This is a genomic window from Anaerostipes hominis (ex Lee et al. 2021) (genome assembly GCF_002270485.1).
GTDB lineage: Bacteria > Bacillota > Clostridia > Lachnospirales > Lachnospiraceae > Anaerostipes > Anaerostipes hominis.
Genome location: NZ_NQOG01000019.1, coordinates 1 through 56,673, shown reverse-complemented (window position 1 = coordinate 56,673; position 56,673 = coordinate 1). Strand labels below are relative to the sequence as shown.

Here is a 56,673-nt window from a genome sequence, read left to right as displayed (position 1 = left end):
CCAAGTCTGGAAGGGATAAACGCTGAAGGCATCTAAGCGTGAAGCCCCCCTAAAGATAAGATTTCCCATAGAGTAATCTAGTAAGACCCCTTGAAGACGACGAGGTAGATAGGGCAGAGGTGGAAGTGCGGCAACGTATGGAGCTGACTGTTACTAATCGGTCGAGGCTTTAACCAAAGAAGGTAAGGAAGATGTTTGATGAAAGGTTCTGTATGTAGTTTTGAAGGTACATAAAATGAAAAAGAGGGATAAAAAATAAAAGTATTTTTTATCTTTTTGCTGTATAGGGGCATAGTTCAGTTGGTAGAATAACGGTCTCCAAAACCGCAGGTCGAGGGTTCAAGTCCTTCTGCCCCTGTTAAAAAGTCTAGGAAAAGTTAATTTCCTAGACTTTTTCTTTTACTTATTATCACAGGCAGTTTTTTTATCTGTAGGATATCCATTTCCCTGTGCATCTGTTCCGGGATCACCTGATGCAATATCGTTGCTTTTTTTAAGTGCATGATTGGTGATCCCAGCCTCATAGGACCCTTTTGGAATTGTATTGATTTCTTCGTCGCCTCTTGCTTTTTTCATGTCGTCCTCCTTTTTCTGCATTTATATTATCCCCAAAATAGAATAAAAGATTAAAGATTTTTAAATTAACAGCAAGCCTCCAAAGAGGTAAAAAATTCGTGCTATTGACAAAAGGACAAAAAAGGCTGAATATAAGATTTAAAGATGAAAGAGTGTGCAGTAAATAGAAAATTGGAAAGGAAATAAAATATGAGAAGAAAAGATAGACAAATTACAGAATTTAACGAAATCATTGAGATCATTAAAAAGTGTGATGTTTGCAGAATTGCATTGAATGATAAAGATTTTCCCTATATTGTTCCCTTGAATTTTGGATTAGATATACAAGGAGATCAAGTTTTCCTGTATTTTCATGCTGCTATGAAAGGAAAAAAATTAGATTTAATAGCAAAAGATAATCGTGCAGCTTTTGAAATGGACTGTGACCACAATTTTATTCTTTATGAAGAGAGAATGAGCTGCACCATGGGGTATGCAAGTGTTACTGGACATGGGAATATAGAATTTGTACCGGATGAAAATAAATATGAGGCACTGAAAATCTTGATGAGACATTATCATGCGGAAGATTTTAAATTTAATATGGATATGATGAAAGTGACAACTGTTTTAAAAATGACAGTTACAGATATGATAGGGAAGCGAAGGAATAATATACATTAAATATTTTGTATATGATTTTCGTTGCAGAGCCGGGGATTAGCCCTCGGACTCTGCAACGATTTCCTCCAGAACACGGATGAGGTCGTGGATCGTATTTAACTCCACGTTGCGTTCCAGGATCATATCCTTTAATTCGATACTGAGCGTTTCAAATTTTGGACGAAGCTCAGGAGAAACATAAGACATCTTTATCACCTCATAGAATAGTATGGGCAAACTTCTGGATTCTCATTAAATAAATAACTCATAAATACCTAAAATTAAGATTAAAAGTCCGGAAATTAATACCGCATAGTTTCCGAAGATATCAGACAGAAATTTTTTTCCTGCAGCCATGCCTGTTGTGAGAAAGAATAAACTAAAGAAAAACGTAAAAGCAGAGGTAAGATATGGATTTAATCCGGTGATTCCTGCACCAAAACCGAGCCCCAGATTATTTAAAGTCAGCGCCAGGGAAAGAGCAACCAAAGATGCTATGGGCATAGAATGCCGTTTGGTACTGGTACAAGACAATGTTTTTTCTTCTTTCTGTGTCAGTTCGTCCGGTACATTTTTCTTAAAAAAGTAATCCATCATCATCCAGATGCCAAGAAAGATGATGATAAGGCATCCGAAGGTATTTGCTGTGGAGATCGGAAGAATACTCACAAGCCATTCACCGAGAAACATGGATAAGTAGGTGCCTATGGAAGTAAGAAAAGAAATTGTAATATTATCTACAATATGATATCGGTATCCTTTGGTGCCGTAAGCAGCGCCAAGAAAAAAAGCATCGATATTCGCTGAGATCGAAAATAAAATGACAGATATTAGATGCATATGAAATCCTTTTATTTTGTTGTTTTATATATACTATGGCAAAAGCAAAAATCAGTTCTAAATAAAAATATTATTACAACTGGTAATATATTAATATTACCAGTTGTAATATACAAAGGAGTATAGTATAATAGTAGTATCAAAAAAGTAAAATCAAGGAGGATAAAAATGGTCGGTATTTTAATTGCTACTCATGGAGGTTTTGCTGAGGGTCTGTTAAGCGCAGTTGAGCTGATTGCCGGAAAGCAGGAAAAAGTTGAGACTGTCGGCTTGTATCACGGAGACGGAGTCGATGAATTTGAAGGTAAGATCACAGCTGCAATGGACAAGCTGGATGACGGAGACGGTGTGCTGGTGTTCGTAGACATTCTGGGGGGAACACCTTCAAACACCGTTATGCGCTGCTTTTCAAAAAAAGACCATATCAAAGCGATTGCAGGAATGAATATGGCAATGGTTGTGCAGGCAGTCATGATGAGAGACGGAACAGATTTGGATTCACTATGTGCAGAATGTGTTGAAGTTGGAAACCAGCCGCCGATTCTACTGCATGACATGTATGCAGATATGGTAAAACAGCAGAGTGAAGATATAGAAGAAGACGAAATTTAAAAATATGTTTGAGGATGCAGCCGGGTTTCCCGGCTGTTTTTCATTTCATAGGAAAGTTCTACGACCTTCCCTATGAAATAAAAACGCTCCGCGGGTTGTGCACAGATGCGTAAGGAAATTATTTGCCTGCGGCAAATTGCATCTGGCACGCAAAGTTGTCAAGCCCCTCAAAGAGTGAGGGGTTGGGGCGTTGAAGTGGGCTTGCCCACTTTGTTCCCAAATTTTGATTATATAAAAAGGACACCCGCTAAAAAGCGGATGCCCAACCAACAAAAATGAGTTAGAGTTACCAAATTTAATCTAAGATACTGCTTGCAAAAACTTTCATAGCAGCTTTTACGTTTTCTTTCATGGCAGCTTTGCCGGCAGCAATGATATCATGGAAAAATACTTTTTCACCTCCGGCATCATTAATGAATTCACGGACTTTGTTTCCTCCGGCCATAGCACTGTATGTATAGTAGTTGATCTTAGTGATTCCATTTTGAATTGATGTCTTGAAGTCTTCATCAGAAACACCGGAACCGCCGTGCATTACAAATGGAATATCAATCTTATTTTTAATTTCTGTGATACGGTTCAAGTCAAGCTTTGGTTCGGTTAAGTAAACACCGTGAGTGGTACCGAAAGAAATAGCAAGTGCGTCAACACCGGTTCCTTCTACGAATGCTTTAGCTGTATCCGGATCTGTATAGCAGTCTTCCAAAGATTCAAAGTCTTCGGCTCCTACAGCTCCGCGTCCTTCTCCGCCGCCTACAGCAGAAGTGAAGATGTGGCCTAATTCAGCCTCGACAGAAACACCTGCAGCATGTGCGATTTTTACCATTTCTTTTGTTTCTTCAAAGTTTTCTTCATAACTTTTGGCAGAAGCATCATACATGACAGAAGTGAATCCTAAACGGATCGCCTGTACACATAAGTCAAAAGATGCGCCGTGGTCTAAGTGAACACAAACAGGAACAGAAGCACGTTTTGCGTAGTCCAGCATGATCGGCCCGATCTCCTGCATAGTGATTAAGTTCTCATGTACCTCTGCATGCTGGATGATGACAGGAACATTGAGTTCTTCAGCGGCAGAGATCACTGCCTGTATAGATTCCAGGTTAGGAACATTGAATGCGCCGACAGCATACTTTTTCTCTTTTGCATCTTCTAAAATTTTTTTCATTGTTACTAGCATATCTTATACCTCCGTGAATCATTAATTACTTGGCTATAAAAAATTATAACCGATGGTAATAATAAAGTCAAATATAAAATTACCAATGGTAATAAAATGAAATAATAAAAATGTAAAATTATTGTATAGAAAAATTAATGTAATTGTAATTGTAATATATTTCTATGTAAGTTATAATAAAAAAAGTATAAGTTAAACGATTAGCAATATAAGGAGGTATAGGTTATGAAGAAAAAAATTGTAGTAGCTTTATGTGTTTTAACATTAGTATTAGGTTGTAATATTTCAACTAGAGCGGCCGATTATATTGATGGCGTTAATGGATTCGGAGGGATGCTAAAAGCGAATGGAAAAACAAATTATGTTCCATGTTATCCTCAAAAGTTAGGGAATAAAAATGGAAAATGGAGTTTGAAAGTAGAAAAAGTTCCAGGGTGGGGATTACAATATGAAACAAAATTTTGGGTTTCTACAGTTAAAGTATCAAGTAAAGGAAATGTAACTGAAGTGAAAAGAATTTCAAAAATCCATACTATATCACCAAAGAACGCAGGAAAAACATATAACTATAGCGATGGTAGTGCTATGTATAACAATGGAAAAGGAAAAAAGGTTGCATTGTTTGCAAAAACAACTAAAAGTCATGGAAGTAATAAGTACTTGGTTTCTGGATATTGGACAAGATAAAAATATTTGAGATTTTAAAATAGTGGTTGTAGCATATTAGCTCAACCACTATTTTTTTTGAGAATAATAAAATTTTGTGTATAGATTTTAAAGGCATTGAGGTTGATTTTGATGAAGTATTTTAGATTATAGAATCTAGAAGTAAGTCTCTATTTTGTTTAATGGAATTATTGGAATTAAATAGACCAGAAGTTCCACCAGTAAAAATATCAGCACCAGATTGAGAAAGAAGTTTTATTGTTAATATATTTACATTTCCATCAGCTTGAATATGAGTAGGTAATCCGGCAGTTTGAAGTCTATTTCGTATTTCTTGTATATGTAGCAAACTCTCCTTCTTAAGTGTTTGACCTGAAAAACCCGGATTAACAGTGAGTTTTAAAATCCAGGGGACTTCTTTTGCTAGTGAGAGTAAATCGTCTGGTGGAGCAGTGCCACACTTAAATGCCAATACAGGTTCCGCTCCAAACTTTCTTATTAAATCAAAGGTTTTCAGTGGATGTTTCATGGCTTCGTAGTGCACCGCAATATAATCTGCCCCAAGTTTTGCATAACGTTCAATATAAGAGTCTGGATCATATGTTGCCAGGTGGACTTCTATAGGTAAGGTTACTTCAGAGCGCATCATTTCTAATAGTGTATCTCCCAGAATGAAGCAATGATTAAATTTACCGTCTACCATATCATAATGAAAAAAAGAGATACCGGACTGTTCTGTTTCCAGTATTTGTTCTTTTAGATGAAGCAAATCCATACAGGATACAGAGGCAGAAACACATGGGGGGTCGAATATAAGTTTTTTCATAGGCGGAGCCTTCCTTTCCTCTAAATGAACGAAACTAAGTTGTATCTTTTCGTTCAGTATAAGAAAAAAAATACAAAAATGCAACAAATATAACCGATGGTCATAAAATTTGTATAATGTTTATAATTTTTTTATAAATTTAAGTCACTTTTCACAAAAAGAATGAAATATTATAAAAAAAGTTGACATTTTAGTGAGTGGTGGTAATATAGAACATAACCAGTGGCTATATTGGAGGGTAGCCAGAAAATGAGTAAGAGTTCATATTTTTTTCTAACGAAGGGAGCAGGCATTATGAAAATCGAAGGTATCGTATTAGTGAGGATTGATGACAGACTGATTCATGGTCAGGTTATGACTTCCTGGTTAAATTACACCGGAGCAAACAAAATTATGATTATTGATGATGAAGTTGCAAATGATCCATTTATGAAGAGTGTATTAAAAACATGCGTACCGGCAAACGTGAAACTGGCGACATTTACAGTGGAAAAGGCAGCGGTAAGATTGAAAAAAGGTTTTGCAGGAGACAAATGTATTATTCTCGTCAAATATCCAAAAACTTTATATCGCCTGAAGAGTGAAGGAGTCGTTTTTGATCATGTCAACATCGGAGGAATGGGAGTTAGTGGAGATCGCAAGAAATTTTTCCGCAATATTTCTGCATCTGATGAGGAAAAGCAGATGTTAAAAGAACTAGTAGATGCAGGATCTAAAATTGGAGTCAGGATCATTGCAGAAGACAGCGAGACCGACATTTCAAAGATGCTTTGATAATGGCTAATAAGGGACTGATAATATGAACATAAAATATGAGAAACTATTAACAGAAAGCGGAGAATAAAGGAGGTAAAGTATGAAAATTACACTGATTCAAGCGCTTTTGATTGGTATCGTTTATTATTTGGGTAATATCGGTACACCATGGTTGTCACTGCTGGGAAGTATTTCTGTCGTTTACAAACCATTGGTAGCAGGAACTATAGTAGGTTTTATTTTAGGGGATCCGGTACAGGGCTGTATGATTGGTGCAGCGATTAACTTACCGTATGTAGCTTTTATTTCAGCAGGAGGAACTGCGCCGGCTGACCCGGGACTTGCAGGAACAGTCGGAACAGCCTGGGCAATGGCAGCAGGGGTAAGTCCTGCGGTAGCAGTGACTTTGGCAGTGCCCTTGGGGCTGCTCGGAACTATGATTTGGGTCGCACATATGACTTTGGATGTTACTTTTGTACATATGGCTGATAAAGCAGCAGAGGAAGGGAATATCGAAAAGATTTGTTTCTATCATGTTGTTCCACCCCAGATCTTGATGTTTTGTTTATGTGTAATTCCGGCAACGGCTGCCACATATCTGGGATCATCAGCAGTTAAAGGGTTAATTGCACAATTGACAGGTAAACCATTGGATGTATTAGCTGTAATTGGGGCATTGCTTCCGGCACTTGGAATTGCGATGAATCTTAGAGCAATTAGTAGGCCAGGTACTTTATTATTCTATATTGTAGGATTTATTCTTGTTGTATATCTTGGACTTCCGGTTATTGCTGTAGCTGTTTTAGCTGGTGTTATAGGATATTTCTATACAATGTTGAGTAACCAAACACCCCAGGTAGCAGCAGCTGATTCAGGGGCAGCAGCTTCAATAGATGATGACGATGAGGAGGATTTTTAATATGGCAGAAGAAAAAAAGAAACAACTAAGTAAAAAAGATGTCGTAAAAGCCTTCTGGAGATGGACCTTTTTCTCTCATGCAAACTATAATTATGAACGGTTAGAAGCTACAGGTCTTGTATTTTCTTTTAAACACGTAATTAAAAAGCTGTATGGAGATGATCCGGAAGCCTACAAAGCATGTATTCAAAGACATATGCAGTTTTTTAATACAGAACCGCATATAGGCGGTGTTATTCCGGGTATTGTTTTGGCTATGGAAGAAGAACGCGCTAATGGAGCACCGATTACTGATGAGGCAATTAATGGTGTGAAAACAGGTTTAATGGGTCCATTTGCGGGTATTGGTGATACCCTCTGGCAGGGGACATTAACACCGATATTACTGGCATTTGGTGTCAGCATTGGTTCTAAAGGAAATTTAATGGGGCCATTAGTTTATACATTATTAATGTTTGGAATTATGTTTCCAGTAGCATATATTTGTTGGATGAAAGGGTATAGTTTAGGTAAAGAAGGTATTGAAAAAATCCTTGGTGGAAACCAGTTACAAATGTTAATTACAGGTGCTTCTGCAATGGGAGCAATTGTTTTAGGAGCTTTGTCGGCTCAGTTTGTAACGGTGCAATGTTCAGCAATTATAAAACTTGGTGCTTTAAAGATGAATGTCCAGGAAACAGTTTTTGATGCGTTGTTCAAAGGAATTTTGCCTTTGGGATTTACGTTACTTACTTTATACTTATTAAAGAACAAAAAGATGAAAGCGACAACAGTTATGGCAATTCTCATTGTCATTGGACTAGTTGGAGGAGCTATAGGATTCCTTGGTGCAAAATAGAATAGCGTGGAGGGAAGAACAATGGGAGAAATGGCAAGAACCCTTGTGTTTACAGGGGAAAAGCAAATTGAGATACAGGAATATCCGATTCCTGAAGTCAGTGATGATATGGTTCTGGTAAAAACAGATGCGTGTGCGATCTGCACATGGGAGCAGAGGGTTTATACCGGAGTAAAAAAAGTAGATTTTCCGTTTATTGGCGGACATGAAATGGTCGGAAAAATTGTCAAGATGGGTAAAAATGTGGACCAGAGACAGTGGAGTGTCGGTGATTTTGTGGCAGTCGGGGTAACGCTGCCATGCAAAAACTGCTATCAGTGTAAGAGCGGAAATGAGCAGAACTGTGAACATTTTGATCACAGCAAACAATTAGAGGGACTTCCGGAGAAAGGTATGGGCGGATTGAGTTCCCATCTCTTAGTACATCCGTCAAACCTGTTTCACCTACATGATATAACACCGGAAGAAGCAACGATCACAGAACCATTATCCTGTGTGCTGCACAGTGTAGAAACTGCTGATATTGAATTTGGTGATACCGTTGTTGTGATCGGATGTGGAATCATGGGACTGCTGCACACGATCCTCGCAACAAAACGGGGAGCCTCTGTCATTGTCTCCGACACGAATGAAGAAAGAACAAAGCTGGGCTTAGAGCTGGGCGCAAATTATGCGGTAAATCCGGCGAAGGAAAACCTGGAAGAATTCGTGAAGGAAATCACAGGCGGAAACATGGCACAGGTTGTCTTTGATACGACACCGATCTCCAAAGTTGCCGAGGACGCAGTGAAGGCTGTCGCTAACAACGGACGTCTGGTACTTTACAGTTCATTCTATCCGGATACTCCGATCTCTATCAGTCCGGATTGGCTTCATAAGAGCGGTGCAAAGCTGATGGGTACAGCAAACTCCAACACCGTAGATTTTACAAAAGCGACGAGACTGCTCTCAGAGGGAGTTGTGGATGTAAAACCATTTGTCAGTGAAGTCTATGATTTGAGTGATTATCAGAAAGCATTTGAATCTGCCATTAAGGGCGATAAATTCAGAGTAGTATTAAAATTCTAAAGACGGGTGACCTTGTTGGTTGCCGCTGTCAGGATGCGGATAAAGCAGAGAGGGAGCCGGTTAAATAATGGCTTGCTCTCTGTTTTTCTGAACAAATGTATATTTAAAAAACCACTTTTATCCAACAGGATTTATGGTGTATACTATAGGTATCTGGGGTAATATTCGTCAAGAACTGAGGTCTCTTATACATACAAAGGAGGGCGTATGAGTGAAGTGAAAAAAAAGCAGCTGCTGTATATGCAGCTGAGAGATTCCATTTTGGCAGACTATAAGGACAAGCCATACTATTCTCCTTTGCCGGGGGAGCGCGAACTGTGCGATATTTATTCTGTCAGCCGGCCTACAGTCAGAAAGGCACTTGAAATCCTTGAGGATGAAGGATGTATCATAAGGCTGACGGGGAAAGGAGCGTTTTTTATCGGCAATAAGGAGTTTGTGGATGCGAATAATGATATGAGGTTCTCAGACATTGCTTTCTACAATCAGGTTAGTCTGAGGGGAGACTATACGAGCAGTAAGGTCCTGCTGCAGAAGATTGAGATTGCAGATAAAGAGGTTGCTGTGATGCTGAGACTTCCTAAAAATGCCAAGGTGTTTCATCTGGAGCGTCTGAGGTATATCAACGGCAAATTGTATTCTCTGGCCAATGCATATATTCCCTATGAGCTTTGTCCTGAGCTTACGGAATATGATTTTTCAGACCGTTCTCTGCACAACACACTTTGTCAGTACGGTCATGTGCCGTTTAAAGCGGACAAAACCATAGAAATTTCAAAAGCATCCGAGTATGATGCCATGCATTTAGATCTGAAACCCGGAGACCCGATTTCAATTTCTTCCACAGTGACGTACGATGAGCAGGGGAATATGCTGGAATATGCGGTAACGAGGGCCGATGCATATAAGACTCTGATACAGATGCAGGTGTATAACCAGGATCATGTTAAAGACAAGGTTATGAGAGAGAAGCGCCAGTAGTACGCCGGCGCTTTTCAATTCAGTTCCATAGATGAAGCCGGTAATGAAGTCATTTTGATGGGAACCGGACTGGGATTTAAGGGGAAAGAAGGAAAGCTGTATGTTTCAGCAATTTTCGACTGCTTTGATCTTGGCGTTCTTGGTCTTGCATTGGAAATGAACATGAAAGCGGATCTGTGTGTCCAAACCTTGGAGAACGCCTTAACTGCATATCCGTCTTTGGAAGGAGCCATTATACACAGCGACCGTGGAACGCAGTATATCAGTGAGGTCTACCGCCAGAATATTCGGAAACACGGTATCCATCAAAGTAAGAATAGTACCGGAGGACGATGTCATGATAATGCACGATGTGAGAGTATGTGGGTACGGTTGAAGACAGAACTCCCCTATGACCGTTACGATGCAAGAGAGATGACAGTAGAAGAATTAAAGGTACTCATCTGGAGATACCTTCTCAGCTACTGGAACAACCGAAGAATCTGCTCCGCCAATGGAGGCCTGTCTCCCATGTTAAAACGCAGACAATATTATGCGGCTTTGGGACGGGCAGCATAGTCAGTGATATCTTTGAGAAAAATGTGTCAACTAATATTGACAATATCAGACTAAGCCCATTCATTTTACTGTTGACTGGCTCAGCTGGTTTTGCCATTTTGCATAAAAATGAACGTGCAGGGACGTGCCACAACCTTGCTTTTGCGGAAGTGGTAAGCTACAATAAAGACAATATTGAACGTGTGGAGCAGAACGAAAGCCGACAGCATGACCGACAACAAAGCAGGACTAAGCAGAGGGAAGAAGAATTGTTGTGAAAATTAGAGGAAAATAACAGCATAATAAAACAGCTCCCTAATGCCAAAATCGAGGGCACTGAAAAATACAGGTCTTTCAAATTATAATTTTAAGGACATAAGAAATCCACTTGTCTCATGAACCGACCCCCAAAAGTTAGACCAAAAATCTAACGATTGGGAGGTCGGTTTTTAGATGGCAAAATATAGTTTCGAATTTAAGAAGAAAATAGTAAATGAACACTTAGAAGGAAAAGGAGGGTATAAAGAATTAGGTAGAAAATACTCTATTCCCTGGGAAAATGTTCGGAAGTGGATAAAAAATTACGATGCTAATGGCGATGAAGGACTTACACGCTTCAGAAAACAATCAACTTTTTCTTTCGAATATAAACTTCATATGGTAGAGTTATATTTATCAAGTGAGGTCTCATATCGGGAATTAGCTCTCTCTCAAGGTATAAACAATTCCTCCATGCTTACTAGATGGGTGAACAATTTCAGAATTGCCAGTCCTGATGCTCTGAGACCAAAGAAGAAAGGTCGGAAGAAGTCATTGAAAACAAAGCTACCGAAGGAAACTGCTGAGAAAAATAGCGAAGGAACGCCTGTAGATACCAGTGCAGAACATATAAAACAGCTTGAAGATGATCTTCTCAAGCTTAGAATCGAGAATGCCTATTTAAAAGAACCGAGGAGGCTGCGTTTAGAAGGGAAAGCTCCTCTGAAAAAACAGCGAGGCGGAATTGCATTTCGACCGTTATTCAGATAATATTTATCAAGAAGTTCATCGTAAATAAAGCTAAAATCAACATATATTTTCATGTATCGACTTAACACCAATCTCTGATGTTGTTCGATCATAAAAACACCGCCTATATTTGATATATACATTGTAGCAAACACAGGCGGTATTATCTACTTTTTCAGTGTCCTCCCAAAATCACAAAGGGGAGAAATGTTAGCTCATATTTACACGCTTTATGCTACTTCATAAAAACGAATGTCGGGTTCGCCTGCCCAAGTTGGCTTGAGTCCTTTAACGACATCATTGCTAAACATATCTGTTTCAAGATATGCCTTTGCGTGTTCCATGCTATCGAAACCATGAATGACCTGAACATCTTCGTTACGGATAAGGAGTTCTTTAGTTAATGCCCCCTCAATGGTATCAAGAAACGGTTGGCGGTAATCAGTGTATACCTTTGCAGCCGCAGCACGATTTTCGGGGTTGATTTTCATTGTGATTTCAAGATAAGCTTTTACATTCATTGTACATACCTCCGTATAATTTTGTGTTTACATTTTTGTAACGTATACGAATAATAGCACAGTGGCTAAAGCAATAGAAGATATAAAGAAATTTATTAGTTACTATTAAATTTATTAGTTACTAAACAATAAAAAGTAAGCGTGATATAATCAACTTATAAATTTTGGAATAAGGGGGTATGCAAAGTGTATCAGAAAAAAATGGATACGGATATAAGGTGTCCTTTAGAATACGGATTAGAAATATTTGGAGGTAAATGGAAATCTCGTGTGATATGTGTCCTAAATGAAAAAGGCGTTTTACGTTATAGCGGCATCCGAAAAGAAATGATGAATATTACAGATGCGGTTCTTGCATCTACATTAAAGGAGCTTATTAGTGATAATCTTGTGGAAAGAACACAGTATGATGAAATCCCGCCAAGAGTAGAATACTCTCTTACGGAAAAAGGAAAATCTGTTGTTCCAATTTTGCAGAGTATATGTAAATGGTCTGGAATATTTCATAAAGAGAATAGTGGAAATATTATGACACAATGTCAACAGTGTGATTATAATAATTAAACCAATAGATAGTGTCAAGTGATGTATGAAAAAGGTGAGCATAAAAAATAGGATTAGATGAACCTTGAAAACTGTAGATATTGATAACGTTAAGCTCTCCGAGGGCTTAGGGCAGCGCCCGAACCCATCCTCGCCGGAAGGCAGGAAAAGGGCGCAGTTGCTCCTTTTAGGCTGTGGTTCGGTTTTGAAGATTCAGGATCGTCTGTTGGCCAAGGAATATAAGAAGCTGCCACTTGCCGGGCATGTTTTCGGAAGCTCTATCAGAGATCCGGATCGACAAAGGGTTTGATGCAAAGAGCTGCGGATTTACAGTAGTTGGAAATGTTCTGACGAGAGATAATGATACCGTAAAAGTCATGGAGCGCCTGCTTAGTTTTTCTGAGAGAGTTTGATCATTTCACACATGAACAAGTCGCAAATCCATTTCGCATCCTTTCGGTCGGTCTTATTTCCTTTTTGATGTTTTGTATATTTTGGATGAGCAAGAAACACAGAATTATTTTCCTTTTCTAAAACATTAAATACAGGGATCCAATACTTGCCGGTAGATTCCATACAGACTTCAGAACAGTTATACTTTGCAAGCCAATCACACAGTTTCTTCCATCCTTTGGAAAACTATTGACAGCTGCATTACGAGACTTCGTCTGGAGATTAAAGATCAGGATCAGGTAGATGAGAAAAAGATCAAATCTGCTGGAATTGCAGGAATCATCCGTCCGGGTAAAAACAGTATTCAGATTATTGTAGGAACTAAAGTCCGGTTTGTTGCAGATGAATTGATAAAACTTGCTGAAAAATAAATTAAGCGTTATATTGTAAGTGATTAGGGATAACATATGGGGAGACAGCAGTTACTGTTTCCCGCATTATAGAAAGGAAGTACAAGATGAGAGTTATTAAGGGAAAAGATTACAATGACATGAGCAGAAAAGCGGCAAATATTATTTCTGCAGAAATTATCACGAAACCAGACTGTGTTTTGGGATTGGCTACAGGTTCTTCACCGATCGGGATTTATGAAAATTTGGTGCACTGGTATGAGCAGGACGATCTGGATTTCAGCCAGGTAACCTCAGTGAATCTGGATGAGTACAAAGGACTTCCGAAAGAAAATGACCAGAGCTATGACTATTTCATGCATGAATACCTGTTTAATAAGGTGAATATCAAGCCTGAAAACATCAACATTCCGAATGGTATGGAAGAAGATTCCGAAAAAGAGTGTGCAAGATATAATCAGGTGCTTGAGGACTTGGGAGGAGTTGACCTTCAGCTTCTGGGTATCGGACACAACGGCCATATCGGCTTCAATGAGCCGGGAGAAGCATTTGAGAAAGAGACTCACTGTGTGGACCTTACTGAAAGTACAATCAATGCCAATAAAAGATTCTTTGAGAAAGAAGAAGATGTGCCGAGACAGGCGTATACTATGGGAATCAAATCCATCATGAAAGCAAAGAAAATTCTTCTTATTATCAGTGGAAAAGAAAAAGCAGGCATTGTAAAAGAAGCATTTTTCGGACCGGTTACCCCGAAAGTTCCTGCATCTATCTTACAGCTTCACAATGATGTGATTCTGGTAGCAGATGCGGATGCGCTGTCAGAGGTTGAGGATTTATTATGATTATAAAGAACGCAGATGTTTTTTGTGAGGACGGGGTTTTCAGGACAAAAGATATTTGTACAGACGGTGAAAGGATCAGCAGTTCTTCAGAGAATGATGAGATTCTGGACGCCGAAGGCTGCTATGCGGTTCCCGGGCTGATCGATATTCATTTCCATGGCTGTGTAGGACACGATTTTTGTGACGGAACAGAGGAAGCTATAAGAGAAATTGCTTCTTATGAGGCAGAAAATGGAGTGCTTGCCATATGTCCTGCAACGATGACTCTGCCGGAAGAAACACTGATGACCATCGCCAAGGCGGCGGCAGCCTACAATGGGGACAGCGGAGCAGATCTGGTTGGAATCAATATGGAGGGGCCGTTTATCAATGAGGCCAAAAAAGGCGCACAGAATCCGGCCTATATCCATAAACCGGATGTGGCAATGTATGAAAGACTTCAAAAGGCATCCAATGGTCTGTTTAAGCTGGTGGACATTGCGCCGGAAACTGAGGGCGCAATGGAATTTATCCGTCAGGTTAAGGATGAGGCGGTGATTTCGATCGCACATACGGTTGCGGATTATGAAACCGCGGTCAAAGCGATTGAACATGGAGTCAGCCATGTGACGCATCTTTACAACGCCATGCCGGGGTACAGCCACAGGGCACCAGGGGTAATCGGAGCGGCATGTGATCACGGACTGCATGTCGAGCTGATCTGTGACGGTATCCACATCCATCCGAGCGCCGTGAGAACAACGTTTAAGATGTTCGGGGATGATAAGATCATTCTGATCAGTGACAGTATGATGGCTACCGGAATGGAAGACGGAACTTATCAGCTGGGAGGACAGGACGTGAAGGTGGTCGGCAATCTTGCTACTCTTGCCGAAGGAGGCGCGATTGCAGGCTCTGCAACCAATCTCATGGATTGTCTGAGAACTGCCGTCAAGACAATGGGAATCCCACTGAACAGTGCAGTAAAATGCGCCACTGAGAATCCGGCCAGATCCATTGGCATTTATGACAGCTATGGAAGTATTTCAGAGGGAAAATATGCGAATGTTGTCCTGCTGGATAAAGACCTGGAGATCAAAGCGGTCATAAAAAAGGGAGAGATCCTGAATCACAAATAATAAAAGTTATCAGGTACCGGAGATACGCAGAAAATGCGGACTCCGGTACTTTTTTTATTTTTAGGACAGGTTTTATGCGCTCTTTCTCGAGTTTGGAGGAAAATATATTTAGTATATAAATTGTTTGTATACAAATAATATTGGTAAAAACTCTTTTTTTCTTTCTTATATTTGTGTATAATAGCCCAGTAGGAGAATACAATAGTGATGAAAAAGAGATGGATGGCAATCGTTCTTATGGCAGTGCTCATTTGGAATATGGCAGGAACAAATTTAGAAACCCGAACGGCCTATGCAGCGTCTAAACAGACAATATGGCAAAAAAAGTTCAGTCAGTACCGGTATAACAAGTCAGTAAACCAGCTGATTTTTGTGAAATACAAAAAGAAATCAAAAGCAACTGTCTATATGTATCAAAAAAGAGATCATAAATGGAAGCGCATTTTGAAATGTAAAGGTTATGTAGGGAAAAAAGGAATCCACAAGAAGAGGGAAGGAGATCTGAAGACACCTTCCGGCACTTTTGGATTCACAGGTGCTTTTGGGATCAAAAAAAATCCGGGTGCAAAGATGAATTATACCAGAGTCAATAAGTACCTCTACTGGTGCGGGGATAAAAAATATTATAATCGGCTGATAGACGTGAGAAAAAAGAAGCACCGCTGCCGCGGAGAGCATCTGATTGACTATAAATCACATTATTATTATGGAATGTTTCTTAATTATAATCCAAAACATAAATATAAAAAAGGATCTGCAATATTTCTCCACTGTAAAGGAAAGAAGCCGTACACGGCAGGATGTATTGCAGTAAGCCGGAAGAACATGAAGAAGATTATAAAAAATGCGGAAGCAGGAGCCAGGATCTGCATTTATCGAAAATAATACTGAAAGTTACCAGGAGGAAAGAAAAATGGAATATGAAGGAATGGTATACAGACCGCCGAGTGAGGCATACAGTCTGATCATACAAGCGACCATCGGATGTAGCCAGAATGACTGTATCTTCTGCAATATGTACAAAGAAAAAAGGTTCAGGATGAGGCCGATTCAGGATGTTCTGGCCGACTTCAGAGAGGCAAGAGAGTGCTACAATTCGATCGGAAAGATTTTTCTGGCAGACGGAGATGCTCTGATCTGTAAAAACGAGTATCTGAACGAGATTCTTAAATATATTCGTGAAGAAATTCCGGAATGCCGGCAGGTCACCTGCTATGCTTCTCCTAAGAGTGTCATGATCAAAACAAAAGAGGAACTCCGGGAACTGAGAGAAAACGGTCTGGATATGGTATACATGGGGCTGGAATCGGGAAATGCCCAGGTGCTTAAGTTCATGAAAAAGGGAGCCACGCCGGATGAGATGATACAGTCTGCGTCCAAGATAAAACAGGCGGGTATCCGGCTGTCAGTGACGGCTATTTCGGGGCTCGGGGGAAGAAAGCTCTGGATGGAGCATGCGGTTGATACAGGGAAAGTTTTTTCTGCAATGAAACCGGATTATATAGGACTCCTGACATTGATGATAGAACCCGGACTTCCGCTGGAAGAAAAGATCAGAAGCGGAGAGTTTGAACTGATCACTCCTTATGATAATCTGAAAGAGACAAAATTGATGCTGGAACATATGGACTGTCCGGGATGTATCTTCCGGTCCAACCATGCATCCAATTATGTCAACTTGAGAGGAACTTTGAATGAGGACAGAGATAAAATGATCGCTAAACTTGAAAAGGCGATACAGGGCAATCTGCATTTGAAAGAAGAATGGATGAGAGGATTTTAAATTTTTAAGTGATAGAAAAAGAAGGAGAATGGGTAAATAAATACATTTTCCTTCTTTTTTCTATTACAGTTTTATAAATTCCGGTGTCTGGTTCTGAAAGACGGTATAGAACCGGAAGCCGAGAGAAGTGAGGAGTTCCCGGAGCTTTGGAAAGTCGTATGCCATATGTTCGGGACAGTGTCCGTCAGAGCCGATCGTAAGAATTTCTCCTCCCAGTTCCAAATAGCGTTTGAGAATATCCGGATGGGGATTCGGATATCCGAGCCCGTACTTATATCCGCCGGTATTGACCTCTATCCCTTTTCCGTCTTCTATGATGGTTTTTAAAATTTCTTCGATCAAATCGGCGTAATCCTGATAGACAAACTGATAATTTTTATCGGGACAATAGCGCACGGCATAGTCCAGGTGGCCATATACGCAGTAGTCATGATAGACTTTGACATTCTGGAGTATCACTTCTAAATATCTTAAAAGACCTTTCTTTCCAGGATATGTTTCAAAATATATGGGTTCATATGGATCCATTTGGTCAACAATATGAGTAGAACCGATGATGAAATCAAAATCATCAGAGTGGGCAAAGTCCCGGCACTTGTCATAGGTTGTGGGCATCAGTCCGACTTCGGCGCCAAATAAAATCTGTATCCGGTCATTGTATTTGTCTTTTAATGATAATAATTCAGATTTAAATGAGGGGAGATCCACCAGAAAATCTAAATTTTCTTTATTTTCAGGATAATCAAAATCCTGATGTTCCGTAAAACAGATTTTGTTGAGAGAGAGCTCTATGGCCCTCAATATCATAGATTCCATTGAAGCCTGGGAGTCAGATGAGTGACTGGTATGTAAATGAAAGTCTGAGTGAATCATGGCGTCTCCTTTATATTTTAAAAAATGATAGGTTTTAATCTTATTATATATAATTATTAAAAAAAATACATGAAAATCAGATAAGTTACAAAAGTTTTACTTTAAATAAACAATTACCTTATGTTAAACTAAAGATGTTTAATACAGGAGGAAAAAAAATGAATACATTAGATCATCTGGGAAACCTGTTTGCCTTTGCCGGCGGATTAGGTATGTTTCTCTATGGAATGAATGTGATGGCGGACGGACTGCAGAAGACTGCCGGTAATAAGATGCGGCAGCTGTTGGGATATCTGACCAACAACCGCTTTTTAGGAGTTTTAGTGGGAGCTTTGGTCACAGCCATCATCCAAAGCAGTTCGGCAACTACCGTTATGGTCGTAGGTTTTGTGAATGCAGGCATCATGAATCTTACCCAGGCAGCAGGCGTTATTATGGGTGCGAACGTCGGAACTACGATCACCGCATGGCTTGTGTCGGCAAATGAATGGGCAGGGGCACTGAAACCTGAATTTTTTGCACCGCTGATCTTAGCCATCGGAGCATTTATTGTAACTTTTTCAAATAAACAAAAGTTAAATCAGAAGGCAGAGATCGCCGTAGGTTTCGGTGTTCTTTTTATCGGACTCTCTTTTATGTCCAGTTCCATCGGAGTATATCAGAGCAGCCCTATTTTCGCAAAGGCTTTTGAAGTTCTCGGGGGGAATCCTATTTTGGGAATTCTTGTAGGAGCTGTCGTTACAGCGATCATTCAGAGTTCTTCTGCATCCGTCGGTATTCTTCAGACACTTGCCATGAAGGGCATTGTAAACTGGCGTTCCGCCGTTTTCATTACGCTGGGGCAGAACATCGGTACATGTATCACGGCTCTTTTATCCAGTGCGGGTGCAAACAAAACCGCAAAAAGGGCGGCGGTAATTCACTTATCTTTTAACATCATCGGAGCTGCTATTTATGGAATTATCATGACCATTTTCTTCGGAGTGTTTGACCATCTGGCCATGCAGCATATTTCGAGTACGGAGATCTCTATTTTCCATTCTATCTTCAATGTATCAGTCACTGTACTGCTGTTCCCGTTTGCCAATGTATTGGTGAAACTGTCAGGACTGATTATCCACGAAGAACCGGAAGATGAGGAAGACGAGGAAGTAGAAGAGATGGTGCTGCGTCACCTGGATCCGCGTATCCTGGAGACTCCTTCTTTTGCAGTGGAAAACGCAGTCAAAGAAGTAGTGCGCATGGGTGATATCGTTCTGAAAAATATGAAGCGTGTTACGAAGGAAGCCATGAATCCGCAGCCGAGTGAAAAACAGCTGGACAAGGTATTCAGGGATGAAAAGGTCATCAACCATTTAGAAACTATGATCACCGGGTATCTTGTAAAGATCAGCAATCTGGCACTGACGGAGAAACAGAGCAAAATTGTCACGGATTTATTCTACACAATTTCGGATATCGAGAGGGCAGGAGATCATGTCGAAAATATTGCTGAATTCATGCAGATAAAGCATGACGATAAAATTGCATTTTCTGATCTTGCAAAGGACGAATTGCACAAAATGACGGCTCAGGTCATTAAAACGTTTGATTATGCCATCAGGGCTATTGAGAAAGACGATGTGGAAATTGCAAAACAGGCAATTCAGGGAGAAGAAGAAGTCGACAGAATGGAGAAAAAGTACCGGAAACAGCATATTGAACGGCTGGAACGGGAGTCATGCATACCTGAAGCCGGAGTGATCTATATTGATATGATGACAAGTCTGGAGCGTATTTCGGACTATGCCGACAATATTGCCAATTATATCATCGATGAGAATGAAAAATAAAGCTTTTGGTAATCTTGTACAAAGATATGATTTTGTATACATGAGAGAAATGCTAAAATAGACTTGATATTTTTGGACATATTGTTTAAAATAAAAAGGAAGTTTGTCAATAGATTGACAATTGACAGACAACATTAAATTATTCATTCAAGACTTAGGAGGAATTGAGATGGCAGTAAAAGTAGCGATTAATGGATTTGGACGTATCGGACGTCTTGCATTCAGACAGATGTTCGGAGCTGAAGGTTATGAAGTTGTAGCAATCAACGATTTAACAAATCCTAAGATGTTAGCACACTTATTAAAGTATGATTCTGCACAGGGAAGATATGCATTAGCTGACAAAGTAGAAGCAAAAGAATCTTCAATCGTAGTAGACGGAAAAGAAATCGAAATCTATGCAGAAGCAGACGCAACAAAACTTCCTTGGGGAGAATTAGACGTAGACGTTGTATTAGAATGTACAGGATTCTACACATCTAAAGACAAAGCATCTGCACACATTCAGGCAGGAGCTAAAAAAGTTGTTATTTCTGCGCCAGCTGGAAACGATCTTCCAACTATCGTATACAATGTAAACCATGAAACATTGACAAAAGAAGACACAGTCATCTCAGCAGCATCTTGTACAACAAACTGCTTAGCACCTATGGCTGATGCTCTTAACAAGTACGCATCGGTTCAGTCTGGTATCATGTTGACAGTACATGCTTACACAGGAGATCAGATGACTCTTGACGGACCACAGAGAAAAGGTGATTTAAGAAGAGCACGTGCAGCAGCAGTCAATATCGTTCCTAACTCCACAGGAGCTGCAAAAGCTATCGGATTAGTTATTCCTGAATTAAACGGAAAATTAATCGGATCTGCTCAGCGTGTACCGGTTCCGACAGGTTCTACAACAATCTTAACAGCAGTCGTTAAGGGAGAGAACGTAACTGTTGATGGAATCAACGCAGCTATGAAAGCAGCAGCTACAGAATCTTTCGGATATACAGAAGAAGAATTAGTATCTTCTGACATCATCGGAATCAAATACGGTTCTTTATTTGATGCAACTCAGACAATGGTTACTGAAATTGGTGACGGATTATACGAAGTTCAGGTTGTATCTTGGTATGACAACGAAAACTCTTACACAAGCCAGATGGTAAGAACAATCAAATACTTTGCAGAATTAGCATAATCATCAGCGCTGTGGATGCGGACAGGCATCAATATTCAGTGTAGTATTCTGCAATACCATACCCACAGGGCACACTGTATTTTATGCCCTTCGGGCAGCGTGCTTTGCACGATAAGGTATAAAGACTCAAATGGGTCCGGTCTTTTTGGACCGGACCCGTTTTTTTATTTTGTTTGTTAAAGAAGGCAATCCGGCAGGATAGGCATTCGATTTAATCCTATAAGAAATCCCAGGAGGAAAGAACATGTTAAACAAAAAATCAGTAGATGATATCAACGTAAAAGGAAAGAAAGTCTTAGTGCGCTGTGATTTTAATGTACCGCTTCAGGATGGAAAAATCACAGATGAGAACCGCCTGGTTGCGGCACTTCCTACATTAAAGAAGCTAATCGCAGACGGCGGGAAACTGATCCTTTGCTCTCACTTAGGAAAACCGAAAGGAGAGCCGAAACCGGAATTATCTCTTGCACCGGTGGCGGCACGTTTGAGTGAGTTATTAGGTCAGGAAGTGAAGTTTGCAGCAGACGACAACGTTGTAGGACCGAATGCGAAGGCGGCGGCAGACGCAATGCAGGACGGAGATGTCATTTTACTTCAGAATACACGTTACAGAGCAGAAGAGACAAAGAACGGAGAAGAATTCAGCAAGGAACTTGCAAGCCTCTGTGATGTATTTGTAAATGATGCTTTTGGAACTGCTCACAGAGCTCACTGCTCTAACGTGGGAGTTACACAGTTCGTAGACACTGCAGTTGTAGGATACTTAATGCAGAAAGAGATTGATTTCTTAGGAAATGCAGTCAACAATCCGGAACGCCCTATGGTAGCCATCTTAGGAGGAGCAAAGGTTTCCTCTAAGATTTCTGTCATCAACAACCTGCTGGACAAAGTCGATACATTGATCATCGGCGGAGGTATGGCTTATACTTTCATGAAAGCACTGGGAGAAGAGGTTGGAGATTCCTTACTGGAAGCTGACTACTTAGACTATGCTAAGGAAATGATGGACAAAGCAAAGGAAAAAGGCGTGAACCTGCTGATCCCTGTTGATACAGTAGTTGCCGATGACTTCTCCAATGACGCCAACATCAAGACCGTAGAGAGAGGCGGAATTGAAGCAGGATGGCAGGGTCTTGACATCGGACCGAAGACAAGAGAATTATTTGCGGATGCCTTAAAAGATGCAAAGACAGTTGTATGGAACGGACCTATGGGATGTTTCGAGATGCCGAACTTTGCGGCAGGAACTATAGCAGTTGCAGAGGCACTGGCAGAGATTGATGCTACAACGATCATTGGTGGAGGAGATTCCGCAGCAGCTGTAAACCAGCTTGGTTTCGGTGATAAGATGACACATATTTCCACAGGAGGCGGAGCATCTCTGGAATTCCTGGAAGGCAAAGAATTACCGGGTGTTGCAGCTGCAAATGATAAATAAGCTTTTTAACTATCAAGGAAAGTAATCGGAGGGTATACCATTATGCGTAAAACAATCGTAGCAGGAAACTGGAAAATGAACAAAACACCTAGCGAGACCGTAGCTTTAGTAAATGAATTAAAGCCATTGGTAGCGACTGAAACATCTGATGTAGTATTCTGCGTACCGGCAATCTGTATTCCGGCAGCGATCGAAGCTGCAAAAGGAAGCAACATCAACATCGGTGCTGAGAACATGTACTATGAAGAGAGCGGTGCCTACACAGGTGAGATCGCTCCAAATATGCTGACTGACTTAGGTGTAAAATATGTCATCATCGGACATTCTGAGAGAAGAGAATATTTCGCTGAGACAGATGAGACAGTTAATAAAAAAGTTTTAAAAGCTTTTGAACATGGAATCACTCCGATCGTTTGCTGCGGAGAGACTCTTGCTCAGAGAGAACAGGGTGTGACCATTGACTTTGTACGCCAGCAGATCAAGATTGCATTTCAGGGTGTGACTGCAGATCAGGCAAAGACTGCTGTTATCGCTTACGAGCCAATCTGGGCGATTGGTACAGGAAAAGTTGCAACAACAGAGCAGGCTCAGGAAGTTTGTAAAGCGATCCGTGAGTGTATCGCAGAAGTCTATGATCAGGCAACCGCTGATGCCATCCGCATCCAGTATGGCGGTTCTGTATCTGCTGCAAGTGCACCGGAATTATTCGCACAGGAAGACATCGACGGAGGATTAGTCGGTGGAGCTTCTTTAAAACCAGACTTTGGTAAGATCGTAAACTACAAGTAGAGAGATAAAGCTGCTGCAGAAATTATTTGCAGCAGCTTTTTACTTAAAATCGGTTTAAAGGAAATGAGAGTAAGGATATGAAAAAGAGATATATAATAATGGCATTTTTTATGATTGCAGGCTTATTTAATTGTCCTTCAGTTTATGTCAAGAAAGTCGAAGCAAAGGGAAAGACTTATACAATCAGTCCAAATAAAATTCCTAAGTCCGTTAAGAAATCTTCTGCCTACAATAAAAACACTAAGAACTCACTTCAAATGCAATATTATCTAAAAAAACTGCAAAAAGGAGGTGGCAGACTGGTTCTGAAAAAGGGGACATATAAGATCTGTTCGACTCTTTTTGTACCTTCTAATACAACAATTGAACTTAAAGAAGGTGCAGTATTAAAGAAAATAAACAAAGGTAAAAGCAACTACAAGCCTACAAAAAATATGTTTTTGCTTTGTTCTTACAAAAACAGAAATAAAACAAATGTATATAAAAAGTATAACGGACCCCAAAATATTAAATTTATAGGCCACGGAAGTAAGTCAATTATCGATTTATCTTATATAAAGGGGGCACATGGAGTATCTGGTTCTCATAATCAGAATGTAACTTTTCAGAATATAACCTTCAAGGGACAGAATGGAGGGCATTATATTGAGATCGCCGGAGTGAAAAATGTAACTATAAAAGATAACAGATTTCTTTCTGCCAAATCCAGTACAAGGAGTTCAGCATATAATAAAGAAGCAATTAATATCGATACACCAGATAAAGCGACCGGTGGATTTACACTCAGGTGGAGCAGAAAAGACCAGACTCCGAATGTAAATGTCATGATCAATAATAATGTATTTGACGGAGTGAACCGCGCAATTGGAACGCATAAATACTCACAAAAGAAAGACAAAAAAGGGAAATATTCAAAGTCTTCAGTAAATGTTTATCATCAGAGGATTCAGATTAGAAATAATCAGTTTAAAAACATTTATGATAATGCTGTCTTTATGATGAATTGGGAAAATACGACGATTGATTCGAATCAGTTTTCAAAAATTGGTTTGAAAAATAAAAGAAATACTAATACGGCAAAACATGGTGTGGCAGGAGGCGGCATCAGAAAGCTGACACTCACAAATAATCGTTTTATACAAGTGAGAAGCAGCGTCGTATATTTGAGGAGAACTGCTAATAACGGTTCAGGAAGTAAATATTATCCTCTTCTTGTTTATGTAACAGGCGCTGAGCTGCAGAAAATGGGGAGCAATTCTGCCTTGAACTGCAGCAGAGATCCTGTTTATCCGTCTTATGACATTCTAATGTTTAAAGGGGACGGTAATCGTTCCAGAGACAATGCTTACGGAATGGATTTAAAGAGTGGAAAAATAATAGCCAGGATAAAATAGTCTACAGTCAGACTCAATCTGTTATTGAATTTATAAACAATAATCGTTATAATATTAACGGATTATAAATTGACAGCCAATGAAGATAAAGGAGATAATAATGAGCAAGAAACCTACCGTTTTAATGATTTTAGATGGTTACGGATTGAATGATAAGAAAGAAGGCAACGCGATCGCAGCGGCCAATACTCCAGTCATGGACGAACTGATGAAAACATGCCCGTTTGTTCCGGGAAATGCATCCGGTATGGCAGTAGGCCTTCCGGAAGGGCAGATGGGAAATTCTGAAGTAGGACACTTGAATATGGGTGCCGGAAGAATCGTATACCAGGAACTTACAAGGATCACGAAAGAGATCCAGGATGGAGACTTCTTTGAGAACGAAGCGCTGCTTCAGGCAGTAGAAAACTGCAAGAAGAATGGAAGTGCACTCCATGCAATGGGATTAGTATCTGATGGCGGGGTACATAGCCACAATACGCATCTGTATGGATTATTAGAACTCGCAAAGAGAAATAATATCGAAAAGGTCTATGTACATGCATTCTTAGACGGACGTGATACGGCACCTACTTCCGGAAAGGGATTCGTAGAAGAACTGGAAGCAAAGATGAAAGAGATCGGTGTAGGCAAGGTAGCCACTGTTTCCGGACGTTACTATGCAATGGACCGTGACAATCGCTGGGACCGTGTGGAGAAAGCATACAAAGCCCTTGTCATGGGAGAAGGAGTAATGAAAGATTCTGCCGTGGATGCAATTGCGGATTCCTACAAAGAGGAAGTAAATGATGAGTTCGTTCTGCCGACTGTTATCACGGAAAATGGAGAGCCGACTGCTGTGATCAAAGAAAATGATTCTGTCATCTTCTTCAACTTCCGTCCGGACAGGGCAAGAGAAATCACCAGGGCGATCTGTGATGATAAGTTTGACAGCTTTGAGCGTCCAAACGGTTACTTTAAGACAACTTATGTATGCTTTACAGAATACGATGCTACAGTTCCGAATAAGCTGGTGGCATTCCATAAAGTAGAGATTAAAAATACATTCGGAGAATTCCTGGCAGAACAGGGATTGAAACAGCTTCGTCTGGCCGAGACAGAGAAGTATGCACACGTTACCTTCTTTTTCAACGGAGGCGTAGAGGTTCCAAATGAAGGAGAGGAGAGAATCCTTGTGAAATCACCGTCTGTGGCAACTTATGACCTGCAGCCGGAGATGAGCGCCATGGAAGTGGGCAGCAAACTTGTAGAGGCTATTGAGTCCGATCAGTATGATGTGATCATCGTTAACTTTGCGAACCCGGATATGGTTGGACACACCGGCATTTGTGATGCGGCAGTAAAAGCTATTGAGACAGTGGACGGATGTGTGGGCAGAGCGGTGGAAGCCATCAAAAAAGCAGACGGACAGATGTTTATCTGTGCTGACCACGGCAATGCAGAGCAGCTGGTGGATTATGTGACAGGAGCTCCGTTTACGGCCCATACGATCAACCAGGTACCGTTTATCTTAGTAAATTATAAGGACCGTGTGAAATTAAGAGAGGGCGGATGTCTGGCAGATATCGCGCCGACTCTGATCGAAATGATGGGACTTGAACAGCCGGAAGACATGACCGGAAAGTCTTTGTTAGTAAAATAAATATCGATATGACAGAAAGCAGTGTGTGTTTAAAGCACACTGCTTTCTTTTTGTATTTCAATGTATGGATTTTCATCTATCTGGATAAAATACTACTAATTACTTGTAAAGGATGTGAATGTGTTGAAATATGGCTTGTCAATAGAAGATGTTATAGGAAGAGAAGTTTTGGACTCCAGGGGAAACCCTACGGTAGAAGTGGAGGTATTGCTGTCCAATGGACATTTTGGAACCGCACTGGTGCCGTCCGGAGCCTCCACGGGCAAATTTGAGGCGATAGAGCTTCGTGACCGCGAGAAACGCTACGGAGGGCTGGGAGTAGAAACAGCAGTAAACCATGTGAATCACCGGATCGCAGACCGGCTGGTGGGAAAAAATGCACTGAACCAGATTGAAATCGATCAGATTATGATTGAAGCGGATGGGACAGAAAACAAAGAAAAGTTTGGGGCGAATGCCATCCTCGGAGCATCACTAGCCACTGCCAGGGCTGCCGCAAACGGATTGGGACTTCCGCTGTATCAGTATTTAGGGGGAAGTTTCGCGTGTAAGCTGCCGGTGCCGATGATGAACATTTTAAACGGAGGAAAACATGCAGATAACACAGTGGATTTTCAGGAATTTATGATCGCTCCGGTTGGAGCCGAAACGTTCAAAGAAGCACTGATGATGGGGACAGAGATCTACCATAAGTTAAAGAGTATTCTGAAAGAAAACCATCTGAGCACCGGGGTTGGAGATGAGGGAGGATTTGCACCGAACCTGGAAAGCTCGGAGGCAGCATTGGACCTGCTGGTAAAAGCGATTGAAAATGCGGGCTATAAGGCAGGGGAACAGATCATGATTGCCATGGACTGTGCTGCGTCAGAAATTTATAATGAAGACGAGGATGTCTATTATTTCCCGGGTGAGAGCCAGATGACCGGAAAAGAGATACGGAGAAATTCTGAAGAAATGGTTCAATATTATGAGCAGCTCACCGATCATTACCCGATTTTTTCCATTGAAGACGGATTAAACGAGGAGGATGCGCCCGGGTGGAAAGTACTCACATATCGTCTGGGAGAAAAAATACTCCTGGTAGGCGACGACTTATTTGTTACAAATAAGAAACGTCTGACAGACGGTATCGAGAATGATATGGCAAACAGTATCCTGATCAAGCCGAATCAGATCGGGACACTGACAGAAACCCTGGATGCCATAGAGACTGCAAAAAGGGCAGGATATAAAACAATCATATCCCACCGGTCCGGAGAAACAGAGGATACAACGATCGCGGATATTGCGGTGGCGACAAACAGCGGACTGATTAAAACAGGAGCGCCCTGCCGTTCTGACCGGACAGCAAAATATAACCGGTTGCTGAGAATTGAAGAAGAATTGGGTGCCTGTAAGCGATATGGATTGTATTTATAGAACGATAATAGTATAAAGAAAGAAAAAATATTTCATTGTGGAAGGGGCGGAAGATGAGAAATTATAAAAAAGTTTTATCGTGGATCATGGCAGTCTGCCTGCTTCTCACTTGGAATATTTCTGTATATGGAGAACAGACCTCAGAGAAAACAGGACAGCGGAGCAACGTTGTCCTGTTTGTACAGTTTCCGGAGGATGAAACAGATGATTTTTTTAACACCCACCAGGAGAGACTAACTTATGACAAAGGCTCCGAGCCTCTGACAGGCTTTGCGGCATATGAGCGGATTTTAAATGGCAGAGGAGAACGTAACCGTTCCTCACTATCCATTTACATAGATGCAGTTTCAGAAGGAAAATTGAAAATTAAAAATGTGTTTCCTCAGTATAACGATGCCAAAATTGTTCCCATCACAATGGAACACAGCGTGGATTATTATGACAGCTATGCAGGAGAAGCCAGATTGTAAGACGAGGCGGTCAGTAAATCAGGGAAATATAAAAAAGTGAAGGAGACATCCCGAGAAGAAAAAAATCAATCCAGAAAAGAAGTAGCGGTTCCGTCTGAAAGGTTTTCGTAAAATCATAGGAAAGCGTATCTATACACAGATCCCTGTCAAGGAAAAGTAAGATTTGAACGTATCCTTGCATTTTATGGTAAGGTGTGCTAGAATAATCAGCAGTGAGCAGAAACATTAGGAGGAAGAAGCAATGAAGACGGCATTAACTATATTATTTTTAATATCGTGCGTTGTTCTAATCATATTAGTATTGATGCAAGAAGGAAAGGAAGCTGGATTGGGATCACTGACAGGATCCACAACCTCCGGCACATATTGGAGTAAAAACAAAGGCCGTTCCAGGGAAGGGAACATTATTAAAGCGACAACCCTGTTTACAGTCATCTTTTTTGTGACAGCAGCGCTCCTTTGTTCCAGATTTCTTTAGAATGGAAACACTTCTTTAAGCAGATAATGTTTAAGAAGTGTTTTTTTATTCCACAGGAAAGTTCTGCGAACCTTCCTGTAGAATGAAAAATGCTCCGGATAGTACAGCATTGTTGCAGAAAGTAAAGGAAAGATAATGGAAAAGGAATTGTTTGATAAAAGAAAAAAAAGAATCAGAGATCTGATTTATGATAAACACTATCATCCTATGAAACAAAAAGAGATCGGCTATTTATTGCAGGTAGAGCCGGAAGACAGAAAAGAGTTCGTCCAGATTCTTCATGAACTCGTTGATGAGGGAGTCGTGGAAGTCTCTAAGAGAGGAAAATACAGCCCGGTGTCAAAGAAGACACTGACCGGGACGTTTGTATGCACCCAGAAAGGATTTGGATTTGTTTCGGTGGAAGGAGAAGAAGACGATTTTTATATCAATGAAAATGATATGAACGGAGCTTTCCATGAGGATACTGTGCAGATCGAAGTGACTGAGGAACGGGCCAGGAACGGCAGGCGGAAAGAAGCCAGAATTGTAAAGGTTCTGGAACGGGGAATGACGGAAATAGTCGGCACATTTGAAAAATGTAAAAGCTATGGATTTGTCGTTCCGGACAACTTGAGATTTGACAGTGACATTTTCATTCCGAAAGAGGAATGCGGAAATCTTACCGATGGATTTAAGGTCCTGGTAAAGATTGTTGACTACGGAGATTTAGGAAAGAGTCCGGAAGGCAGGATACTGGAGGTTTTAGGCCACAGGGATGATCCCAGAGTGGACATTTTATCGATCGTAAAGGCATACAATATTCCCACGGAGTTCGGGGAAGAAGTCAAAAAAGAAGTGGGAGCAGTGCCTTCGGTCATAGAAAAATCTTCGCTGGAAGGGCGGCTGGATCTGAGAGACTGGCAGACGGTGACCATAGACGGAGAGGATGCCAAGGACCTTGATGATGCGATCACGCTGACCAAAACATCAGGCGGCTATCAGCTGGGAGTCCATATCGCAGATGTCTCCGATTATGTGAAGGAAAACTCTGCACTGGATAAGGAAGCGCTGAAAAGAGGTACCAGTGTCTATCTGGTGGACCGGGTCATACCGATGCTGCCTCATCAGCTTTCCAACGGTATTTGTTCTCTGAATGCAGGTACAGACCGACTGGCATTGAGCTGTATCATGGATCTTGACAAGGAAGGAATTTTAAAGGGACACCGCATTGCCGAAACCGTCATCCATGTGGATGAACGCATGACATACACAAGTGTGGCACTGATTCTGGACGGCGATGAAAAAGAGCGGAAGAGATATGAAAAACTTGTTCCGATGTTCGAGCAGATGAAAGAGCTTTCTGATATTCTGCGGGAGGTGAGACATGAACGGGGAAGTGTGGACTTTGATTTTCCTGAATCGAAGATTGTGCTGAACGAATACGGAAAGGCAGTCGACGTGATTCCATCCCAAAGGAATAAGGCAACTAAGATCATCGAGGATTTCATGCTTCTTGCAAATGAAACGGTTGCAGAGAATTTTTACTGGCAGGAAATACCGTTTGTGTACCGTACCCATGACAATCCGGACGGGGAAAAAGTCAAGAAACTCAGGACGTTTCTCGAGAATTTTGGAATCGTACTGAAGCTTAAAAAAGATGAAATCCATCCGAAAGAGATACAGAAACTTTTGACAAAGGTGGAAGGCACTCCGGAGGAGGCTCTGATCAGCAGGCTCACCCTGAGATCTATGAAACAGGCCAGGTATACAACCGAGAGTTCAGGACATTTCGGATTATCTACAAGCTATTACTGTCACTTTACCTCACCGATCCGAAGGTATCCGGACCTGCAGATTCACAGGATCATCAAAGAAACTCTTCGGGGAAAACTCGATGCCAAAAGAATCCGGCATTATGAGTCTATTCTTGCGAAAGTCTCAGAGCAGTCGTCTAAGATGGAGCGGCGTGCAGATGAAGTGGAGCGGGAAGTAGAAAAACTGAAAAAGGCGGAGTATATGGAACGACATATCGGACAGCAGTACAAAGGCGTGATTTCAGGAGTGACTGGCTGGGGGATCTATGTGGAACTTCCGAATACGATTGAAGGAATGGTCCATGTGTCCAAGCTGCCCGGGGATTATTACAATTATGATGAGTCGTCCTATTCTATGACAGGAGAGAGGACAGGGCGTAAGTGGAAGCTGGGACAACCGGTAGAGATCGTTGTGACCGGAGTCGATAAGATTTTGAAGAATATTGATTTTGAGATTATTGAGGAGGATGAACATGGCGAAGACGGGCGGAACAAAGCTGATTGCGAATAATAAAAAGGCACGTCATGATTATTTTGTTGAGGAGACGGTTGAGGCAGGCATCGTATTGTTTGGTACAGAAGTAAAATCTATGAGGCAGGGACACTGCAGTATTAAGGAAGCCTTTATAAGTATTGAAAATGGAGAAGTTTTTGTGAAACAGATGCATATCAGCCCTTATGAGAAGGGAAATATTTTCAACAAGGACCCTCTCAGAGAGAGGAAACTTTTAATGCACAGTTCCGAGATTACCAGGATGATGTCGGAAGTAAACAGAAAAGGTTATACATTGATCCCTCTGCGGGTTTATTTCAAAGGCAGTCTGGTAAAAGTTGAAATTGGACTGTGCCGCGGTAAGAAATTGTATGATAAACGGCAGGATATTGCCAAGAAAGATCAGCAGAGAGAAGCGATGAGAGACTTTAAGGTCAGAAATCTGGGTTAGGACAATGGAACGGCGCTTTCTTCCGAGCATACTATAATTACAAAAAGACAGGAGGACAGTATGCACAGAAGGAAGGGTATTGACGTAAGCTATGCCGACGGCCGGATTGACTGGAGAAGAGTCAGAGAAGACAGGATAGAATTTGCAATGGTCAGGGCCGGATTCGGCGATGGAAATATAGATCAGGAGTTTGAACGGAATGCAAGAGAATGCAATCGTGAGAGAATCCCACTCGGAATCTACTGGTTCAGTTATGCATATACAAGAGAGATGGCCAGAAGAGAGGCAAAACAATGTGTCGAGATCATCAGAAGGTATCGGGTTGAATATCCCGTGGCTTTTGATTTTGAAGAAGATTCCATTGATTATGCGAGGGAACAGGGTGTCACGATCACAAAAGATCTTGCAACAGACTTTACAAGAGAGTTCTGCGATGAGATCCGAAGAGCCGGATACAAACCCATGTTTTACACAAATCTTTCTGATTTAGAGGATTATTTTGATATCCGCCGCCTCAGGGAATATGAACTTTGGCTGGCGAAATATCAGCATGTTCTCGGAGTGGACGATGTTGACATGTGGCAGTATTCCGATTCCGGAAGAGTCAGAGGCATCCGGGGCGAAGTGGACATGAATTACAGCTTTAAAGACTATGAGAAGAGAAATCCAACGGATAGGCATAGGCTCTGTCCGGAGACAAGACGAGAGGAAGAATAAAAGCTCCCCATTCTGTATGTGCCGGAGACAGGTTTATACAGAATGGGTTTTTGTTCTCTTTTGATGAGTTGTCTGGCATCATTTTACCACAATCATTCAGAACCGTGATATAATATCACTGCTTGTTTTGGTCTACACAGTGGTTTAACATACAATCCATTTCTTTTTATTGACTTTTTCACAAAAAAAGGGTTATACTATATAAGGAAATATTCGGGCTAGTACTGGTTTCGACAGGGATTCTGAAGCTCGGGAAGCCATTCGGAGAGACCACGTTACGGTGTAAACTTAAATTAAACGCAGATAATAAATTAGCGTACGCTGCAGCCTAAGGGCAGCAGTAGTCTGTGACAGGTCATCTACAGCCTGTCATTAGGCTTCAAATAATGTAGAACCCTCGTCTGTTTAAGCTTTGCGGCAGATGAAGTATTTATGAAGCTACTGAAGTACTGATCCTGTCTCTGGGAGCAGTACGGAGGGAATGTCAATACAGAGACTGTAATGGGAGATGCCTGAGGGGATGGGTTTTTGGACGCGGGTTCGATTCCCGCCTAGTCCATCGCAAGGAGCGCGTGTTTACGTGCTCTTTTTTTGAATGATACTAGGAATGAATAATAAAAAAAGAATGGCTTAGATATGTTTGAAACACATAAATAAGCCATTTTTTTATTTTCTTCTTTTTGTTTGAGAAGCTGGTTAGTAGCAGACTTTGCAGGGCCTGCTCTTAGGACAGGAAGACAGGGAGCCGTGATAAATGGTCCGGGAACGGCCCAGGGTCGGGCAGTCTATGGTGCTGTGATATACAGACCCTCCGGGGGTCCAATAAACTGTTTCTGTATGTTTCTTTTTTGAAGACTTCTTTTTAGGAGAAACCTTAATCCTGCAGGTTGCTTTTTTGCCGGACTTCATAGTTACTGTGATTTTGGCAGTGCCTTTTCTTTTTGCTTTTACTTTTCCTTTCTTTGAGACAGTGACAATTTTTTTATTGCTGGATTTCCATTTCTTTACGGAGTCACCTTTTGCGTATTTTATTTTCAGTTTATAGGTTTTTGAGACTTTTAATTTTACGGTTTTCTTCGTAAACTTTACATACGGTTTTAATTTTGCAGTCTTCTTTGACTGTATTTTATAACATTCAAGACACTCGCGCTGTTTCAGCCCTGTTTTACGGATGGTTGGTTTTTTTACAGTATACCAGTCATCCCATAAGTGCTCACCCGTTGCAGGGACAGTTTTAGTCTGGTTTTCATAGCAAAGATAACACCAGCGCGATTTCTCTCCAGTATCACTGCATGTAGGTTCAGTCGTAGTATCCCATTCACTCCACTCATGGTGACAAGACTCGGCTGCCGGAATCGTAAGCGTTGGTATTATCATAGAGAATACCAGAATGATACAAAACAATTTCTTTTTCATAAATATAAACCACCTTTCTGCGAAAGGCACCGATGGGGTTATGAAACCCTGTCACTACTTTTCGCTTTTCAATTCTATTCCCCTTCTGATAAAATTTCTTTTATAAAACCGACACACTACAGAACACGTGGAGGTGAGTGGCGGGGCTGTATAGCGGTAACCTCGCATAAATATATGTCGTCGGTCATCCGTTAAGGCATCAATGAATGGCGCATTTCGTAGCCCGTAAACTTATCTCTTCCAAAGTCGACTCGATTTTGCCGGATGACCAGTCCCTGTCGGTTTTATCTCAATAAAATTCAGGAGGTTATTTTATTGTCTTTCTAAATTTTTCGTTTTAACTGCTGTGGACTTGATGTCCACAAAACCTGGATCTACGCATATTCGTCATTTAAGGGATTTAGCAAGATACCGGTTCAAACTCACCTGTATGATTACCGGCGAAAAGAACCGTGCGCAAAACTGTCTTACTGTTTCTAATCTTAAATTAGATGATGTATTCAGTGACGTGTTTGGGAAATCTTCTCGTTCCATCACAGAATATATGCTCGCTCATCCAGGGGAAATATTTGATGTGGCACCTTTTGTAGACAGTCGATGTAAAACACCTATGGAAGAAATCCAAGCCGCTGTTGACGGAGCTATTTCTCCTGAGCAGGCCAATAAACTTCGTCAGTGCCTCAATCATATCGACGAATCAGAAAAGCATCTGGAAGAAATAGAACGGGAAATCCTTCGTCTCTCTGATAAATACCAGGCCGCTCTTGATCTAATTCGTACAGTTCCCGGATTTGATAAAAATCCAATGACTGCCATTCAAATCCTTTCTGAAATCGGAGGTGACATGTCTGTTTTCCCCTCAGCTAAGCACCTCGTTTCATGGGCAGGATGTTGTCCGCGCAATGACCAAAGCAACAAAAGAATCAAATCAACTCGAATTTCCCGTGCTGGTAATTATATTAAACCCATTCTGGTACAAGTTGCAAATGGTTTATTGCGTTCTAAGAAACATCCTGAAATAACCGGCCGCTATAAGCGTATTAAATCGCACCGTGGTCACAAGAAAGCCATTATCGCAATCTGCCGTATGCTCCTGACCGCTATCTGGCACATACTTTCAGATTTAAAACCATATACAGCAGAAGGTTTTCTTGAATCACGTCCTGTGAATAAAGCAAAAGTATTGACTACTTCACAGGCACTTAATCTACTAAAGCAGCGTGGATACACCATTAAGGATGATATCGTTCCTGCCATGAATTAGGTGTTGTGTCTATATTTTCTTTTTGAAGCCACCGTAAGATGGCTTGTTTGCCATACAATTTACTTTTTTCTAACCACTATTACTTTGTTTCAAACTTACCTCCTCTTTGTTAAGTATAAAGTTACTTTCTACTTGTGCATACAATTGATGACAATATATATTAATATACCACAATTAATGACAAAAGTTATATATAACATACAAAATAACTAGGAACTTTACAAAACTTATATTATAATTACAGGATCAAAAGGCTTTGTAATATAATCATCCGCGCCGAGACGAAGCAGATCAATTTTATTCTGAGTCGTTCCCCGGGCAGAAATAACAATCACGGGAAGATCAGAGCAGGAACGTATTTCTTTCAGGAGCTGATCGCCGCTTTTATATGGAAGCATGAGATCCAGGAGTACCAGATCAATGTTTTGGTGTCTGATGATTTGAGAAATACAGCGGCCGTCAGTTTCTCAAACGGCTTCAAAACCGTATCCGGATAAAAAGTCTGACAGAATTTTCAGGATTTCTTTGTCGTCTTCGATGATTAATATTCTTGACATATACAGTACCTGTCCTTTCACTAAGTTTTTAAATAGTATATCATATTTTTAGGTTGCATATCTTTTGCCGTTTATTTAAAATATTCATAAGGAACAAATACCCGGGAGGATAAATATATGAAATTTACAAAGAGACTGCTTTCTCTGCTGCTCTCATTGCTGCTGGCATTTTCACTGAGCGGCTGCAAAACATCAACAGAGCAGGGAAAAAGCGGACAAACCAGTCAGAAGACCGGCCAGGAACAGTCAAAAACTGAGGAACAAAAACAGTTTGACAAATTTTTAGACCGACAGGTAAAAGAGACGTTGTCTCAAAATACGCTGAATCTTCATTATCAGCTGAAGGATCCTGAGAAGTATGGGATCAAACAGGAGAAGGTTTCCATCGGACATATTTCTCCCGGACAAGATAAGAAAGCACTGAAGGAAAATAAGAAGACAGCAGAAGAACTTTCCGGATTTAAAAGGAGCAGTCTGACAGAAAAACAGAAACTTACGTATGATATATTAGAAGATTATCTGGGTATGCTCATAGAAGAAAGCCGGTATCCATTATATGACAATATTATCGGGGAGATTTCCGGCATTCAGTCCAATCTTCCGGTGACACTCGCAGAATATCAATTCTACAGAAAGAAAGATATTGAAGATTATCTTAGCCTGCTGTCACAGGTTACAGGATATCTTCAAGAGGCTGGAGAGTATCTGAAAGCACAGTCTAAAGCAGGATTGTATGTAACCGATGTGGCAGCAGACACTGCGGCTAAGCAGATTGGTGACTTTTTAAAGGAAAGCGGAGAAAAAAATATTTTAAGCGCTACATTTAAAGAACGTGTTAATGCTGTTTCCGGCCTCAGCAAGGAACAGAAAACAATTTATAAAAAACAAAATAAGAAACTGCTGAATCAGTCTGTGTATCCTGCATTCCGCAGTTTTAAAAAGACAATTCTGTCACTGAAGGGAACCGGGAAAAACAGCGGAGGTGTCTGCAATTTAAAAAATGGGAAAAAATACTATCGGCTGGTCTTGAAGGAGCAGACGGGAACAAACAAAACAGTCAGCCAGCTGCTCTCAAGTGTGACAGGCCGTCTCCAGAGCTCAGTGAAACAGATGGTGAATCTGATCCAGGGCGATGAGAGCCTCCAGAAAAAGTTTTATAATTTTGATCCGGTGCTGACCAGTCCCAAAAAGGTATTGGCTGATCTGGAGAAAAAGGCAAAAACAGATTATCCTCCGTTAAAAAAAGTTCATTATAAGATCAAATATGTTCCAAAGGCGCTGGAAGATACTTTAAGTCCGGCATTTTATATGATTCCGCCGATCGATGATGAGACAGAAAATACCATCTATATCAACAAAGGCTCCACTGATAAGAGCGGAATTTACAATACTCTGGCTCATGAAGGGTATCCGGGGCATCTTTATCAAAACAATTATTTTCTCAGCACAGATCCGGACGATATCCGTTTGATCATGGATTTTCCTGGTTACTCGGAAGGCTGGGCCTCCTATGTGGAGATGCATGCCTTTGACTATGCTCCGTATGATAAGTCTGTGGCCAAATTGAAACGCATCAATGACGAGATCAATATGGCCATCGGAAGTGCTGTCGATATCAATGTCAACTACCGGGGATGGACCCTGGACCAGATTAAAGACATGCTGGAAGACATGGGATATGGAAGTTCTGCGGCAGAGCAGCTTTACAGGCTCGTATCTTCGGAACCGGGATACTATCTGAAATATTATTCCGGAGCCCTGGAATTTCAGGAATTGAGAAACAAGGCGTCCAAGGAGCTTGGCAAGAAGTTCCAGACGAAAGAGTTCCACAAGGTGATTCTTGAAAACGGCCCGAGCAATTTTTTACAAGTGAGAAAAGCCGTAGAGGCATATATCGAAGAAAACAAATAGGAAGGAATACAGTTTATTATGGAAGATATATTACAGGTAGGAGCGATCGCTTCCACCCACGGTGTCCGCGGAGAGGTCAAGGTGTATCCGATGACCGATGATGTGGAGCGCTTTAAGGATTTGAAGGAGGTACTGCTGGATACGGGCAGGGAAATGAAGCTTCTGCATGTGAAGTCCTGTAAGTTTTTTAAAAACCAGCCGATTCTTAAGTTTGAGGAGTTTGACAATATCAATGATATCGAACAGTATAAACGCTGCGGGCTGTTTGTCACAAGAGAGAATGCAGTTAAGCTTGAAGAGAATGAGTTTTTCATTGCCGATATCATCGGGTTCGATGTTTACCGGGAGACCGGAAAGAAGCTGGGAATATTGGATGACGTGCTTCAGACAGGGGCAAACGATGTGTATGTGGTAAAAATGGATGATGGAAAGGAAGTACTGCTTCCGGCCATAAGAGACTGTATCAAAAAGGTCTCTCTGGAAGAAAAGAGAATCGATGTTTTTGTAATGAAAGGACTGCTGGATGAATAAGTTTCACGTTTTGACTTTATTTCCCGAGATGATCGAGAGCGGATGCAGCACGAGTATTTTAGGCCGTGCGAAAGAGGCGGGACATATCGGTGTGGAAGCCGTAAACATCAGGGATTTTACGAGGGACAAGCATAAAAAAGTGGACGATTATCCATACGGCGGCGGTGCCGGAATGGTCATGCAGGCGGAGCCGATCTATCTGGCATATCAGCATATCGAGCAAAAGATGGAGAAGAAGCCCCGGGTGATTTATGTGACTCCTCAGGGAAAGGTGTTTCACCAGGAGATGGCTAAGGAGCTTGCAGAGGAAGAAGAACTTGTTTTTCTGTGCGGCCATTATGAGGGCGTGGATGAACGTGTCTTAGAAGAGATTGTCACGGATTATGTCTCCATTGGGGATTACGTTTTGACGGGAGGAGAGCTTCCGGCTATGGTGATGATCGACGCCATCTCCAGACTGGTTCCGGGAGTGCTGAATAACGGAGACTCGGCGGAGTACGAGTCTTTTGAAAACGGGATGCTGGAATATCCCCAGTACACAAGACCGCCGGAGTTTTTGGGGAGAAAAGTACCGGAGGTGCTGCTTTCAGGTCACCACGGAAGGATTGAAGAGTGGAGGAAAGAGCAGTCTTATTTGAGGACAAAGGAGAGAAGGCCGGATCTGCTCGATAAAAAGTAAATAATCCTTGCAAAAAAAAAGTTGTTGTGATATTATATAGCAGTTGTTATAGATAGGATGGTCCTCTGTTACGCAAGGTATTATGAACATCTAAAAAGTTTTAAGGAGGAACAACATGAACGATATCATTAAAAGTATTGAAGATGCACAGTTAAGAGAAGTTGCAGATTTCAGAACAGGTGACACTGTAAAAGTATACGGAAAAGTAAAAGAGGGAAACCGCGAGAGAATTCAGGTATTTGAAGGAACTGTCATCAAAAGACAGAACGGCGGAGCACGCGAGACATTTACCGTGCGCAAAAATTCCAACGGCATCGGCGTAGAAAAAACCTGGCCGGTACACTCTCCGATCATCGAGAAGATCGAAGTTGTGCGCAAAGGTAAGGTTAGACGCGCGAAATTATACTACTTACGTGACCGTGTAGGTAAGGCTGCGAAAGTGAAAGAAAGAGTATAATATTTTTCAAAAAAAAACAGGGACGAGCCGGAGCTTGTCCCTGTTTTGTTTAAAGAAAGGGTGTGAGATCTGTGAGCGGATATACGGTTACTTATCAGATGAGGAAGAAAAAAAGGCAGAGACGGGATAAGATCGCGGCATATGTGCTGACTTTTTTGGCCGTGATTTTTGCGGCTTTTATCATTGTCCGTTTTCTGTGTGCCGGTTATACGGTACAGGGAGATTCCATGCTTCCCACCTATGAGAGCGGAGAAAAGCGGCTGGTCAACCGGCTGATTTATAAAGTGAAAAGTCCGGCGCGATATGATATAATATTGTTCGAGTCAGAGGACGAGACGAACAAGCAGTATTATGTAAAGAGAGTGGTCGGACTCCCAGGAGAGACGGTTCAGGTCAGGGACGGGAACGTCTATGTAGACGGCAGGAAGGCCAAAAGCTTCGGAACAGAACAGATCCTGTCTCCCGGACTGGCAGCAGACGGCGTGAAACTTTCCAAGAATCAATATTTTGTCATGGGAGACAATTACAATAACAGCGAAGATTCCAGGAGTGCCGTAGTCGGCAATGTAAAAAAGACACAGATCATAGGCAAGGTAGGGATAAAATATTGGCCTTTTGGATAAAGAAGGAGGACACATGCAATTTCAATGGTACCCGGGTCACATGACCAAGGCAAAAAGAATGATGCAGGAAAATATAAAGCTGATCGATATTGTGATCGAACTGGTGGATGCGAGAATTCCATTCGGAAGCAGGAATCCCGATATCGACCAGCTGGCCCAGAACAAGTCCAGGCTGATTTTATTGAACAAGACGGATCTTGCAGACAGCAGGAAGACAGAACTCTGGGAACAGTATTTTAGAGACAGGGGATTCTTTGTCGGGAAGGTAAATTCCCAGAAGGGAACCGGAGTAAAAGCGGTGCAGGGCATTGTCATGGAGGCGTGCAGAGAAAAGATCGAGCGGGACCGGAAGAGGGGAATTAAGAACCGGCCGATCCGCGCCATGATCGCGGGAATCCCGAATGTAGGGAAATCTACATTTATCAACAGTCTGGCCGGAAAAGCCTGTACGAAAACCGGAAATAAACCGGGCGTGACAAAGGGAAAGCAGTGGATTAAGCTGAATAAAAATATCGAGTTATTAGATACGCCGGGAATTTTGTGGCCCAAATTTGAGGATCAGACAGTAGGCCTTCATCTGGCTCTGATCGGTTCTATCAAGGAAGAAATATTAAATCAGGAAGAGATGGCCATGGAGCTGATCCCGTTTCTGGTAAAAGAATATCCGGGTATCTTAGCGGCACGCTACCGGGTTGAAGAGGAGAAGAATACACTGAAAATCCTCGAACAGATCGCGGCTAACCGGAATTGTAAAGAAAAAGGCAATCAGCTGGATTATGAAAAGGCAGCACACATCCTGCTGGAGGAATACAGGAACGGAAAGCTTGGAAAGATTACGCTGGAAGTACCTGCTGACTTTGAGGGGTAATCAAACACATGTCGTTTCGAATAAGGCGCAGGGCGCATCGTTTTTATTCTGAATTATGTTTCTGGGGATCAACTGTTTTTATAGCAGTTTGTGTTTCCTTTCTCGTCATCACATTTTTAGGGGAGAGAACCGGGGTTTCCGGCTATTCCATGGAGCCGACGCTCCACCATATGGACAGCGTATTGGTCGACAAGCTGACTTACCGGTTCCGGGACCCGAAGCGCTTTGAAGTCGTGGTATTTCCAAATCCCGCGGACAGAAAAGAAAAGCTGGTAAAGAGAGTCATCGGAATGCCCGGGGAGACGGTGGAGATCCGTAGCGGCACAGTTTATATAAACGGCCGGATGATATCCAGGGATTATTCCAAAGATCATATGACATTTACCGTCAATGAGAAGGGCAGCATTACCTTAAAAAAAGATGAATATTTTGTACTGGGAGATAACCGGAATAACAGCATGGACAGCAGGGATATAAGAGTGGGTCCAATAAACAGGAAAGAGATACAGGGAAGAGTAGTTTTCAGGCTGTTTCCGCTCAAAGATGCGGGAAGGATCTTATAGAGAGGTACTTATGACAAAACAGGAAGAAAAACGGTTAGATAAACTGAAGAAAGAGAAGCAGCGCATGTATGAGATGTTTTCTTATGAGAGAGAATACGAAGGGTATTCCCATATATGCGGGATCGATGAGGTGGGCCGGGGGCCTTTTGCAGGACCTGTGGTAGCGGCAGCCGTCATTCTGCCGGGAGACTGTGATATTTTATATCTGAACGATTCCAAGAAAGTTTCGCCCAAAAAGAGAGAAACATTGTATGATGAAATTTATGAGAAAGCTCTGGCCGTCGGAATCGGAATGGCTTCGGAAAAAGTCATAGATGAGATCAATATTTTAAATGCTACCTATGAAGCGATGAGGACGGCGGTTTCAAATCTTCCGGTCGAGCCGGATCTGCTGCTCAATGATGCGGTGACGATCCCGGGGATCGGAACAGAGCAGGTTCCGATCATCAAAGGGGATGCAAAGAGCGCTTCGATTGCGGCGGCAAGCATTGTGGCAAAGGTGACCAGAGACCGGATGATGGAAGAATACGATCAGATCTATCCTCAATATCAGTTCGCCAAGAATAAAGGTTATGGGACAAAGGCTCATATCGAGGCGATCAAAGAGCACGGTATCTGTACACTTCACCGAAAGAGTTTTGTAAGGAAATACATATGAAAAATCATAGAAAGACCGGTATGGAGAAGGAAGAGACTGCGTGCCGGTTTTTATTGACTCAGGGGTATGAAGTCATCGAGAGAAATTTTTATTCCCGTTATGGGGAAATTGATATTATTGCCAGGGATGGACAGTATCTTGTGTTTGCCGAGGTGAAATACCGGCGGGATACAGCCTTCGGATATCCGAGAGAGGCTGTTGACCATAGGAAACAGCAAAAGATTCAAAAGACGGCAGAATATTATCTGTTTTGCCGCGGCATGTTCGACAGGCCGGCAAGATTTGATGTAGTAGAGATCATAGGAAAGAAGATCAGGGTGATAAAAAATGCATTTTAAGAGATCAAACGATAATCATTCTACGGTGCTGCACGAAGGGCAGGTGCCGTATCTAACGTTTAGAAAACTGGATCAGGCAGGAGTCCGCCATGGATTTTCCACCAGGATGGGAGGCGTCAGTAAAGGGATGTTTTCCTCTATGAATTTAAGCTATGCAAGGGGAGATGATGAAGCGTCTGTGGATGAAAATTTCCGCAGGATCGGGCAGGCCATAGGTTTTGACGAGAAAAAGCTTGTATTCTCCAATCAGATCCATGACACGAAGATCAAGACAGTCGGGAAAGAAGACTGCGGAAAAGTCATGACCGGAATGGACGGACTGGTGACCGATGTACCTGGAATCCCACTGTATACGGGGTATGCGGACTGTGTGCCTCTGTTCTTCTTTGACCCTGTCAAAAAAGTGGCGGCTCTGGCCCATTCCGGCTGGAAGGGAACGGTCGGAAGGATCGGAGAAAAGATGGTAATGCATATGAAAGACGGATATGAATGCCGTCCTGAGGATATTGTGGCGGCTGTCGGCCCGTCTATCTGCAGAGACTGCTATGAGGTCAGCGAAGATGTCGCAGAGCAGTTCATAAAGGAATTTTCAGCACACCCGGAAGAAGAGTTTCTGGACAGGAAAGAAAATGACAAGTATCAGCTGGACCTGTGGAAGGCCAACGAGATCATATTGACGGAGGCAGGTATTTTAAAGGAGAATCTGGACATCACCGATCTGTGTACCTGCTGCAACAGCGATGCTTTGTTTTCCCACCGGGCAACAAAAGGAAAACGGGGGAATTTGGGGGCATTCATTGTGCTTTGAATGTGATATAATCTTTACAATAGGGAAAGATTATCATATAATCAAACGGAAGTTTTAGGAAGAGAGATTCCATACAGAGAGGAAATAAAAATGAGTAAACCGATAGTAGCAATAGTGGGAAGGCCGAACGTGGGGAAATCCACGCTGTTCAACGCACTTGCGGGAGAGAATATTTCAATCGTAAAAGATACACCGGGAGTGACAAGGGACAGGATCTATGCGGATATTTCCTGGCTGAATTATAATTTTACGCTGATCGACACCGGCGGGATCGAGCCGGATTCGGGAGATGTGATTCTTTCCAGGATGAGAGAACAGGCACAGATCGCCATTGAGACTGCAGACGTGATCATTTTTCTTGTAGATGTGAGGCAGGGATTGGTGGATGCGGACTTCCAGGTGGCGGACATGCTGAGACGGTCTCAAAAGCCGGTGGTCCTGGCAGTGAATAAGGTGGACAACTATGACAAGTTCCTGGCAGATACCTATGAATTTTATAACCTGGGACTGGGCGATCCACACCCGGTTTCTGCAAATTCCAAGCTGGGATTCGGTGATCTGCTGGATGAGGTCGTGGAAAACTGTGATCCAAAGGCACTGGAAGAGGAAGAAGATGAAAGGCCCAAGATCGCCATCATCGGAAAGCCCAATGCAGGGAAGTCTTCTATCATCAACAAAATGCTCGGTGAGGAGAGAGTTATTGTATCGGACGTTGCGGGAACGACAAGGGATGCCATTGACACGGTCATCCAGAAAAACGGAAAGGAATACGTATTTATTGACACCGCAGGGCTCCGAAGGAAAAATAAAATCAAAGAAGATCTGGAACGTTACAGCGTCATCCGTACAGTTTCCGCAGTGGAACGGTGTGATGTGGCGGTTCTGGTCATCGACGCCACGGAAGGCATTACCGAGCAGGACGCAAAGATCGCAGGTATTGCTCACGAGAGGGGCAAGGGGATGATCATTGCGGTCAACAAATGGGACTTGGTGGAGAAGGATGACAAGACGATCTATAAGTTCACAAACAAGATCCGTGAAGTATTGGCGTACATGTCCTATGCAGAATTAATCTTTATCTCAGCAAAGACAGGCCAGCGTTTTCCGAAAATCTTTGATATGCTTGACGCAGTCATTGAAAATCATGCCATGCGTGTTCAGACAGGAGTGCTGAATGAGATTCTGGCTGAGGCAGTGGCGATGAAACAGCCGCCGTCTGACAAAGGAAAACGGCTGAAGCTCTACTACATGACACAAGTATCGGTAAAGCCGCCCACATTTGTTGTATTTATCAATGACAGGCAGCTGATGCACTTTTCATATACCAGATATATTGAAAATCAGATACGGAATACTTTTGGATTCCGGGGAACCCCGATCCACATCATTGCGCGGGAAAGGAAGGAGAAGTAATGGTCCTTTGTGTTTTTCTCTGCCTGGCCATGGGATATCTGCTGGGCTGCATTCAGACAGGATTTATCATTGGGAAAATCAATCATATCGACATCAGGGATTACGGAAGCGGTAATTCCGGAACGACGAATACACTGAGAACCCTCGGAAAGACAGCGGCACTGCTAACCTTCCTTGGGGACTCCTCAAAGGGGCTGATCGCAGTCAATATTGCCAGATACATATTAATTCCCCAGTTTGGAGGAATGGCCCATGAAGCCACGCTTTGGCTGGTGACCGGGTTTGCCGTGGTCATCGGGCACAATTTTCCTTTTTACCTGCATTTTAAAGGCGGGAAAGGAATTGCCACAACGGGCGGTGTGATCTTTGCATTCGACTGGAGACTCGGACTTCTCTGCTTGCTGATCTTTTCTGTTGTGACGGGGATCAGCAAATATGTATCACTGGGTTCCATCTGCATGGTGCTGGTGATCCCATTTATTTTATATTTCAGCAGTCCCCGCGACTGGCAGCTTGTAGCGGTGGGATGTGTGTTTACGGTCATGGCCGTATGGCGCCACAGGGCAAATATCGACCGGCTCATTCACGGGACGGAAAACAAACTCGGACAGAAAGTAAAACGTTAGGAGGAAACTATGAAAAAGGTTAGCGTAATCGGTGCAGGAAGCTGGGGAAGTGCTTTGGCAGTTTTGCTGGCGAACAATGGACATGAAGTGACACTTTGGTCTCACGATTCCCGGGAGATCGAGATGCTTCAGAAGGAAAGAGAGCAGAAAGACAAGCTTCCGGGAGTGAAGCTTCCGGAAAATATAAAGGTCAGCGCCGACCTTGAAGAAACACTCGCCGGCAGAGATGTCATCGTCATGGCCGTGCCGTCTCCGGTGGTTCGTTCAATGGCAAATCGTATGGCTCCATATATAAAAGAAGGCCAGGTCATCGTCAATGTGGCGAAAGGGATCGAGGATGAAACCTATAAGACGCTGACAGAGATCATCGAGGAGGAGATCCCGGGTGCTGTTGTCTGTGTACTCTCCGGCCCGAGCCACGCAGAGGAAGTGGGAAGAAAACTTCCGACCACCTGTGTTGTCGGCGCGAAAAAGGAAAGTGTAGCTGTCATGCTTCAGGATCTGTTTATGAATGAGGTGTTCCGTGTCTACACGAGTCCTGATATCATGGGAATTGAGCTCGGAGGAGCATTAAAGAACGTCATCGCCCTGGCTGCCGGCGTCACAGACGGTCTGGGATACGGCGACAATACAAAAGCGGCACTGATGACAAGAGGAATTGCAGAACTTACAAGACTGGGAGCGGCTCTCGGAGGACAGATCGAGACATTCACCGGTCTGACCGGCATCGGTGACCTGATCGTTACCTGTACGAGTGTTCACAGCCGGAACAGGAAAGCCGGACTCCTGATGGGGCAGGGATATACTCCGAAAGAGGCTATGGATGAAGTCAAGATGGTGGTGGAAGGCGTCTATTCCGCCAAAGCGGCTCTCGGACTTGCAAAGCGGAACAATGTCAGTGTTCCGATCATCGAAGAAGTAAACAAAGTGCTCTTTGAGGAAAAAGATCCGAAAGAGGCAGTGGCAGACCTGCTCTTAAGGGAGCGCAAGAAGGAACATACAAACCTTAAATGGGAAGAAGAATAAGAAAGGATAAAGCTATGACAGAATTCGCGGAAATGTCAAAGGAAGAATTGGAACAGGCAAAGGAAGCAGCAGACAAGGATTATGAGGAACTGAAGTCCAGGAATTTAAGTCTTGATATGTCAAGAGGAAAGCCTGCGCCGTCGCAGATTGATCACGCCAACGGCATGCTGAAAGAAATGACGGACTATCACACAAAGGCAGGAATGGATGTGAGAAACTACGGCGTTCTGGACGGGATTCCGGAAATGAAGGAACTTTTCAGTGAACTGCTCGATATTCCGGCCGGCCAGCTGATCGTCGGAGGAAATGCAAGCCTCAACTTAATGTTTGACGCAGTGATGCGTCTGTTTGTGTTCGGAACTATGGGAGAGAAGCCGTGGGGTCAGCTTGACAAGGTGAAGTTCCTCTGCCCAAGTCCCGGCTATGACCGTCATTTTACCATCTGCGAGATTCTGGATATCGAAATGATTCCGGTTGCTATGACGAAAGAAGGTCCGGATATGGATATGGTGGAAGAGCTTGTGGGAAGTGATGCGTCCATCAAAGGTATCTGGTGCGTTCCTAAGTATTCCAATCCACAGGGCATCTGTTACAGTGACGAAACAGTAGACCGACTGGCTTCCATGAAGACTGCCGCGAAAGACTTCAAAATATTTTGGGACAATGCCTATGGTGTGCATCCGGTCTTTGAGGATGTGAAAGTTAAGAATATCATTGACGCATGTGAAGAAGCCGGTACAAAGAACCGTCCGTATTATTTCTTCTCCACATCAAAAATTACTTTCCCCGGAGCCGGTGTCAGCCTGATCGCTTCCAGTGACGAGAATATAAATGAAATCAAAAAAGTCATGGGTGCGCAAACGATCGGATATGACAAAGTCAATCAGCTGCGTCACGTACAGTTCTTTAAAAATGCAGAGGGCCTGAGAGCACATATGCAGGTTTTGGCTGAGTGCATGAGGCCGAAGTTTGAAACGGTTCTCAAATATCTGAACAAAGAGCTTGCGGGAACAGGGCTCGCTGTATGGGAGGAGCCGAAAGGCGGATATTTTGTGTCTGTGGATGTATATCCGGGATGTGCAGAAGAGGTTGTGCGTCTGGCGAAAGAGGCGGGTGTTGTACTCACCGGTGCAGGAGCGACTTATCCATACAGGAAGGACCCGAAGGACAGCAATTTAAGGATTGCGCCTACATACCCTACAGTGGAAGAACTGGAACAGGCGATGGAACTGTTCTGTGTCTGTGTAAAGAAGGCAGCACTTCATAAACTGGTTAGAGAATAAAAAAAGAGGACTCCGGAAACGAGCATTTAAGCTTGTTCTCCGGAGTCTTTCAGTTTGCGGTAAACCGTGAGCAGCATTGTGACATAGCAGGCGATTCCTCCGATAAAATTGGAGACGGGTTCTGCGATAAAAACGCCGTTGACACCGAGACCGAACAGCATTGGCAGGCAGACGGTCAGAGGAAGGACAATGACGACCTTCCGGAAAATAGAAAAGAAGATGGCCTGTTTGGACCTGTTCAGAGCGATATAAGTGGACTGGCCTGAAAACTGCAGGGACATCATGAAGATCCCAAAGAAGTAAAGTTTCAGGGCAGGGACACCCTTTGCTATGATCTCAGGGCAGCTGTTGAAAATATGAATAAAAAAGTGAGGGGCGAGGAGCAGAATTCCCCATACGAAAAAGGTGTATACAATGCATGAAAATGTCATGAAGCGGATGGCCTGCCTGACTCTGCCGTACTGTTCTGCTCCGTAATTGTACCCTAAGACCGGCTGTGCGCCGTTAGTGATGCCGGTAACCGGCATCGTAATGACTTCCCGGATCGAATTTAAAATCGTCATGACTGTTACGTAGAGATCTCCTCCGTAGATCTGAAGAGTTGCATTGCAGGCAATCTGTACGATGCTGTTTGTGACCGACATCGTAAAACCGGAAAGACCGAGGGTTACGATCTGCCTGACCAGACTGAGCTTTAACCTGAAGTTTTCCCTTTTCAGTTTTAGTATTGTTTTTCTGCCGGCGAGAAACAGGAGCACCCATACAGAGGAAATAAACTGGGAAATGACAGTTGCGAGAGCCGCTCCCCTGACACCCAGATGCAGGACAAAGATGAAAACAGGATCTAATATAATATTTAAGACGGCGCCGATCAAAACCGTCAGCATGCCGGTTCTTGCAAAACCCTGAGAATTTATGAAGCTGTTCATGCCAAGGCCGATCATAACAAAAACAGACCCCAGAAGATAGATCGTGATGTAGCTGTCTGCATAGGGAAATGTGGCTTGGCTCGCTCCGAATGCATAAATAACAGGTTTTTTAAATATGAGTATTACAGCCGTGAGCAGAAGGCCCAGGAGAATCAGAAGGAAAAAAGAATTTCCCATGATCTCCTCGGCCTTTTTTTGATTCCCTTTTCCGCGTTCTATGGAACAAAGAGGGGCACCTCCCATACCGATCAGATTGGCAAATGCCATGATGATTGTGATAATCGGAAAGGTAATGCCCACACCTCCCAGGGCGAGAGCGGCATCTGTTCCCATTCTTCCGATATAGATACGGTCAACAATACTGTACAGTACGTTGATCAGCTGAGCCAGAGTCATAGGTACAGCAAGGTTTATGATGTTTTTTGTGACGCTTCCTTTTGTAAAATCATTCTTAGTTTTTTCCATACTCGGATACAGCCTCGTTTCTCCAAACAATCTTTGGTAAAAAGTATAGCATGTTTTCCGGATAAATAGAATCTTGAATAAAATAACATTTGGATATATTTATATAAAATATTTACCTATAAAAATAATTGAAAGAGAAATATAAATCACAACACTTGTATACAGAAATGCATAAATATAGGGGGGAAACAAAATATTCTTTTGTTAAAAGTGTCAAATAAATGACATTTGGACATATTCTGCACACAAAATTGGCTAGAAAAAGTATGTCCGAATGTTATAATTTAGATAACATCGATGGAAGAAAAAGAAATGATCAGGAGGTAAGAAAATGGCATTATTTTCAAAAGGGAAAGAAGTGTTTGGATGTCCGATGGACGGTGAAGTGAGACCTTTGGATGAAACACCGGACAGGGCATTCGCAGACGGACTCCTTGGAGATGGGGTGGTTATTTTTCCATCGGGAGATAAAGTGTTTGCACCGTCGGCAGCAAAAGTAAATTTTACATTCCCGACACGCCATGCAGTCGGGCTGGAGACAAAGTCTGGATATGAATATCTAATCCATGTAGGGATTAACACGAATCAACTAAAAGGAGAGGGATTTCATATATATGTGGAGCCAGGAGATTATGTGAATAAAGGACAGCTTTTGCTGGAATTTGATCAAAAACTATTAAAAGAAAAAAATTTATCAGAAGCAACCCCTATCGTATTTGCCAATGTAGAAAATGACAACATTGAAGTGCTGAAGGCAGGCCGGGTTAAAGCTAATGAAGATCTAATGGTCGTGAAAAAATAGGAGGATGAATAGAATGAAGCTATCAGTGCGTGAAAAATATAGCTATGGAATCGGTGCCTTAGGAAAAGATATGATCTGCGGAGTCATATTTACCTATGCAATGGTCTATTTTACAGATGTACTGAAAATTTCAGCAGCATTTGTAGGGACGCTCTTTTTCTTTGCAAAGTTCTGGGATGCAGTAAATGATCTCGGAATGGGGATGGTCGTTGACAATACGAAAACAAGATGGGGAAAATTCAGGCCATGGCTGGCTGTCGGAACATTGATCAATGCCGTTGTCTTTGCCTGTTTATTTACGGACTGGGGATTATCCGGAACTGCACTTTATGTGTTTGCTGCCGTTATGTATGTTTTGTGGGGGATGACTTATACCATTATGGATATCCCATACTGGTCTATGCTCCCTAATCTGACCAGTGACAAATCAGAGCGCGACCGGGTGGCTGTGATCCCCAGGATCTTCGCATCTGTCGGAGGATCCCTGATCGTCGGAGGATTTGGACTTCAGATTATGGATTTTCTGGGAAAAGGTGATGCACAGAAAGGATTTTCTTATTTTGCATACATAATTACGGCTGTATTTATTATCACCATTGCGATTACAGTAACAAATGTAAAATCGGCGGATCATGTAAGAGCAGTGAAAGAGGAGAAGACATCCTTTAAGAAGTTACTGCATATTATTTCTAAAAATGATCAGCTCCTAGTGGCCATTGCAGTAATTCTGACATTTAATTTTGCGATGCAGGTTATGACAGGGGTATCTCTATACTACTTCTTATATGTAGCAGGCAGCAAATCAATGTTTTCGATCTTTACTATGTTTGCAGGGATTGCAGAGATCTCCGGCTTGTTTCTGTTTCCATGGATCGCGAAACATCTGAACAGAAACCAGGTTTATCTTTTGGCAAGCCTGATACCCACAGTTGGACTGGGGCTTTTATTAGTCATCGGATATCTGGCGCCGACGAATTTTGTATTGACAGCTATCGCCGGCTATGGTGTTAAATTCGGTTCCGGACTTCAGCTTGGGATTGTGACGGTTGTGCTGGCAGATGTTGTCGACTACGGTGAGTATAAATTCGGAACAAGAAATGAATCTGTCACCTTTTCCATTCAAACGCTGCTCGTAAAGTTCACTTCGGCTATGGGCGCGCTTCTTACCGGATTTGCACTGAATGCCACGGGGTATATTCCAAATGCAGTACAGACAGCATCAACACAGAACGGTATCCGTTTTGTTATGATCGGGGTTCCAATTGTTTTTGTAGCTCTCAGTTTTATGATCTACAAGACAAAATTTAAACTTCATGGAGCATATTACGACAAAATCATGAATGTTCTGGCATTGAGAAAAGAGAAACTGGACGAGCGTCTGGTAAACAATTCATAATAATATAAAAAAGACGGAGGAATATATATGTCAATTATTTTTCATGAAAGATCTAAAACATTTCATTTATATAATGAAAAGATCAGTTATATTTTTAAAATCTTAAGAAACGGTCAGCTTGGTCAGCTTTACTGCGGAGCGGCAATACGGGACAGAGAAGAATATGAGCATTTATTTGAGGCAAGGCAGCGTCCCATGGCACCGTGTACCTATGAAGGGGATCTGACGTTTTCTATGGAGCATATCAAGCAGGAATATCCGGCCTATGGATCAGGAGATATGAGATACCCGGCTTTTCAGATCCTGCAGAGCAATGGAAGCAGAATCACAGATTTTACATATATATCCCATAAGATCACGGAAGGAAAACCAGAGCTTCCGGGACTCCCTGCAACCTATACAGAGGATCCGAAAGAGGCACAGACGCTGGAAATTCTTCTTAGGGATGAATTGATCCAGGTGGATCTGCTGTTGTCGTATTCCATATTTGCACATTATGGAGCGATTGCACGCAGCGTACGGTTTGTGAATCGGGGGACAGAGCCTGTGATCCTTGATCAGGCAATGAGCCTCTGTCTGGATCTTCCGGATTCAGACTACGAGATGATTGAACTGACCGGAGCGTGGTCCAGAGAGAGGCATATAAAGGAGCGCAGACTGTGTCATGGTATCCAGTCTGTGTACAGCATGAGAGGCTGCAGTTCTAATAATTATAATCCGTTTATTGCACTGAAACGGGAAAACACTACGGAACATGACGGAGAAGTTTATGGTTTTTCCTTTGTGTACAGCGGAAACTTTCTTGCGCAGGTGGAAGTGGATACTTACGATGTCTCACGGATCACTATGGGAATCAATCCTAACACGTTTACGTGGGAACTAAAGCCGGGAGAAAAGTTTCAGACACCGGAAGCGGTGATGGTCTACAGTGGTGATGGCCTAAACGGTATGAGCCAGACTTATCATGAGCTGTATCAGAAACGGCTGGCCAGAGGGGAGTGGAGGGATCAAGTCCGTCCGATCCTTGTGAACAACTGGGAAGCCACATATTTCGATTTTGATGAAGATAAAATTCTTTTAATTGCAGATACAGCGAAACGTCTCGGTATTGAATTATTTGTCCTGGATGACGGCTGGTTCGGCAAAAGAGATGACGATACAAGTTCTCTGGGAGACTGGTACCCGGACCTTAACAAACTTCCGGAAGGAATCAAGGGCATAGCGAAAAAGATTGAGAAGAAAGGTTTAAAATTCGGCCTTTGGTTTGAACCGGAGATGGTCAACAAGGACAGTGACCTGTACCGGACTCATCCGGACTGGATGCTTGCGGCACCGGGCAGAAACAGCTGTCACGGAAGAAATCAGTTTGTCCTGGATTTTTCCAGAAAAGAAGTGGTGGATTATATATACCGGCTTATGGAAAAAGTTTTGCTGGATGCTCCTGTGTCTTATATAAAATGGGATATGAACCGCTGCATGTCAGAGGTGTATTCAGCAGGATGCGGTGCGTCGGATCAAGGTAAAGTTACACATAAATATATCCTTGGGGTATATGATCTTTATGAACGGCTGACAAAGAAGTTTCCGTATATCCTGTTTGAATCCTGTGCCAGCGGAGGTGCCAGATTTGATCCCGGAATGATGTATTATGCGCCCCAGTGCTGGACCAGTGATGATACGGATGCAATAGAAAGAATTAAAATCCAGTATGGCACCAGTATGGTTTATCCGGTCAGCAGTATGGGGGCCCACGTATCAGCAGTGCCGAATCACCAGGTGCTGAGGAATACTCCGATTGAGACACGGGCAAATGTTGCCTGCTTCGGGACTTTTGGATATGAACTTGATTTGAATAAGTTGTCAGCAGAGGAACAGGAAAAAATAAAAGAACAGGTGGAATTCATGAAGACATACCGGGAGGTCCTTCAGTTTGGAACCTTCTACCGCCTTCAGAGCCCTTTTAAACACAATACAAGTGCATGGATGTCAGTCTCACAAGACAGACGGACGGCGGTCGTCGGATACTTCCGCACGCTGGAACCGGTGAATTCCGGATACACAAGACTGAAGCTCCGGGGACTCGATGAAAATTTATGCTACCATGTGACGATCAATGAAACCAGCCACTACGGCGATGAACTAATGAAAGCCGGATTGGTGACTTCGGATGCTTCCAGCGGTGAAAACCGTGAGACATATAACGGAGCCAACGGAGATTACCAGTCTCGCCTATATATCTTAACTGCGGAGGACGAATTGCGAGCGCCTTCCGTACGTTCCTGATTAAGGAAAGACTCCTGCTGTTTACAGTATGGAGCCTTTCCTTTTTATCTATTCAGAATGCTTTTGGTTTTCTGCTTTGTGAGGGTCGAAATCCCGTATTATATTCGGAACATTCCGGTTTTCTTTGCGGTAGGCGGTGGGACTTAAACCGGTAATCTTTTTAAATGCCTTGGAAAAGGCAAGCTGATTGGCATAACCGCAGGAGTAAGAGATATTCTTGACCGGAAGATCCGTATCTGAAAGAAGTTCTGTGGCTTTTGTAATGCGGAATCTTAAGAGAAACTGCTGGGGAGACATATGAAGGTTTTTCTGGAACATGCTGCAGAGATAACTCCGGTTTAAAGAAACATAATCAGCAATGTCCCTGACGGTAATGACATTCTGGTAATTTTTCTGTATAAATTCAATGGCCTTGCTGATATGTATGTTTTCACTTGTAAAATCAGACTTGTATTTAATATCGGCGGATCGGCTGAAGGAGGCAAAGATCAGAAAGAGGATGCCCTGAATATAAAGCTCATTGCTGTAGCTTAAGGTGTTATGTCTGAGAATATCTTCAATATAAGATACAAGAAGTTCTTTCTCTTCACAGTGACAGATCAAATGTTCACTGTCCAGACCGCAGCGCTGAAGATAGTCATTGACTTGATTTCCGGAAAAACCGACCCAGAGATAAGTCCAGGGATCTTGTTCGTCTGCCTGGTAAAAGGTCACTTCATCTGGGAGGATCAAAAAAGCATCTCCCGGCTCAATGGTGTACTGTTTGTCCCTGGCATAGTAATATCCTTTTCCTCTGACGCAGTAGTGAAGCAGGTGGTGGCTCCGGACAGCAGGCCCGAAGGAATAAAGAGGTGTGCACTCCTGTATGCCGCAGAAAAGGAGATAAAAGTCAGAAAACATCTGGTTCTTGATTTCCAAAAATGAATACATAGTCTCTCCTTTCCCTGTTTTTTACTTTTATTTTATAATAAAAAGCAGTAAAACACAACCAGGAAACGGCAGAAAACACTTTGTGTTTCCATATTGATTATGGTAAAATAAATAAACTAATAATAACACTATGAAAATAAGGAGTGATTCCATGAAATTTACAAAGATGCATGGCTGCGGCAATGATTATGTATATGTGAACTGTTTTAAAGAAACGATAGAAAATCCGAATGAGGCGGCGAAGTTTGTCAGTGACCGCCATTTTGGGATCGGGTCAGACGGCATGATCTGTATTCATCCTTCTGACAAAGCGGATTTCCGGATGGCCATGTACAACAGTGACGGTACAGAAGGAGCCATGTGCGGAAATGGAGTCCGCTGTATCGCAAAGTATGTATATGACTATGGATTGACGGATAAAACAACGATCACCATCGAGACCAAAGGCGGGATCAAAGAACTGGACCTGACGGTGGAAGACGGGAAGGTCACATGGGTCAATGTAGATATGGAGGCCCCTGTGCTGGATGCCGATAAAATACCGGTGATTTATGATGAGGAGAACAAAGTCATCGACAAGCCTGTCCTCGTAGACGGCAGAGAGTACAGAATCACCTGTGTATCTATGGGAAATCCCCATGGAGTCGTGTTTGTAGATTCTGTGGATGATCTTGATATTGAAAAGCTCGGGCCTATGTTTGAGAATCACCCGATGTTTCCGGACAGAGTCAACACAGAATTTATCCAGGTGGTCGACGACCATACGATCAAGATGCGTGTTTGGGAGCGCGGAGCAGGGGAGACTCTGGCCTGCGGAACCGGTGCATGTGCAAGCGCCTACGCAAGCTATCTGAATAAGAAGACCGGCAAAAAAGTCCTGGTCCACCTCTTGGGAGGAGACCTTCAGATTGAATATGACGAAGAGAAACATACCATCTTCATGAAAGGACCGGCCACAAAAGTATTTGATGGGGAGATTGACCTTTAAAAAGTTTTGGCTTAGGAGGAATCTATGAAATTATCAAAATTATTGGAACGCTCAGAATATACTCTCATACAGGGCACGGAAGATACAGAGATCACGGCTCTTGTCTATGATTCAAGAAAAGTGGAGGAGGGCAGTGTTTTTGTCTGTATTTCCGGGGCTGCCTTTGACGGACATAAGTTTGTCGGGCAGGTAATCGAAAAGGGTGCCAAAGTTGTCGCTGTACAACGGGATGTGGAAGTTCCGAACGGCGTGACGGTGATTCGTTTTGACGACACGAGAAAGGCTCTGGCAGAGATGTCCGCGGCTTACTTCGGATATCCTGCGGAAGAACTGACGACCATAGGAATTACCGGGACGAAAGGCAAGACAACGATCACTTACATGATCCAGTCTGTCCTTGAACACGCGGGACAGAAGACCGGACTGATCGGAACCATAGAGACAGTCATCGGGGAAGAGAGGATACCTTCGGTCAATACGACGCCGGAATCTTACGTGATCCAGGAATCCTTCCGGAAGATGGCGGATGCGGGATGCAAAAATGTCGTCATGGAAGTTTCTTCACAGGGACTGATGCTCCACAGGGTGAGCGGTTTTACCTTTGACTACGGTATCTTTACGAATCTGGCCGAAGATCATATCGGAGAAAACGAACACAAGGATATGGATGACTATATTCGCTGCAAATCTCTGCTGTTTCAGCAGTGCAGGCAGGGAATTGTAAACGGAGATGATGACTATGTAGAAAGAATCATTAAAGGACATACATGTTTTTTGGAGACCTTTGGGATGAATCCGGGCAACGATGTATATGCCGAACATATAGAGCGCATTCAGGAACCCGGATACCTTGGTGTTTCCTACGATTTAAAAGGGAAAGAAGAGTACAACGTCCATGTAGACATTCCGGGGGACTTTACGGTCTATAATTCTCTGGCAGCTATTTCTTTATGCCGCCATATGGGGATTCAAAAGAAAGATGTCCTGGACGCATTGAATACGATCCAGGTAAAAGGCCGGCTGGAAATTATGAAAACACCAGGCGAATACACTCTGATGATTGATTATGCCCACAACGCTATGAGTCTGGAAAGCCTGCTCACAACGATCCGAAAGTATGACCCGAAAAAGATCTACTGTCTGTTCGGCTGCGGAGGCAACCGGGCCAAAGCCAGACGGTATGAGATGGGCGAAGTATCTTCAAAACTTGCGGACCTTACGGTGGTGACATCGGACAATCCGAGAAATGAAGAACCGATGGATATCATCAACGATATTCTGGTGGGAGTCCATAAGGGACCGGGTGAGTATGTCACGATCCCTGACAGGAAAGAAGCCATCCGCTACTGCATGGAACATGCGGGGAAGGGAGATATTGTCATCCTGGCGGGCAAAGGCCATGAAGACTATCAGGAGATCAAAGGGGTGAAACATCACATGGATGAGAGAGATTTGATCCGGGAGATCATCACAGAATCCGTTTAAATTTAGAACAAAGTGGGCAAGCCCATTTTATCTCTCAGGCCTTCACCACTTTGCGTGCCAGATGCGATTTGACGCAGTCAAATGATTTCCTTACGCATCTATGCACAATCTGCGGAGCGTTTTTTGTTTCTTAGGATTAGGGTGTCAAAAGGTCATTGACCTTTGATATAAATTTGTACCTTGAAAATTTAACACGATATATCAATCCATCCGAACATTTGGTAAAATATAAATATCAAATATCGAGGTGATTCGCATGGCTTTTGTATCAAATAATAGTCAACAAATGTCGTTGACTGACAGCACATTTAACCTGACAGAAAGAGAACGTAGG

At 42.5% G+C, this 56,673-nt stretch carries 58 protein-coding genes, 1 tRNA gene, 1 rRNA gene, 1 other RNA gene and 4 pseudogenes; 52 read left to right on the top strand and 13 right to left on the bottom strand.

Going from position 1 to position 56,673, the window contains the following annotated elements; all coding sequences use genetic code 11:
- Positions 1–177 (top strand): 23S ribosomal RNA (locus CI597_RS14155); the annotation flags it as partial.
- Positions 178–285: 108 nt separating this feature from the next.
- A tRNA-Trp gene (locus CI597_RS14150) sits at positions 286–358 on the top strand.
- Between the two features lie 41 nt (positions 359–399).
- Here the strand turns inward: CI597_RS14150 and CI597_RS14145 are convergent.
- Positions 400–576, bottom strand: a complete 177-nt coding sequence (locus CI597_RS14145) for a hypothetical protein (RefSeq protein ID WP_235824646.1) — start codon at positions 574–576, stop codon at positions 400–402.
- A gap of 189 nt (positions 577–765) precedes the next feature.
- Here CI597_RS14145 and CI597_RS14140 point away from each other — a divergent pair, with 189 nt between their 5' ends.
- On the top strand, positions 766–1,239 hold the full coding sequence (locus tag CI597_RS14140; RefSeq protein WP_024727951.1) for a pyridoxamine 5'-phosphate oxidase family protein: 474 nt from the start codon (positions 766–768) through the stop codon (positions 1,237–1,239).
- 36 nt (positions 1,240–1,275) lie between these two features.
- Here CI597_RS14140 and CI597_RS18190 read toward each other — a convergent pair whose 3' ends face one another.
- Both CI597_RS18190 and CI597_RS14135 read right to left on the bottom strand, forming a co-directional pair.
- On the bottom strand, positions 1,276–1,425 hold the full coding sequence (locus tag CI597_RS18190) for a hypothetical protein (RefSeq protein WP_006565462.1): 150 nt from the start codon (positions 1,423–1,425) through the stop codon (positions 1,276–1,278).
- 45 nt (positions 1,426–1,470) lie between these two features.
- On the bottom strand, positions 1,471–2,058 hold the full coding sequence (locus tag CI597_RS14135) for a manganese efflux pump (protein WP_024727950.1): 588 nt from the start codon (positions 2,056–2,058) through the stop codon (positions 1,471–1,473).
- Positions 2,059–2,226: 168 nt separating this feature from the next.
- Between CI597_RS14135 and CI597_RS14130 the strand changes: the two genes are divergently transcribed.
- The gene (locus CI597_RS14130) at positions 2,227–2,670 is read left to right on the top strand and encodes a PTS sugar transporter subunit IIA (RefSeq protein ID WP_024727949.1); all 444 of its coding nucleotides are present in this window, start codon (positions 2,227–2,229) and stop codon (positions 2,668–2,670) included.
- A 295-nt stretch (positions 2,671–2,965) separates the two neighbouring features.
- Here the strand turns inward: CI597_RS14130 and CI597_RS14120 are convergent, their stop codons facing one another.
- Positions 2,966–3,850, bottom strand: a complete 885-nt coding sequence (locus CI597_RS14120) for a class II fructose-bisphosphate aldolase (protein WP_024727948.1) — start codon at positions 3,848–3,850, stop codon at positions 2,966–2,968.
- 225 nt (positions 3,851–4,075) lie between these two features.
- Here CI597_RS14120 and CI597_RS14115 point away from each other — a divergent pair, with 225 nt between their 5' ends.
- Positions 4,076–4,537 (top strand): hypothetical protein, encoded by a 462-nt coding sequence (locus CI597_RS14115; RefSeq protein ID WP_024727947.1) that lies wholly within the window; start codon positions 4,076–4,078, stop codon positions 4,535–4,537.
- Positions 4,538–4,658: 121 nt separating this feature from the next.
- On the opposite strand, the gene CI597_RS14110 is transcribed toward CI597_RS14115, so the two are convergent.
- Positions 4,659–5,342 carry a ribulose-phosphate 3-epimerase gene (locus CI597_RS14110; protein WP_024727946.1) on the bottom strand — a complete coding sequence of 228 codons (684 nt, stop codon included), beginning with the start codon at positions 5,340–5,342 and terminating at the stop codon, positions 4,659–4,661.
- Positions 5,343–5,636: 294 nt separating this feature from the next.
- On the opposite strand from CI597_RS14110, the gene CI597_RS14105 reads away from it, so the two are divergent.
- From CI597_RS14105 to CI597_RS14070, 7 genes are all read left to right on the top strand, one after another.
- Positions 5,637–6,116: a PTS sugar transporter subunit IIB gene (locus CI597_RS14105; RefSeq protein ID WP_034549581.1), complete on the top strand. Its 480-nt coding sequence runs from the start codon at positions 5,637–5,639 to the stop codon at positions 6,114–6,116.
- Between the two features lie 82 nt (positions 6,117–6,198).
- Positions 6,199–7,017, top strand: a complete 819-nt coding sequence (locus CI597_RS14100) for a PTS mannose/fructose/sorbose/N-acetylgalactosamine transporter subunit IIC (protein ID WP_024727944.1) — start codon at positions 6,199–6,201, stop codon at positions 7,015–7,017.
- Position 7,018: 1 nt separating this feature from the next.
- The gene (locus CI597_RS14095) at positions 7,019–7,855 is read left to right on the top strand and encodes a PTS system mannose/fructose/sorbose family transporter subunit IID (RefSeq protein ID WP_024727943.1); all 837 of its coding nucleotides are present in this window, start codon (positions 7,019–7,021) and stop codon (positions 7,853–7,855) included.
- A 21-nt stretch (positions 7,856–7,876) separates the two neighbouring features.
- On the top strand, positions 7,877–8,923 hold the full coding sequence (locus tag CI597_RS14090; protein WP_024727942.1) for a zinc-dependent alcohol dehydrogenase: 1,047 nt from the start codon (positions 7,877–7,879) through the stop codon (positions 8,921–8,923).
- A gap of 207 nt (positions 8,924–9,130) precedes the next feature.
- Positions 9,131–9,904 carry a GntR family transcriptional regulator gene (locus CI597_RS14085; protein ID WP_009291144.1) on the top strand — a complete coding sequence of 258 codons (774 nt, stop codon included), beginning with the start codon at positions 9,131–9,133 and terminating at the stop codon, positions 9,902–9,904.
- Between the two features lie 27 nt (positions 9,905–9,931).
- On the top strand, positions 9,932–10,462 hold the full coding sequence (locus tag CI597_RS14080) for a DDE-type integrase/transposase/recombinase (RefSeq protein WP_235824647.1): 531 nt from the start codon (positions 9,932–9,934) through the stop codon (positions 10,460–10,462).
- Between the two features lie 432 nt (positions 10,463–10,894).
- Positions 10,895–11,470 (top strand): helix-turn-helix domain-containing protein, encoded by a 576-nt coding sequence (locus tag CI597_RS14070; protein ID WP_024727940.1) that lies wholly within the window; start codon positions 10,895–10,897, stop codon positions 11,468–11,470.
- On the opposite strand, the pseudogene CI597_RS19770 reads toward CI597_RS14070, so the two are convergent.
- Together CI597_RS19770 and CI597_RS14065 are read right to left on the bottom strand one after the other, a co-directional pair.
- Positions 11,422–11,562 (bottom strand): annotated as a pseudogene (locus tag CI597_RS19770) (IS5/IS1182 family transposase); the annotation flags it as partial. The gene CI597_RS14070 and the pseudogene CI597_RS19770 overlap by 49 nt on opposite strands.
- Before the next feature lie 117 nt (positions 11,563–11,679).
- Entirely contained in the window at positions 11,680–11,970 is a 291-nt protein-coding gene (locus CI597_RS14065; RefSeq protein WP_024727939.1) for a hypothetical protein, read from the bottom strand.
- Between the two features lie 186 nt (positions 11,971–12,156).
- Between CI597_RS14065 and CI597_RS14060 the strand changes: the two genes are divergently transcribed.
- Both CI597_RS14060 and CI597_RS18005 read left to right on the top strand, forming a co-directional pair.
- Complete coding sequence (locus CI597_RS14060) at positions 12,157–12,534, top strand: winged helix-turn-helix transcriptional regulator (protein WP_024727938.1); 378 nt, start codon at positions 12,157–12,159, stop codon at positions 12,532–12,534.
- Positions 12,535–12,767: 233 nt separating this feature from the next.
- Entirely contained in the window at positions 12,768–12,926 is a 159-nt protein-coding gene (locus tag CI597_RS18005; protein WP_155854020.1) for a hypothetical protein, read from the top strand.
- Here CI597_RS18005 and CI597_RS19545 read toward each other — a convergent pair.
- Positions 12,916–13,152, bottom strand: a pseudogene (locus tag CI597_RS19545) (IS110 family transposase); the annotation flags it as partial. The gene CI597_RS18005 and the pseudogene CI597_RS19545 sit on opposite strands and share 11 nt — an antisense overlap.
- Here CI597_RS19545 and CI597_RS14050 point away from each other — a divergent pair.
- The 5 genes and pseudogenes from CI597_RS14050 to CI597_RS14030 all read left to right on the top strand — a co-directional run.
- Positions 13,152–13,337, top strand: a pseudogene (locus tag CI597_RS14050) (PTS transporter subunit EIIB); the annotation flags it as partial. The pseudogenes CI597_RS19545 and CI597_RS14050 overlap by 1 nt on opposite strands.
- Positions 13,338–13,423: 86 nt before the next feature.
- Positions 13,424–14,161 carry a glucosamine-6-phosphate deaminase gene (nagB, locus tag CI597_RS14045; protein ID WP_024727935.1) on the top strand — a complete coding sequence of 246 codons (738 nt, stop codon included), beginning with the start codon at positions 13,424–13,426 and terminating at the stop codon, positions 14,159–14,161.
- Positions 14,158–15,279 carry an N-acetylglucosamine-6-phosphate deacetylase gene (gene nagA, locus CI597_RS14040; protein WP_024727934.1) on the top strand — a complete coding sequence of 374 codons (1,122 nt, stop codon included), beginning with the start codon at positions 14,158–14,160 and terminating at the stop codon, positions 15,277–15,279. The genes nagB and nagA overlap by 4 nt, the downstream gene beginning before the upstream one ends.
- Before the next feature lie 207 nt (positions 15,280–15,486).
- Positions 15,487–16,164 carry a L,D-transpeptidase family protein gene (locus CI597_RS14035; protein WP_207727579.1) on the top strand — a complete coding sequence of 226 codons (678 nt, stop codon included), beginning with the start codon at positions 15,487–15,489 and terminating at the stop codon, positions 16,162–16,164.
- Positions 16,165–16,192: 28 nt separating this feature from the next.
- Positions 16,193–17,062: a radical SAM protein gene (locus tag CI597_RS14030; RefSeq protein ID WP_024727932.1), complete on the top strand. Its 870-nt coding sequence runs from the start codon at positions 16,193–16,195 to the stop codon at positions 17,060–17,062.
- A 63-nt stretch (positions 17,063–17,125) separates the two neighbouring features.
- Here CI597_RS14030 and CI597_RS14025 read toward each other — a convergent pair whose 3' ends face one another.
- Complete coding sequence (locus CI597_RS14025; RefSeq protein ID WP_024727931.1) at positions 17,126–17,935, bottom strand: histidinol-phosphatase HisJ family protein; 810 nt, start codon at positions 17,933–17,935, stop codon at positions 17,126–17,128.
- Positions 17,936–18,093: 158 nt separating this feature from the next.
- Here CI597_RS14025 and CI597_RS14020 point away from each other — a divergent pair, with 158 nt between their 5' ends.
- From CI597_RS14020 to ssrA, 13 genes are all read left to right on the top strand, one after another.
- Complete coding sequence (locus CI597_RS14020) at positions 18,094–19,767, top strand: Na/Pi cotransporter family protein (RefSeq protein ID WP_024727930.1); 1,674 nt, start codon at positions 18,094–18,096, stop codon at positions 19,765–19,767.
- Positions 19,768–19,936: 169 nt separating this feature from the next.
- Complete coding sequence (gene gap, locus CI597_RS14015) at positions 19,937–20,953, top strand: type I glyceraldehyde-3-phosphate dehydrogenase (RefSeq protein ID WP_024727929.1); 1,017 nt, start codon at positions 19,937–19,939, stop codon at positions 20,951–20,953.
- A gap of 244 nt (positions 20,954–21,197) precedes the next feature.
- Positions 21,198–22,391 (top strand): phosphoglycerate kinase, encoded by a 1,194-nt coding sequence (locus CI597_RS14010; protein WP_024727928.1) that lies wholly within the window; start codon positions 21,198–21,200, stop codon positions 22,389–22,391.
- A 39-nt stretch (positions 22,392–22,430) separates the two neighbouring features.
- Positions 22,431–23,180 carry a triose-phosphate isomerase gene (gene tpiA / locus CI597_RS14005; protein ID WP_024727927.1) on the top strand — a complete coding sequence of 250 codons (750 nt, stop codon included), beginning with the start codon at positions 22,431–22,433 and terminating at the stop codon, positions 23,178–23,180.
- Positions 23,181–23,257: 77 nt separating this feature from the next.
- Positions 23,258–24,574 (top strand): hypothetical protein, encoded by a 1,317-nt coding sequence (locus CI597_RS14000; RefSeq protein ID WP_024727926.1) that lies wholly within the window; start codon positions 23,258–23,260, stop codon positions 24,572–24,574.
- A gap of 100 nt (positions 24,575–24,674) precedes the next feature.
- Entirely contained in the window at positions 24,675–26,216 is a 1,542-nt protein-coding gene (gpmI, locus tag CI597_RS13995; protein ID WP_024727925.1) for a 2,3-bisphosphoglycerate-independent phosphoglycerate mutase, read from the top strand.
- A gap of 123 nt (positions 26,217–26,339) precedes the next feature.
- Positions 26,340–27,635 (top strand): phosphopyruvate hydratase, encoded by a 1,296-nt coding sequence (gene eno, locus CI597_RS13990; protein WP_024727924.1) that lies wholly within the window; start codon positions 26,340–26,342, stop codon positions 27,633–27,635.
- Positions 27,636–27,688: 53 nt separating this feature from the next.
- Complete coding sequence (locus tag CI597_RS13985) at positions 27,689–28,105, top strand: hypothetical protein (protein WP_024727923.1); 417 nt, start codon at positions 27,689–27,691, stop codon at positions 28,103–28,105.
- Between the two features lie 241 nt (positions 28,106–28,346).
- A complete protein-coding gene (gene secG, locus CI597_RS13980) occupies positions 28,347–28,583 on the top strand; it encodes a preprotein translocase subunit SecG (protein WP_006565422.1) in 237 nt (78 codons plus the stop codon).
- A gap of 135 nt (positions 28,584–28,718) precedes the next feature.
- Complete coding sequence (gene rnr / locus CI597_RS13975; protein ID WP_024727922.1) at positions 28,719–30,890, top strand: ribonuclease R; 2,172 nt, start codon at positions 28,719–28,721, stop codon at positions 30,888–30,890.
- Positions 30,853–31,323, top strand: coding sequence for an SsrA-binding protein SmpB (smpB, locus tag CI597_RS13970; protein WP_024727921.1), 471 nt, complete (start codon positions 30,853–30,855; stop codon positions 31,321–31,323). Before rnr ends, smpB begins: the two co-directional genes overlap by 38 nt.
- Positions 31,324–31,383: 60 nt before the next feature.
- Positions 31,384–32,040, top strand: coding sequence for a glycoside hydrolase family 25 protein (locus CI597_RS13965; protein ID WP_024727920.1), 657 nt, complete (start codon positions 31,384–31,386; stop codon positions 32,038–32,040).
- Between the two features lie 215 nt (positions 32,041–32,255).
- Positions 32,256–32,602: a transfer-messenger RNA gene (ssrA, locus tag CI597_RS13960) on the top strand.
- Between the two features lie 134 nt (positions 32,603–32,736).
- Here the strand turns inward: ssrA and CI597_RS13955 are convergent.
- Positions 32,737–33,456: an Ig-like domain-containing protein gene (locus CI597_RS13955; protein WP_095142986.1), complete on the bottom strand. Its 720-nt coding sequence runs from the start codon at positions 33,454–33,456 to the stop codon at positions 32,737–32,739.
- A 382-nt stretch (positions 33,457–33,838) separates the two neighbouring features.
- Between CI597_RS13955 and CI597_RS13950 the strand changes: the two are divergent.
- A pseudogene (locus tag CI597_RS13950) lies at positions 33,839–34,720 on the top strand (transposase); the annotation flags it as partial.
- A gap of 227 nt (positions 34,721–34,947) precedes the next feature.
- Here the strand turns inward: CI597_RS13950 and CI597_RS19540 are convergent.
- Positions 34,948–35,169: a response regulator transcription factor gene (locus CI597_RS19540; protein ID WP_268876125.1), complete on the bottom strand. Its 222-nt coding sequence runs from the start codon at positions 35,167–35,169 to the stop codon at positions 34,948–34,950.
- Positions 35,170–35,394: 225 nt separating this feature from the next.
- Here CI597_RS19540 and CI597_RS13940 point away from each other — a divergent pair, with 225 nt between their 5' ends.
- The 14 genes from CI597_RS13940 to CI597_RS13875 all read left to right on the top strand — a co-directional run bounded on the left by CI597_RS13940 (position 35,395) and on the right by CI597_RS13875 (position 47,061).
- The gene (locus CI597_RS13940; protein ID WP_095142985.1) at positions 35,395–37,188 is read left to right on the top strand and encodes a DUF885 domain-containing protein; all 1,794 of its coding nucleotides are present in this window, start codon (positions 35,395–35,397) and stop codon (positions 37,186–37,188) included.
- 18 nt (positions 37,189–37,206) lie between these two features.
- Positions 37,207–37,719 (top strand): ribosome maturation factor RimM, encoded by a 513-nt coding sequence (rimM, locus tag CI597_RS13935; RefSeq protein WP_006567395.1) that lies wholly within the window; start codon positions 37,207–37,209, stop codon positions 37,717–37,719.
- Positions 37,712–38,398: a tRNA (guanosine(37)-N1)-methyltransferase TrmD gene (trmD, locus tag CI597_RS13930; protein WP_024727917.1), complete on the top strand. Its 687-nt coding sequence runs from the start codon at positions 37,712–37,714 to the stop codon at positions 38,396–38,398. The genes rimM and trmD overlap by 8 nt, the downstream gene beginning before the upstream one ends.
- 115 nt (positions 38,399–38,513) lie before the next feature.
- Positions 38,514–38,855: a 50S ribosomal protein L19 gene (gene rplS, locus CI597_RS13925; protein WP_006567393.1), complete on the top strand. Its 342-nt coding sequence runs from the start codon at positions 38,514–38,516 to the stop codon at positions 38,853–38,855.
- A 71-nt stretch (positions 38,856–38,926) separates the two neighbouring features.
- Entirely contained in the window at positions 38,927–39,478 is a 552-nt protein-coding gene (lepB, locus tag CI597_RS13920) for a signal peptidase I (RefSeq protein ID WP_235824644.1), read from the top strand.
- A gap of 13 nt (positions 39,479–39,491) precedes the next feature.
- A complete protein-coding gene (gene ylqF, locus CI597_RS13915) occupies positions 39,492–40,346 on the top strand; it encodes a ribosome biogenesis GTPase YlqF (protein ID WP_095142984.1) in 855 nt (284 codons plus the stop codon).
- A gap of 8 nt (positions 40,347–40,354) precedes the next feature.
- The gene (lepB, locus tag CI597_RS13910; RefSeq protein ID WP_095142983.1) at positions 40,355–40,909 is read left to right on the top strand and encodes a signal peptidase I; all 555 of its coding nucleotides are present in this window, start codon (positions 40,355–40,357) and stop codon (positions 40,907–40,909) included.
- Between the two features lie 10 nt (positions 40,910–40,919).
- Positions 40,920–41,567 carry a ribonuclease HII gene (locus CI597_RS13905; protein WP_235824643.1) on the top strand — a complete coding sequence of 216 codons (648 nt, stop codon included), beginning with the start codon at positions 40,920–40,922 and terminating at the stop codon, positions 41,565–41,567.
- Positions 41,564–41,905, top strand: a complete 342-nt coding sequence (locus CI597_RS13900) for a YraN family protein (protein ID WP_095142981.1) — start codon at positions 41,564–41,566, stop codon at positions 41,903–41,905. Before CI597_RS13905 ends, CI597_RS13900 begins: the two co-directional genes overlap by 4 nt.
- A complete protein-coding gene (pgeF, locus tag CI597_RS13895; RefSeq protein WP_095142980.1) occupies positions 41,895–42,713 on the top strand; it encodes a peptidoglycan editing factor PgeF in 819 nt (272 codons plus the stop codon). Before CI597_RS13900 ends, pgeF begins: the two co-directional genes overlap by 11 nt.
- Before the next feature lie 90 nt (positions 42,714–42,803).
- The gene (gene der / locus CI597_RS13890) at positions 42,804–44,126 is read left to right on the top strand and encodes a ribosome biogenesis GTPase Der (protein ID WP_095142979.1); all 1,323 of its coding nucleotides are present in this window, start codon (positions 42,804–42,806) and stop codon (positions 44,124–44,126) included.
- A complete protein-coding gene (gene plsY / locus CI597_RS13885; protein WP_095142978.1) occupies positions 44,126–44,752 on the top strand; it encodes a glycerol-3-phosphate 1-O-acyltransferase PlsY in 627 nt (208 codons plus the stop codon). The genes der and plsY overlap by 1 nt, the downstream gene beginning before the upstream one ends.
- Positions 44,753–44,761: 9 nt before the next feature.
- On the top strand, positions 44,762–45,778 hold the full coding sequence (locus CI597_RS13880) for an NAD(P)H-dependent glycerol-3-phosphate dehydrogenase (protein ID WP_095142977.1): 1,017 nt from the start codon (positions 44,762–44,764) through the stop codon (positions 45,776–45,778).
- A 14-nt stretch (positions 45,779–45,792) separates the two neighbouring features.
- Positions 45,793–47,061, top strand: a complete 1,269-nt coding sequence (locus CI597_RS13875) for an aminotransferase class I/II-fold pyridoxal phosphate-dependent enzyme (RefSeq protein WP_095142987.1) — start codon at positions 45,793–45,795, stop codon at positions 47,059–47,061.
- A 26-nt stretch (positions 47,062–47,087) separates the two neighbouring features.
- Here the strand turns inward: CI597_RS13875 and CI597_RS13870 are convergent, their stop codons facing one another.
- Positions 47,088–48,455, bottom strand: coding sequence for an MATE family efflux transporter (locus CI597_RS13870; RefSeq protein WP_095142976.1), 1,368 nt, complete (start codon positions 48,453–48,455; stop codon positions 47,088–47,090).
- A gap of 331 nt (positions 48,456–48,786) precedes the next feature.
- Between CI597_RS13870 and CI597_RS13865 the strand changes: the two genes are divergently transcribed.
- From CI597_RS13865 to CI597_RS13855, 3 genes are read left to right on the top strand one after another with little or no spacing between them, the layout of a single operon-like run.
- Positions 48,787–49,257 carry a PTS sugar transporter subunit IIA gene (locus tag CI597_RS13865; RefSeq protein WP_006567380.1) on the top strand — a complete coding sequence of 157 codons (471 nt, stop codon included), beginning with the start codon at positions 48,787–48,789 and terminating at the stop codon, positions 49,255–49,257.
- 13 nt (positions 49,258–49,270) lie between these two features.
- The gene (gene melB / locus CI597_RS13860; RefSeq protein WP_143266090.1) at positions 49,271–50,653 is read left to right on the top strand and encodes a melibiose:sodium transporter MelB; all 1,383 of its coding nucleotides are present in this window, start codon (positions 49,271–49,273) and stop codon (positions 50,651–50,653) included.
- A 27-nt stretch (positions 50,654–50,680) separates the two neighbouring features.
- Positions 50,681–52,936: an alpha-galactosidase gene (locus CI597_RS13855; protein ID WP_095142974.1), complete on the top strand. Its 2,256-nt coding sequence runs from the start codon at positions 50,681–50,683 to the stop codon at positions 52,934–52,936.
- Between the two features lie 48 nt (positions 52,937–52,984).
- On the opposite strand, the gene CI597_RS13850 is transcribed toward CI597_RS13855, so the two are convergent.
- Positions 52,985–53,866 (bottom strand): AraC family transcriptional regulator, encoded by an 882-nt coding sequence (locus tag CI597_RS13850; RefSeq protein WP_095142973.1) that lies wholly within the window; start codon positions 53,864–53,866, stop codon positions 52,985–52,987.
- A gap of 151 nt (positions 53,867–54,017) precedes the next feature.
- On the opposite strand from CI597_RS13850, the gene dapF reads away from it, so the two are divergent.
- Together dapF and CI597_RS13840 are read left to right on the top strand one after the other, a co-directional pair.
- Positions 54,018–54,854 carry a diaminopimelate epimerase gene (dapF, locus tag CI597_RS13845; protein WP_095142972.1) on the top strand — a complete coding sequence of 279 codons (837 nt, stop codon included), beginning with the start codon at positions 54,018–54,020 and terminating at the stop codon, positions 54,852–54,854.
- Between the two features lie 24 nt (positions 54,855–54,878).
- Positions 54,879–56,339 (top strand): UDP-N-acetylmuramoyl-L-alanyl-D-glutamate--2,6-diaminopimelate ligase, encoded by a 1,461-nt coding sequence (locus tag CI597_RS13840; protein WP_095142971.1) that lies wholly within the window; start codon positions 54,879–54,881, stop codon positions 56,337–56,339.
- The last annotated feature ends 334 nt before the right edge of the window (positions 56,340–56,673 follow it).

Excerpts from the sequence above, each read along its gene's own strand:
- CI597_RS13940 (WP_095142985.1), top strand. The coding sequence starts at position 35,395 with ATGAAATTTACAAAGAGACTGCTTTCTCTGCTGCTCTCATTGCTGCTG.
- CI597_RS13965 (WP_024727920.1), top strand. The coding sequence starts at position 31,384 with ATGCACAGAAGGAAGGGTATTGACGTAAGCTATGCCGACGGCCGGATT.
- CI597_RS14025 (WP_024727931.1), bottom strand. The coding sequence starts at position 17,935 with ATGATTCACTCAGACTTTCATTTACATACCAGTCACTCATCTGACTCC.
- CI597_RS13985 (WP_024727923.1), top strand. The coding sequence starts at position 27,689 with ATGAGAAATTATAAAAAAGTTTTATCGTGGATCATGGCAGTCTGCCTG.
- gpmI (WP_024727925.1), top strand. The coding sequence starts at position 24,675 with ATGAGCAAGAAACCTACCGTTTTAATGATTTTAGATGGTTACGGATTG.
- CI597_RS18190 (WP_006565462.1), bottom strand. The coding sequence starts at position 1,425 with ATGTCTTATGTTTCTCCTGAGCTTCGTCCAAAATTTGAAACGCTCAGT.
- CI597_RS14010 (WP_024727928.1), top strand. The coding sequence starts at position 21,198 with ATGTTAAACAAAAAATCAGTAGATGATATCAACGTAAAAGGAAAGAAA.
- ylqF (WP_095142984.1), top strand. The coding sequence starts at position 39,492 with ATGCAATTTCAATGGTACCCGGGTCACATGACCAAGGCAAAAAGAATG.
- CI597_RS13865 (WP_006567380.1), top strand. The coding sequence starts at position 48,787 with ATGGCATTATTTTCAAAAGGGAAAGAAGTGTTTGGATGTCCGATGGAC.
- CI597_RS14035 (WP_207727579.1), top strand. The coding sequence starts at position 15,487 with ATGAAAAAGAGATGGATGGCAATCGTTCTTATGGCAGTGCTCATTTGG.
- CI597_RS14105 (WP_034549581.1), top strand. The coding sequence starts at position 5,637 with ATGAAAATCGAAGGTATCGTATTAGTGAGGATTGATGACAGACTGATT.
- CI597_RS14115 (WP_024727947.1), top strand. The coding sequence starts at position 4,076 with ATGAAGAAAAAAATTGTAGTAGCTTTATGTGTTTTAACATTAGTATTA.
- melB (WP_143266090.1), top strand. The coding sequence starts at position 49,271 with ATGAAGCTATCAGTGCGTGAAAAATATAGCTATGGAATCGGTGCCTTA.
- CI597_RS14085 (WP_009291144.1), top strand. The coding sequence starts at position 9,131 with ATGAGTGAAGTGAAAAAAAAGCAGCTGCTGTATATGCAGCTGAGAGAT.
- nagA (WP_024727934.1), top strand. The coding sequence starts at position 14,158 with ATGATTATAAAGAACGCAGATGTTTTTTGTGAGGACGGGGTTTTCAGG.
- CI597_RS14130 (WP_024727949.1), top strand. The coding sequence starts at position 2,227 with ATGGTCGGTATTTTAATTGCTACTCATGGAGGTTTTGCTGAGGGTCTG.
- CI597_RS14065 (WP_024727939.1), bottom strand. The coding sequence starts at position 11,970 with ATGAATGTAAAAGCTTATCTTGAAATCACAATGAAAATCAACCCCGAA.
- rimM (WP_006567395.1), top strand. The coding sequence starts at position 37,207 with ATGGAAGATATATTACAGGTAGGAGCGATCGCTTCCACCCACGGTGTC.
- rnr (WP_024727922.1), top strand. The coding sequence starts at position 28,719 with ATGGAAAAGGAATTGTTTGATAAAAGAAAAAAAAGAATCAGAGATCTG.
- CI597_RS14120 (WP_024727948.1), bottom strand. The coding sequence starts at position 3,850 with ATGCTAGTAACAATGAAAAAAATTTTAGAAGATGCAAAAGAGAAAAAG.
- plsY (WP_095142978.1), top strand. The coding sequence starts at position 44,126 with ATGGTCCTTTGTGTTTTTCTCTGCCTGGCCATGGGATATCTGCTGGGC.
- trmD (WP_024727917.1), top strand. The coding sequence starts at position 37,712 with ATGAATAAGTTTCACGTTTTGACTTTATTTCCCGAGATGATCGAGAGC.
- CI597_RS13855 (WP_095142974.1), top strand. The coding sequence starts at position 50,681 with ATGTCAATTATTTTTCATGAAAGATCTAAAACATTTCATTTATATAAT.
- lepB (WP_095142983.1), top strand. The coding sequence starts at position 40,355 with ATGTCGTTTCGAATAAGGCGCAGGGCGCATCGTTTTTATTCTGAATTA.
- CI597_RS14070 (WP_024727940.1), top strand. The coding sequence starts at position 10,895 with ATGGCAAAATATAGTTTCGAATTTAAGAAGAAAATAGTAAATGAACAC.
- CI597_RS14090 (WP_024727942.1), top strand. The coding sequence starts at position 7,877 with ATGGGAGAAATGGCAAGAACCCTTGTGTTTACAGGGGAAAAGCAAATT.
- CI597_RS13955 (WP_095142986.1), bottom strand. The coding sequence starts at position 33,456 with ATGAAAAAGAAATTGTTTTGTATCATTCTGGTATTCTCTATGATAATA.
- CI597_RS13905 (WP_235824643.1), top strand. The coding sequence starts at position 40,920 with ATGACAAAACAGGAAGAAAAACGGTTAGATAAACTGAAGAAAGAGAAG.
- gap (WP_024727929.1), top strand. The coding sequence starts at position 19,937 with ATGGCAGTAAAAGTAGCGATTAATGGATTTGGACGTATCGGACGTCTT.
- pgeF (WP_095142980.1), top strand. The coding sequence starts at position 41,895 with ATGCATTTTAAGAGATCAAACGATAATCATTCTACGGTGCTGCACGAA.
- CI597_RS14100 (WP_024727944.1), top strand. The coding sequence starts at position 6,199 with ATGAAAATTACACTGATTCAAGCGCTTTTGATTGGTATCGTTTATTAT.
- CI597_RS13840 (WP_095142971.1), top strand. The coding sequence starts at position 54,879 with ATGAAATTATCAAAATTATTGGAACGCTCAGAATATACTCTCATACAG.
- nagB (WP_024727935.1), top strand. The coding sequence starts at position 13,424 with ATGAGAGTTATTAAGGGAAAAGATTACAATGACATGAGCAGAAAAGCG.
- CI597_RS14135 (WP_024727950.1), bottom strand. The coding sequence starts at position 2,058 with ATGCATCTAATATCTGTCATTTTATTTTCGATCTCAGCGAATATCGAT.
- CI597_RS13900 (WP_095142981.1), top strand. The coding sequence starts at position 41,564 with ATGAAAAATCATAGAAAGACCGGTATGGAGAAGGAAGAGACTGCGTGC.
- rplS (WP_006567393.1), top strand. The coding sequence starts at position 38,514 with ATGAACGATATCATTAAAAGTATTGAAGATGCACAGTTAAGAGAAGTT.
- secG (WP_006565422.1), top strand. The coding sequence starts at position 28,347 with ATGAAGACGGCATTAACTATATTATTTTTAATATCGTGCGTTGTTCTA.
- CI597_RS14030 (WP_024727932.1), top strand. The coding sequence starts at position 16,193 with ATGGAATATGAAGGAATGGTATACAGACCGCCGAGTGAGGCATACAGT.
- CI597_RS13850 (WP_095142973.1), bottom strand. The coding sequence starts at position 53,866 with ATGTATTCATTTTTGGAAATCAAGAACCAGATGTTTTCTGACTTTTAT.
- smpB (WP_024727921.1), top strand. The coding sequence starts at position 30,853 with ATGGCGAAGACGGGCGGAACAAAGCTGATTGCGAATAATAAAAAGGCA.
- CI597_RS14110 (WP_024727946.1), bottom strand. The coding sequence starts at position 5,342 with ATGAAAAAACTTATATTCGACCCCCCATGTGTTTCTGCCTCTGTATCC.
- CI597_RS14140 (WP_024727951.1), top strand. The coding sequence starts at position 766 with ATGAGAAGAAAAGATAGACAAATTACAGAATTTAACGAAATCATTGAG.
- der (WP_095142979.1), top strand. The coding sequence starts at position 42,804 with ATGAGTAAACCGATAGTAGCAATAGTGGGAAGGCCGAACGTGGGGAAA.
- dapF (WP_095142972.1), top strand. The coding sequence starts at position 54,018 with ATGAAATTTACAAAGATGCATGGCTGCGGCAATGATTATGTATATGTG.
- CI597_RS14095 (WP_024727943.1), top strand. The coding sequence starts at position 7,019 with ATGGCAGAAGAAAAAAAGAAACAACTAAGTAAAAAAGATGTCGTAAAA.
- CI597_RS14145 (WP_235824646.1), bottom strand. The coding sequence starts at position 576 with ATGAAAAAAGCAAGAGGCGACGAAGAAATCAATACAATTCCAAAAGGG.
- CI597_RS14020 (WP_024727930.1), top strand. The coding sequence starts at position 18,094 with ATGAATACATTAGATCATCTGGGAAACCTGTTTGCCTTTGCCGGCGGA.
- CI597_RS13875 (WP_095142987.1), top strand. The coding sequence starts at position 45,793 with ATGACAGAATTCGCGGAAATGTCAAAGGAAGAATTGGAACAGGCAAAG.
- CI597_RS13870 (WP_095142976.1), bottom strand. The coding sequence starts at position 48,455 with ATGGAAAAAACTAAGAATGATTTTACAAAAGGAAGCGTCACAAAAAAC.
- CI597_RS13880 (WP_095142977.1), top strand. The coding sequence starts at position 44,762 with ATGAAAAAGGTTAGCGTAATCGGTGCAGGAAGCTGGGGAAGTGCTTTG.
- CI597_RS14000 (WP_024727926.1), top strand. The coding sequence starts at position 23,258 with ATGAAAAAGAGATATATAATAATGGCATTTTTTATGATTGCAGGCTTA.